This window comes from Streptomyces tamarix, from assembly GCF_032423885.1.
GTDB lineage: Bacteria > Actinomycetota > Actinomycetes > Streptomycetales > Streptomycetaceae > Streptomyces > Streptomyces tamarix.
This window is the reverse complement of sequence record NZ_JAWCTQ010000037.1, coordinates 1-55,953: the sequence shown is the minus strand read 5'-3', so window position 1 is coordinate 55,953 and position 55,953 is coordinate 1. Positions and strand designations below refer to the sequence as shown.

At 74.1% G+C, this 55,953-nt stretch carries 53 protein-coding genes and 1 pseudogene (1 of these 54 only partly in view); 27 read left to right on the top strand and 27 right to left on the bottom strand.

The window, feature by feature from the left end; genetic code table 11:
- The 7 genes from pstA to mshD form a co-directional block, all read right to left on the bottom strand.
- On the bottom strand, nt 1–43 hold the start of the coding sequence (pstA, locus tag RND61_RS24555) for a phosphate ABC transporter permease PstA (protein ID WP_315880254.1). 1,037 nt of this gene lie to the left of the window's left edge; 43 of the gene's 1,080 nt are visible here — the first part of the coding sequence; it begins with the start codon at nt 41–43; its stop codon lies off the left edge, out of view.
- Entirely contained in the window at nt 40–1,038 is a 999-nt protein-coding gene (pstC, locus tag RND61_RS24550) for a phosphate ABC transporter permease subunit PstC (protein ID WP_315880253.1), read from the bottom strand. Before pstC ends, pstA begins: the two co-directional genes overlap by 4 nt.
- A gap of 106 nt (nt 1,039–1,144) precedes the next feature.
- Complete coding sequence (gene pstS, locus RND61_RS24545; RefSeq protein ID WP_315880252.1) at nt 1,145–2,275, bottom strand: phosphate ABC transporter substrate-binding protein PstS; 1,131 nt, start codon at nt 2,273–2,275, stop codon at nt 1,145–1,147.
- 510 nt (nt 2,276–2,785) lie between these two features.
- Nucleotides 2,786–3,193, bottom strand: coding sequence for an NUDIX hydrolase (locus tag RND61_RS24540; RefSeq protein ID WP_315880251.1), 408 nt, complete (start codon nt 3,191–3,193; stop codon nt 2,786–2,788).
- Complete coding sequence (locus tag RND61_RS24535) at nt 3,190–4,143, bottom strand: CHAD domain-containing protein (RefSeq protein ID WP_315880250.1); 954 nt, start codon at nt 4,141–4,143, stop codon at nt 3,190–3,192. Before RND61_RS24535 ends, RND61_RS24540 begins: the two co-directional genes overlap by 4 nt.
- Complete coding sequence (locus RND61_RS24530) at nt 4,130–6,373, bottom strand: RNA degradosome polyphosphate kinase (RefSeq protein WP_315880249.1); 2,244 nt, start codon at nt 6,371–6,373, stop codon at nt 4,130–4,132. The genes RND61_RS24535 and RND61_RS24530 overlap by 14 nt, the downstream gene beginning before the upstream one ends.
- A gap of 638 nt (nt 6,374–7,011) precedes the next feature.
- On the bottom strand, nt 7,012–7,986 hold the full coding sequence (gene mshD / locus RND61_RS24525) for a mycothiol synthase (RefSeq protein WP_315880248.1): 975 nt from the start codon (nt 7,984–7,986) through the stop codon (nt 7,012–7,014).
- A 183-nt stretch (nt 7,987–8,169) separates the two neighbouring features.
- Here mshD and RND61_RS24520 point away from each other — a divergent pair, with 183 nt between their 5' ends.
- Nucleotides 8,170–9,993 carry a bifunctional metallophosphatase/5'-nucleotidase gene (locus tag RND61_RS24520; protein ID WP_315880247.1) on the top strand — a complete coding sequence of 608 codons (1,824 nt, stop codon included), beginning with the start codon at nt 8,170–8,172 and terminating at the stop codon, nt 9,991–9,993.
- A gap of 429 nt (nt 9,994–10,422) precedes the next feature.
- Here the strand turns inward: RND61_RS24520 and RND61_RS24515 are convergent, their stop codons facing one another.
- The 5 genes from RND61_RS24515 to RND61_RS24495 all read right to left on the bottom strand — a co-directional run bounded on the left by RND61_RS24515 (nt 10,423) and on the right by RND61_RS24495 (nt 15,709).
- Nucleotides 10,423–11,919 (bottom strand): sensor histidine kinase, encoded by a 1,497-nt coding sequence (locus RND61_RS24515; protein WP_315880246.1) that lies wholly within the window; start codon nt 11,917–11,919, stop codon nt 10,423–10,425.
- On the bottom strand, nt 11,916–12,644 hold the full coding sequence (locus tag RND61_RS24510) for a response regulator transcription factor (protein WP_315880245.1): 729 nt from the start codon (nt 12,642–12,644) through the stop codon (nt 11,916–11,918). The genes RND61_RS24515 and RND61_RS24510 overlap by 4 nt, the downstream gene beginning before the upstream one ends.
- Before the next feature lie 33 nt (nt 12,645–12,677).
- Entirely contained in the window at nt 12,678–13,745 is a 1,068-nt protein-coding gene (locus tag RND61_RS24505) for a S1C family serine protease (protein WP_315880244.1), read from the bottom strand.
- A gap of 104 nt (nt 13,746–13,849) precedes the next feature.
- The gene (locus tag RND61_RS24500; protein ID WP_315880243.1) at nt 13,850–14,878 is read right to left on the bottom strand and encodes a LacI family DNA-binding transcriptional regulator; all 1,029 of its coding nucleotides are present in this window, start codon (nt 14,876–14,878) and stop codon (nt 13,850–13,852) included.
- A gap of 24 nt (nt 14,879–14,902) precedes the next feature.
- Nucleotides 14,903–15,709 carry a winged helix-turn-helix transcriptional regulator gene (locus RND61_RS24495; protein WP_315880242.1) on the bottom strand — a complete coding sequence of 269 codons (807 nt, stop codon included), beginning with the start codon at nt 15,707–15,709 and terminating at the stop codon, nt 14,903–14,905.
- Between the two features lie 252 nt (nt 15,710–15,961).
- On the opposite strand from RND61_RS24495, the gene RND61_RS24490 reads away from it, so the two are divergent.
- The 8 genes from RND61_RS24490 (at nt 15,962) to RND61_RS24460 (ending at nt 21,625) form a co-directional block, all read left to right on the top strand.
- Nucleotides 15,962–16,855, top strand: a complete 894-nt coding sequence (locus tag RND61_RS24490; RefSeq protein ID WP_315880241.1) for an alpha/beta hydrolase — start codon at nt 15,962–15,964, stop codon at nt 16,853–16,855.
- A 34-nt stretch (nt 16,856–16,889) separates the two neighbouring features.
- Complete coding sequence (locus RND61_RS24485; RefSeq protein ID WP_315880240.1) at nt 16,890–17,144, top strand: MoaD/ThiS family protein; 255 nt, start codon at nt 16,890–16,892, stop codon at nt 17,142–17,144.
- A gap of 10 nt (nt 17,145–17,154) precedes the next feature.
- Complete coding sequence (locus RND61_RS24480) at nt 17,155–18,579, top strand: hypothetical protein (RefSeq protein WP_315880239.1); 1,425 nt, start codon at nt 17,155–17,157, stop codon at nt 18,577–18,579.
- Nucleotides 18,580–18,725: 146 nt separating this feature from the next.
- On the top strand, nt 18,726–19,415 hold the full coding sequence (locus RND61_RS24475) for an LmeA family phospholipid-binding protein (protein WP_315880238.1): 690 nt from the start codon (nt 18,726–18,728) through the stop codon (nt 19,413–19,415).
- Nucleotides 19,416–19,860: 445 nt separating this feature from the next.
- Nucleotides 19,861–19,944 carry a putative leader peptide gene (locus tag RND61_RS32755; RefSeq protein ID WP_361657456.1) on the top strand — a complete coding sequence of 28 codons (84 nt, stop codon included), beginning with the start codon at nt 19,861–19,863 and terminating at the stop codon, nt 19,942–19,944.
- Nucleotides 19,945–20,095: 151 nt separating this feature from the next.
- On the top strand, nt 20,096–20,941 hold the full coding sequence (locus RND61_RS24470) for a sulfurtransferase (RefSeq protein ID WP_315880237.1): 846 nt from the start codon (nt 20,096–20,098) through the stop codon (nt 20,939–20,941).
- 36 nt (nt 20,942–20,977) lie between these two features.
- Nucleotides 20,978–21,265: a DUF1416 domain-containing protein gene (locus RND61_RS24465; RefSeq protein WP_315880236.1), complete on the top strand. Its 288-nt coding sequence runs from the start codon at nt 20,978–20,980 to the stop codon at nt 21,263–21,265.
- Nucleotides 21,266–21,361: 96 nt separating this feature from the next.
- The gene (locus RND61_RS24460; protein ID WP_315880235.1) at nt 21,362–21,625 is read left to right on the top strand and encodes a DUF3099 domain-containing protein; all 264 of its coding nucleotides are present in this window, start codon (nt 21,362–21,364) and stop codon (nt 21,623–21,625) included.
- Nucleotides 21,626–22,576: 951 nt separating this feature from the next.
- Here RND61_RS24460 and RND61_RS24455 read toward each other — a convergent pair.
- The 3 genes from RND61_RS24455 to RND61_RS24445 all read right to left on the bottom strand — a co-directional run bounded on the left by RND61_RS24455 (nt 22,577) and on the right by RND61_RS24445 (nt 24,223).
- The gene (locus RND61_RS24455) at nt 22,577–22,873 is read right to left on the bottom strand and encodes a hypothetical protein (RefSeq protein WP_315880234.1); all 297 of its coding nucleotides are present in this window, start codon (nt 22,871–22,873) and stop codon (nt 22,577–22,579) included.
- Between the two features lie 223 nt (nt 22,874–23,096).
- Entirely contained in the window at nt 23,097–23,339 is a 243-nt protein-coding gene (locus RND61_RS24450; protein WP_315880233.1) for a hypothetical protein, read from the bottom strand.
- A gap of 521 nt (nt 23,340–23,860) precedes the next feature.
- Nucleotides 23,861–24,223 (bottom strand): DsrE family protein, encoded by a 363-nt coding sequence (locus RND61_RS24445; RefSeq protein ID WP_315880232.1) that lies wholly within the window; start codon nt 24,221–24,223, stop codon nt 23,861–23,863.
- 123 nt (nt 24,224–24,346) lie between these two features.
- On the opposite strand from RND61_RS24445, the gene RND61_RS24440 reads away from it, so the two are divergent.
- The 4 genes from RND61_RS24440 (at nt 24,347) to ygfZ (ending at nt 27,034) form a co-directional block, all read left to right on the top strand.
- A complete protein-coding gene (locus tag RND61_RS24440) occupies nt 24,347–24,526 on the top strand; it encodes a hypothetical protein (RefSeq protein WP_315880231.1) in 180 nt (59 codons plus the stop codon).
- 251 nt (nt 24,527–24,777) lie between these two features.
- Nucleotides 24,778–25,350 carry an FABP family protein gene (locus RND61_RS24435; protein WP_315880230.1) on the top strand — a complete coding sequence of 191 codons (573 nt, stop codon included), beginning with the start codon at nt 24,778–24,780 and terminating at the stop codon, nt 25,348–25,350.
- A gap of 56 nt (nt 25,351–25,406) precedes the next feature.
- A complete protein-coding gene (locus RND61_RS24430) occupies nt 25,407–25,856 on the top strand; it encodes a Fur family transcriptional regulator (RefSeq protein ID WP_315880229.1) in 450 nt (149 codons plus the stop codon).
- 194 nt (nt 25,857–26,050) lie between these two features.
- The gene (gene ygfZ / locus RND61_RS24425; RefSeq protein WP_315880228.1) at nt 26,051–27,034 is read left to right on the top strand and encodes a CAF17-like 4Fe-4S cluster assembly/insertion protein YgfZ; all 984 of its coding nucleotides are present in this window, start codon (nt 26,051–26,053) and stop codon (nt 27,032–27,034) included.
- Between the two features lie 145 nt (nt 27,035–27,179).
- On the opposite strand, the gene dtd is transcribed toward ygfZ, so the two are convergent.
- The gene (gene dtd, locus RND61_RS24420) at nt 27,180–27,605 is read right to left on the bottom strand and encodes a D-aminoacyl-tRNA deacylase (protein ID WP_315880227.1); all 426 of its coding nucleotides are present in this window, start codon (nt 27,603–27,605) and stop codon (nt 27,180–27,182) included.
- 114 nt (nt 27,606–27,719) lie between these two features.
- On the opposite strand from dtd, the gene RND61_RS24415 reads away from it, so the two are divergent.
- Together RND61_RS24415 and RND61_RS24410 are read left to right on the top strand one after the other, a co-directional pair.
- Complete coding sequence (locus tag RND61_RS24415) at nt 27,720–28,403, top strand: RsiG family protein (protein WP_315880226.1); 684 nt, start codon at nt 27,720–27,722, stop codon at nt 28,401–28,403.
- A 525-nt stretch (nt 28,404–28,928) separates the two neighbouring features.
- Nucleotides 28,929–30,197, top strand: a complete 1,269-nt coding sequence (locus tag RND61_RS24410) for a GNAT family N-acetyltransferase (RefSeq protein WP_315880225.1) — start codon at nt 28,929–28,931, stop codon at nt 30,195–30,197.
- A gap of 32 nt (nt 30,198–30,229) precedes the next feature.
- On the opposite strand, the gene RND61_RS24405 is transcribed toward RND61_RS24410, so the two are convergent.
- A complete protein-coding gene (locus tag RND61_RS24405; RefSeq protein ID WP_315880224.1) occupies nt 30,230–30,982 on the bottom strand; it encodes an ABC transporter permease in 753 nt (250 codons plus the stop codon).
- The gene (locus RND61_RS24400; protein WP_315880223.1) at nt 30,975–32,141 is read right to left on the bottom strand and encodes an ATP-binding cassette domain-containing protein; all 1,167 of its coding nucleotides are present in this window, start codon (nt 32,139–32,141) and stop codon (nt 30,975–30,977) included. Before RND61_RS24400 ends, RND61_RS24405 begins: the two co-directional genes overlap by 8 nt.
- A 103-nt stretch (nt 32,142–32,244) precedes the next feature.
- On the opposite strand from RND61_RS24400, the gene RND61_RS24395 reads away from it, so the two are divergent.
- The 4 genes from RND61_RS24395 (at nt 32,245) to RND61_RS24380 (ending at nt 37,237) form a co-directional block, all read left to right on the top strand.
- Complete coding sequence (locus RND61_RS24395; protein ID WP_315880222.1) at nt 32,245–33,006, top strand: TetR/AcrR family transcriptional regulator; 762 nt, start codon at nt 32,245–32,247, stop codon at nt 33,004–33,006.
- Nucleotides 33,007–33,103: 97 nt separating this feature from the next.
- Nucleotides 33,104–33,772 (top strand): TetR family transcriptional regulator, encoded by a 669-nt coding sequence (locus RND61_RS24390; protein WP_391654043.1) that lies wholly within the window; start codon nt 33,104–33,106, stop codon nt 33,770–33,772.
- A 48-nt stretch (nt 33,773–33,820) separates the two neighbouring features.
- Nucleotides 33,821–35,932, top strand: a complete 2,112-nt coding sequence (locus RND61_RS24385) for a HelD family protein (RefSeq protein WP_315880221.1) — start codon at nt 33,821–33,823, stop codon at nt 35,930–35,932.
- 117 nt (nt 35,933–36,049) lie between these two features.
- Nucleotides 36,050–37,237: an ATP-grasp domain-containing protein gene (locus RND61_RS24380; RefSeq protein ID WP_315880220.1), complete on the top strand. Its 1,188-nt coding sequence runs from the start codon at nt 36,050–36,052 to the stop codon at nt 37,235–37,237.
- 201 nt (nt 37,238–37,438) lie between these two features.
- On the opposite strand, the gene RND61_RS24375 is transcribed toward RND61_RS24380, so the two are convergent.
- Nucleotides 37,439–38,200, bottom strand: a complete 762-nt coding sequence (locus RND61_RS24375) for a DUF5710 domain-containing protein (protein ID WP_315880219.1) — start codon at nt 38,198–38,200, stop codon at nt 37,439–37,441.
- A gap of 155 nt (nt 38,201–38,355) precedes the next feature.
- Between RND61_RS24375 and RND61_RS24370 the strand changes: the two genes are divergently transcribed.
- The 3 genes from RND61_RS24370 (at nt 38,356) to RND61_RS24360 (ending at nt 39,947) form a co-directional block, all read left to right on the top strand.
- A complete protein-coding gene (locus tag RND61_RS24370) occupies nt 38,356–38,757 on the top strand; it encodes a helix-turn-helix domain-containing protein (RefSeq protein ID WP_315880218.1) in 402 nt (133 codons plus the stop codon).
- Between the two features lie 61 nt (nt 38,758–38,818).
- On the top strand, nt 38,819–39,481 hold the full coding sequence (locus RND61_RS24365; RefSeq protein WP_315880217.1) for a hypothetical protein: 663 nt from the start codon (nt 38,819–38,821) through the stop codon (nt 39,479–39,481).
- Between the two features lie 136 nt (nt 39,482–39,617).
- Entirely contained in the window at nt 39,618–39,947 is a 330-nt protein-coding gene (locus RND61_RS24360; protein WP_315880216.1) for a DUF2516 family protein, read from the top strand.
- A 189-nt stretch (nt 39,948–40,136) separates the two neighbouring features.
- On the opposite strand, the gene RND61_RS24355 is transcribed toward RND61_RS24360, so the two are convergent.
- From RND61_RS24355 to RND61_RS24345, 3 genes are all read right to left on the bottom strand, one after another.
- Nucleotides 40,137–41,372, bottom strand: a complete 1,236-nt coding sequence (locus RND61_RS24355; RefSeq protein WP_315880215.1) for a PP2C family protein-serine/threonine phosphatase — start codon at nt 41,370–41,372, stop codon at nt 40,137–40,139.
- Nucleotides 41,373–41,625: 253 nt separating this feature from the next.
- A complete protein-coding gene (locus tag RND61_RS24350; protein WP_315880214.1) occupies nt 41,626–42,684 on the bottom strand; it encodes a C40 family peptidase in 1,059 nt (352 codons plus the stop codon).
- A gap of 255 nt (nt 42,685–42,939) precedes the next feature.
- The gene (locus tag RND61_RS24345; RefSeq protein ID WP_315880213.1) at nt 42,940–43,758 is read right to left on the bottom strand and encodes a class I SAM-dependent methyltransferase; all 819 of its coding nucleotides are present in this window, start codon (nt 43,756–43,758) and stop codon (nt 42,940–42,942) included.
- 826 nt (nt 43,759–44,584) lie between these two features.
- Here RND61_RS24345 and mshA point away from each other — a divergent pair.
- The gene (gene mshA / locus RND61_RS24340; RefSeq protein ID WP_315880212.1) at nt 44,585–45,931 is read left to right on the top strand and encodes a D-inositol-3-phosphate glycosyltransferase; all 1,347 of its coding nucleotides are present in this window, start codon (nt 44,585–44,587) and stop codon (nt 45,929–45,931) included.
- Nucleotides 45,924–46,412 carry a type III secretion system chaperone family protein gene (locus RND61_RS24335; protein WP_315880211.1) on the top strand — a complete coding sequence of 163 codons (489 nt, stop codon included), beginning with the start codon at nt 45,924–45,926 and terminating at the stop codon, nt 46,410–46,412. Before mshA ends, RND61_RS24335 begins: the two co-directional genes overlap by 8 nt.
- Nucleotides 46,413–46,565: 153 nt before the next feature.
- Here the strand turns inward: RND61_RS24335 and RND61_RS24330 are convergent, their stop codons facing one another.
- Nucleotides 46,566–48,113 carry an MDR family MFS transporter gene (locus RND61_RS24330; protein ID WP_315880210.1) on the bottom strand — a complete coding sequence of 516 codons (1,548 nt, stop codon included), beginning with the start codon at nt 48,111–48,113 and terminating at the stop codon, nt 46,566–46,568.
- 126 nt (nt 48,114–48,239) lie between these two features.
- On the opposite strand from RND61_RS24330, the gene RND61_RS24325 reads away from it, so the two are divergent.
- Nucleotides 48,240–49,001, top strand: a complete 762-nt coding sequence (locus RND61_RS24325) for a phosphoglyceromutase (protein WP_315880209.1) — start codon at nt 48,240–48,242, stop codon at nt 48,999–49,001.
- A gap of 344 nt (nt 49,002–49,345) precedes the next feature.
- Here the strand turns inward: RND61_RS24325 and helR are convergent, their stop codons facing one another.
- The 4 genes and pseudogenes from helR to phoU form a co-directional block, all read right to left on the bottom strand.
- Nucleotides 49,346–51,493: an RNA polymerase recycling motor ATPase HelR gene (gene helR / locus RND61_RS24320; protein WP_315880208.1), complete on the bottom strand. Its 2,148-nt coding sequence runs from the start codon at nt 51,491–51,493 to the stop codon at nt 49,346–49,348.
- A gap of 282 nt (nt 51,494–51,775) precedes the next feature.
- A pseudogene (locus tag RND61_RS32835) lies at nt 51,776–51,928 on the bottom strand (glycosyltransferase); the annotation flags it as partial.
- Between the two features lie 910 nt (nt 51,929–52,838).
- Nucleotides 52,839–52,988 (bottom strand): hypothetical protein, encoded by a 150-nt coding sequence (locus RND61_RS24310; RefSeq protein ID WP_315880207.1) that lies wholly within the window; start codon nt 52,986–52,988, stop codon nt 52,839–52,841.
- A 158-nt stretch (nt 52,989–53,146) separates the two neighbouring features.
- The gene (gene phoU, locus RND61_RS24305; RefSeq protein WP_315880206.1) at nt 53,147–53,827 is read right to left on the bottom strand and encodes a phosphate signaling complex protein PhoU; all 681 of its coding nucleotides are present in this window, start codon (nt 53,825–53,827) and stop codon (nt 53,147–53,149) included.
- A gap of 206 nt (nt 53,828–54,033) precedes the next feature.
- Between phoU and RND61_RS24300 the strand changes: the two genes are divergently transcribed.
- The gene (locus tag RND61_RS24300; RefSeq protein ID WP_315880205.1) at nt 54,034–55,266 is read left to right on the top strand and encodes a sensor histidine kinase; all 1,233 of its coding nucleotides are present in this window, start codon (nt 54,034–54,036) and stop codon (nt 55,264–55,266) included.
- A complete protein-coding gene (locus RND61_RS24295; RefSeq protein WP_315880204.1) occupies nt 55,263–55,943 on the top strand; it encodes a response regulator transcription factor in 681 nt (226 codons plus the stop codon). The genes RND61_RS24300 and RND61_RS24295 overlap by 4 nt, the downstream gene beginning before the upstream one ends.
- The last annotated feature ends 10 nt before the right edge of the window (nt 55,944–55,953 follow it).

The window sequence follows — 55,953 nt, the reverse complement described above, 5'->3', positions numbered from 1 at the left end:
CGGGGACGGCGGCCGGGCGTTGGTCCTGGATGACGTGGCTCATGCGTTGGCCCCCGAGTACTCCTTGCGGCGCGCGATGATCCAGCGGGCGGCGCCGTTGACCAGCAGCGTGATGACGAAGAGGACGAGGCCGGAGGCGATCAGCGCGTCGCGGCCGTACTCGTTCGCCTCGTTGAACTTGGCGGCGATGTTCTGCGCGAACGTGCCGCCGCCCGGGTCGAGGAGGCGCCCGGAGATGATGAAGTTGGGGGAGAGGACGACGGCGACGGCCATCGTCTCGCCGAGCGCGCGGCCCAGGCCCAGCATGGAGGCGCTGATGATGCCGGAGCGGCCGAACGGCAGGACCGACATGCGGATGGTCTCCCAGCGGGTCGCGCCGAGGGCCAGGGCGGCCTCCTCGTGCATGCGCGGGACCTGGAGGAAGACCTCGCGGGTGACGTTGGTGATGATCGGCAGGATCATGATCGCCAGCAGGATGCCGACGGTGAACATGTTCCGCGCGACGCCCTCGCCGGACTTGTCGAAGACGTACGTCCAGCCCATGTACTGGTCGAGCCACTTGTTGAGGCCGTCCAGGTAGGGCACGAGGAATATCGCGCCCCACAGGCCGTAGATGATGCTCGGCACGGCGGCGAGCAGGTCGACGACGTACGCGAGCGGCGTGGCGAGCCGGCGCGGCGCGTAGTGCGAGATGAACAGCGCGATGCCGATGGCGACCGGCACGGCGATGACCATGGCGATGACCGAGCTGACGATCGTGCCGAAGGCCAGGACGGCGATGCCGAAGACGGGCGGGTTCCCGGCCGGGTTCCACTCGGACGTGGTGAGGAAGTTGCCCTCGTTGTCGGCGATGGCGAGGACCGCGCGGTACGTCAGGAAGACGGCGATCGCCGCCATGATCACCAGCAGGGTGATGCCGGAACCGCGGGACAGCCCGAGGAAGATCCGGTCACCGGCCTGGGACGGGGAGGTCGACTTCGGGGACGCTAGCGGGTCCCGCCCGGAGGGCGGCGGGGTGTGTGTGGTGGCTGTGGCCATCGTTGTGTTCTCCGGTCTGCGAAGCCGTGGCGGCTTCTGGCGGCGGTGCACCGGATGCCGGGGCCGGCCCGGCCCGAGGGTGGGTGGGCCGGCCCCGGCGGGGTCGTCAGGAGAGCGTGGGGACGATCTCGCGGACCTTGGCCGCGATCTCGGCCGGCAGCGGGGCGTAGCCCGCGTCGGCGAGGACCTTCTGGCCCTCCTCACTGGCCGTGTAGTTGAGGAACGCCTTCAGGGTCGGCAGCGTTTCCGCCTTGTTGCCCTTGTCGCAGGCGATCTCGTACGTGACGAGGATGATCGGGTAGGCGCCCTCGGCCTTGGTCTTGTAGTCGAGGGACAGGGCCAGGTCGCTGCCCGTGCCCTTGATCTTGGCGGCGGCGATGGCCTTGGAGGCGTTCTCCGTGGTGGCCTCGACCGGCTGGGCGGCGCCCGTGTTCAGCTTGACCGTGTTGATGCTGCTGGCGGTGGCGTACGAGAGCTCGAAGTAGCCGATCGCGCCGTTGGTGTCCTTGACGGCGGCGGCGACGCCGGACGAGCCGTTCGCGGCCTGGCCGCCGGGGGCGGGCCACGACTTCGTCTTCGGGTCGTGCTTCCAGTCGGCGGCGGCGGCCTCGCTGAGGTACTTGCCGAGGTTCTGCGTGGTGCCGGACTCGTCGGAGCGGTGGAAGGCCTGGATCGCCACGTCGGGCAGCTTGGCGCCCGGGTTCAGCTTGGCGATGGCGGGGTCGTTCCACTTCTTGATCTTCGAGTCGAAGATCTTGGCGAGGGTGGAGGCGTCGAGGACGAGGTCGTCCACGCCGTCCAGCTTGTAACCGATGGCGACGGGGCCGCCGACCATCGGGAGGTTGACGCCCTTGCCACCCTTGCAGATCTTCTGCGACTCGGTGACCTCCTCCTCCTTCAGGGCGGAGTCGGAGCCGGCGAACGCGACCTGTCCCTGGTTGAACTTGGTGATGCCGCCGCCGGAGCCGATGGCCTGGTAGTTCACCTCGACGCCCTCGCAGGCCGCCTGGAAGTTCTTGACCCACAGGTCCATGGCGTTCTTCTGGGCGGTCGAGCCCGCCGCGAGGAGCTGGCCCTTGGCGCCGGCGCAGTCGATGTCCGACGCGGCGGCGGTCTTCTTCGCCCCGTCCGGGCTCGTGTTGTCGTCCGAACCACACGCCGTGAGAACCAGGGCGCCGGAGACGGCGAGGGCGCCGAGCGCGGTGGCGCGAAGCCCGGTCTTGCGATGAAGCTTCACTTTCGGGTGTTCCTTCCAGTAACCGCCGGACTGCGTGGCCGTATGGAGGCTGGTGTCGTGATCCATGTCCATGGCCGGTTGTACGACGGCGTGTGTCGGGGTGGGTGGTGGTGGCGTCTGTCGGTCACCTCGTACGGCTGAAATTAGGCAGATCAGGTGAAGTGGTCGGCGGGGGCGAGTGAACGCGAGGTGAACCGTGCTGTAAGTGCCGGTGAGTATCCCCGGAGGCTGCTCCCACTCGTCCCACCTGCCCCGTACGCCACAGGCTGACCAGGGGGCGCGGGCCGGTCGGGGGGAGGCGGCCGGAGGGGAGGACGGCACGGACCGGCCAGGACCGGTCGGTGGTCACGGAGCGTTGAGGGGCGGGCAGGACCGGTGAGGGGTCGCGGAGGGGGCGGCGTGGACCGGTGAGGGGTCACGGAGCGTTGTGGGGCGGCGAGGACCGGTCGGGGGTCATCGAGTGTCAGGAGCGGCAGAGGCCGGCCGGGACCGGCCAGGACCGGCCGGGAGTCACCGAGCGGCCAGGAACCAGGTGACCAGGACGCGGTCCTGGGGGTGGCTCAGCAGCCGCCGCGCCTCCTCCGGGGGGAGCCACCGCACGGCGTCGACCTCCCGGTTGGGCGTGAAGGCCCCCGGCCCGGCCTCAGCCGACCAGTACGTGACCTCCTTCTCCCGCGCACCCGTCCAGTAGCGGACCGTGCCGAGCAGGGCGCCCGGCTCGCACGCGTGACCCGTCTCCTCGCGGACCTCCCGCACCGCCGCCGCCCGCAGCTCCTCCCCGGCCTTCACCTTGCCCTTCGGGAACGACCAGTCGTCGTGCTCGGGCCGGTGGATCAGGCACACCTCCACCGCGCCGTCCGCCGCCCGGCGCCACAGGACGCAGCCGGCCGCCCGGACGACCCCGGCGCGGCCGCTCACCGCGCCGTCACCGCCGTGCGCCGCCAGGCGCGGTGGAAGGCGAGGCGGGCGGCCTCCACCTCGTGGCGCTGGTCGGCGTGGAGGACGCCGAGGGCGTACGCCGTCGCCGGGGCGATGCGCGGCGTGCGCGCGGCCGTCGCGGCGGCGGCCGCGGCCTCGGCGGCGTCCCGGTGCCGGTCCAGCGCGGTCGCCGCCTCGTACAGCTCGGGGGCCGGGGAGCACCGCACCTCCAGGGCGTACCGGTGGAGGCGCAGCAGGAGCCGTGCCTGGTGCCAGGGCGCGTCCTGGTGCTCGCCCCCCACGGCGGGGCTCATGGGGAGGGCCGCCACGGCCTCCAGCAGGCGCCGCTCCACCGTCTCGGCGGGGACCGGCAGGACCTCCTCGGCGGGGGACGACGCGGCGGGCCCGAGCGGCACCTCCGACGCCAGCAGCGCCACCGCGTCGGCGACCGCGTGGAACCGGGACGAGCCCAGCGCCTCCAGGGCCGCCGAGTGGGCGCGCGTCCGGGCGAGGGTGAGCTGCCGTTCCAGCAGGGCGCCGGCGCGGGCGGCGCCCATCGTGATCGCCCCGCCCCCGGTCCGCGACGTCCCCGCGCGGGCGCCCCTCGGCGCCGGTACGGGCCCCCCGGTCAGCCGGGACAGCGCGTCGACGAGCCGGACGAGCCGGGACGTGCAGGCGTGCTCCTGGGCGAGCGTGCCGGACAGCCAGGCCAGCTCGGTGCGCAGGCCGTCCGCCCAGGCCCCGTCCAGGAGGGGGCGGTAGGTGTGCAGGGTCCCGCTGATGCGCCGGGCGGCGGCGCGCAGCGACCGGGTGGCCTCCTCCGCGCCGACCGTGTCGGAGCCGTTGCTCTCCGTGTGCAGGCGCAGGGCGCGCAGGAAGTCGTTGGCCCGGGCGTGGAGGTACGGCGCCAGGATCTCGCCGGCGGTCGCCTGGTGGTCAGGGTTGTGCACGTCGGCGCCTCCGGGCGTCTATGAGCATCTCCTGGACGTGCCGCAGCGGCCGGCCGTCCGCGTCCGTCGAGTGCCGGGTCCACTCGCCGTCCGGGCCGAGGTGCCACGACGAGGTCGTGTCGGCCATGCCGGTCTCCAGCAGTCGGGTCAGGGAGGCGCGGTGGGCCGGGTCGGCGACCCGTACGAGCGCCTCTATGCGGCGGTCGAGGTTGCGGTGCATCATGTCGGCGCTGCCGAGCCACACCTCGGGCTCCCCGCCGTTGCAGAAGGCGAAGACGCGGGAGTGCTCCAGGAAGCGGCCGAGGACGGAGCGGACCCGGATGTTCTCCGACAGGCCGACGACGCCGGGGCGCAGGGCGCAGATGCCGCGGACCCAGACGTCGACGGGCACGCCGGCCTGCGAGGCGCGGTAACAGGCGTCGATGACGGCCTCGTCGACCATCGAGTTGACCTTGATGCGGATGTACGCGGGGCGTCCCGCCCGGTGGTGGACGATCTCCTTGTGGATCCGCGACACGAGGCCGTCGCGCAGCGACTTGGGCGCGACGAGCAGGCGGCGGTAGGTCTCGCGGCGCGAGTAGCCGGACAGCCGGTTGAACAGGTCGGAGAGGTCGGCGCCGACCTGCGGGTCGGCGGTGAGCAGGCCGAGGTCCTCGTAGAGGCGGGCGGTCTTGGGGTGGTAGTTGCCGGTGCCGACGTGCGAGTACCGGCGCAGCATCTCGCCCTCCTGGCGGACGACCAGGGACAGCTTGCAGTGGGTCTTCAGCCCGACCAGGCCGTACACGACGTGGCAGCCGGCCTCCTCCAGCTTGCGGGCCCACTTGATGTTGGCCTGCTCGTCGAAGCGGGCCTTGATCTCGACGAGGACGAGGACCTGCTTGCCGGCTTCGGCGGCGTCGATCAGGGCGTCGACTATCGGCGAGTCGCCGGAGGTGCGGTACAGCGTCTGCTTGATCGCGAGGACGTCCGGGTCGGCGGCGGCCTGCTCCAGGAAGGCCTGCACGGAGGTGGAGAAGCTGTCGTACGGGTGGTGCAGCAGCACGTCCCGCTCGCGCAGGGCGGCGAAGATGTCGGGCGCGGACGCCGACTCGACCTCGGACAGGTCGCGGTGGGTGCCCGCCACGAACTTGGGGTACTTCAGCTCGGGCCGGTCCTGGCCCGCCATCCCGAACAGCCCGGTCAGGTCGAGCGGGCCGGGCAGCGGGTACACCTCGGCGTCGGAGACCTTCAGCTCCCGTACGAGGAGGTCGAGGACGTACGGGTCGATGGACTCCTCCACCTCCAGCCGCACCGGCGGGCCGAAGCGGCGCCGCATGAGCTCCTTCTCCAGGGCCTTGAGCAGGTTCTCGGCGTCGTCCTCCTCGACCTCCAGGTCCTCGTTGCGGGTCACCCGGAACATGTGGTGGGCCAGCACCTCCATGCCGGGGAACAGCTCCTCCAGGTGCGCGGCGATGACGTCCTCCAGCGGTACGTACCGCTGCGGCGACGCCTCCAGGAACCGCGTCAGCAGCGGCGGCACCTTCACGCGCGCGAAGTGGCGGTGGCCGCTGACCGGGTTGCGGACGACGACGGCGAGGTTCAGGGAGAGCCCGGAGATGTACGGGAAGGGGTGCGCGGGGTCCACGGCCAGTGGCGTGAGCACCGGGAAGATCTGCTGCCGGAACAGCGTGAAGAGGCGCGCCTGCTCCTTCTCGGTCAGGTCGGGCCAGCGGACGAGGTGGATGCCCTCGTCGGCCAGGGCCGGGGCGACGTCCTGCTGGAAGCAGGCGGCGTGCCGGGCCATGAGCTCGCGCGAGCGGGTCCATATCAGGTCGAGGACCTCGCGGGGCTGGAGCCCGGACGCGGAGCGGGTGGCGACGCCGGTGGCGATGCGGCGTTTGAGGCCGGCGACCCGGACCATGAAGAACTCGTCGAGGTTCGAAGCGAAGATCGCCAGGAAGTTGGCCCGCTCCAGGAGGGGCGTCGTGGGGTCCTCGGCCAGTTCCAGGACGCGCTCGTTGAAGGCGAGCCAACTGCGCTCGCGGTCCAGGAACCGCCCCTCGGGCAGCTCCGTGCGCAGGCCGTCCCCGTCGTACGCGTCGAGGTCGGCGTCGAGGTCCGGCGAGAGGCCGGCGGGCGCGCCGGCGACGGCCTGCGGCCGGTGCGCGGCTATGGACCCCACGGACGGCTGCGCGTGCGGGGCGGACGGCTGTACCTGCGGGACCGGGACCTCTGCGGGCTGCTGGCTCATGACACCATTCTTCCGCGCCACAGGCTGGTCAGGCGCGTCGGAGCGGGCCGTGAAGGCGGACACGGCGGGCTTCATTGGCCGAGCTTCGCAAGCGTGTCTGAATGATCGGTGACGAGGACGTGACGTCCCGGGTGCGGGCGGGTGCGGGCGGAGTGTGTACGGAGCGTGTACGGGGGAGGTCCCTCCGGGTTCGTCCCTCTCCCGGCCCCTCTCTTCTCCCGGCCCGGTTCCGCTCGACCGGGGCCCGATGCCGCTCGGCCGGGGCCTCGGCGGGGCGCGGGGAGCGGGCGGGGAGCGGGCGCGGGGAGGGGCGGACTCGCCCGCGCGCCCCGGGCTCGTGCGTCCTGCGCCCGCGCGTCCGGTGTTCGGCGTTCCGCACCCGGCGCTCGGCGCTCGGCGTCCCGCGCCCGCGCGTCCGGTGTTCGGCGTCCCGCACCCGGCGCTCGGCGTTCCGCCTCCGCGTGCTCCGCGTGCTCCGCGTGCTCCGCGTGCTCCGCGTGCCCTGCGCCCCCGCGCGACCGGCCTCCCCGTGACTGGGCCTCGTGCCCCGCGCGACCGCCCTCCCCGTGCCCGACCCTCGGCCCCGCGCCCCGCCGTGCGGGGTCCGCCGTGCCGGGGGCCGGGGCACGGGGTGCGGGTCACGTCTCCGTGCGGTACATGAGGTCCACCTCGTGGGTGGCGAAGCCCATCCCCTCGTACACGCGCAGCGCCGCGGTGTTGTCGGCGTCGACGTACAGCATCGCCGTCGGCAGGCCCTGCGCGGCGAGGTGGCGCAGGCCGATCGCGGTGAGCGCCTTGCCGAGCCCCCCGCCCTGCGCGTCGGGGGCGATGCCGAGGACGTACACCTCGCCGAGCCGCTCCTCGGCGTGCGTCTTCGTCCAGTGGAAGCCGATCAGGGCGCCGTCGGACTCGCGCTCGGCGAGGAAGAAGCCCTTCGGGTCGAACCACGGCTCGTTCTTGCGGTCGTCCAGGTCGCGCTGGGTCAGGGCGCCCTGCTCCGGGTGGTGTGCGAACGCGGCGGCGTTGACGGCGAGCCACGCGGCGTCGTCCTGGCCGGGGACGAACGTGCGGACCGTGACCCCGGCCGGCAGGTCCGGCTCGGGGATGTCGAGCGGGGCCAGCGGCCGACGGAGCTGCCGCAGCTCCCGGAAGAGGGTGAGGCCCAGCACCTGCGCCAGGTGGCGGGCGGCGGACTTGCCGCCGTGCGCCCACACGCGCAGCCGCTTCCCCGACTCCGCGAGCAGCGCCGAGCCGAGCGCCCGCCCGTGGCCGCGTCCGCGCTGCGCGGGGTCGACGACCAGCTCGGCGGCCGGGGCCTCGATCGGGTCGGTGTCCTCCAGCTGGGCGTAGCCGACGAGCCGGTCGGAGACGGAGAGCAGCAGGTGCCGCACGCCTTCGCGCCGCCCGCCGCCGCCCTCGGCGGAGTCGCCGTGCGCCGTGATGAAGGCTTTCAACTGGAGCCTGCCCTGCTCGGACACCGCCTGCATGCCGTCGGCGCGGGCGGCGTCGGCGAGCAGGTCGAGGACGTCCCGGGCCTGTTCGGGGGTGAGCTCGTCGAAGATCTCGATGCGGCGTCCCGCCTCGGGGGCTGTTGCGCGAACGTCAGTGGTCATGGGTACGAGCCTACGGCCGCGGGTAGCGGCCGTAGGGGGGATGGCAACCAGGTCGTAACCCGTTCCCCCCTGTTGCGCTACGCGCGTTGACCTTAGGCTGCGCTCGGCAGACCAGGAGCCATGACCTCGGCGTCCCCTGACGGCACGTAAGGTCATGTGGTGTCAAAGGGGAAAAACGGACAGATGTCAGCTACACGGCACAAGAAGCGCACGGGACGGCGGATACTCGCCACCGCGGCGGGCGTCGCCACCCTCGGCGCGCTCGTGGCGGCCCTCCCGGCCGGCGCGGCCGAGGAGGCCGGCGCGGGCGGCTGGGCGCACGGCAAGAAGGCGACCGGCCGCACCGTCGACGTGCAGCTGCTCTCCTTCAACGACCTGCACGGCAACCTGGAGCCCCCGGCCGGCTCCTCCGGCGAGGTCACGCACGTCCACGAGGACGGCACCACCGAGAAGATCAAGGCCGGTGGCGTCGAGTACCTGGCCACGCACCTGCGCGACGCCCGCAAGGGCAACCGGTACTCGATCACCGCGGCGGCCGGCGACATGATCGGCGCCTCCCCCCTGGTCTCCGGCCTGTTCCACGACGAGCCGACGATCGACGCGCTCAACAAGCTGAAGCTCGACGTCAGCTCGGTCGGCAACCACGAGTTCGACGAGGGCGCGGCCGAGCTGGCCCGCATCCAGAACGGCGGCTGCCACCCCACGGACGGCTGCGCCGAGGGCACGGCGTACGAGGGTGCCGCCTTCCCCTACCTGGCGGCGAACGTCACGGACGAGAAGACCGGCAAGCCGGTCCTCGACCCGTACTTCATCTGGCAGAAGGACGGCGTCCGCATCGGCTTCATCGGCGTCACCCTGGAGGGCACCCCGAACATCGTCAACGCCGAGGGCATCAAGGGCCTGAAGTTCGGCGACGAGGTCGAGACGATCAACAAGTACACGAAGGTCCTGGAGCGCAAGGGCGTCCGGTCCGTCGTCGCCCTGATCCACGAGGGCGGCGCGCCGGCCTCCTCGGCGTACAACTACGACTGCGACAGCCCCGGCCCGGGCGACGGCATCTCCGGCCCGGTCGTGGACATCGCCAAGAGGCTCAGCCCGCAGGTCGACGCCCTGGTCACCGGCCACACCCACCAGGCGTACGCGTGCACCGTCCCGGACCCGGCGGGCAAGCCGCGCACGGTCACCTCGGCGGCGTCGTTCGGCAAGCTGTACACCGACACGACCCTCACCTACGACCGCGCCACCAAGGACATCGTCCGCACGGCCGTCGCCTCCGCGAACCACGTGGTCACCCGCGACGTCCCCAAGGCCGCGGACATGACCGACCTGATCGCCAAGTGGAACGGCCTGGCCGCGCCGATCGCCAACCGCCCGGTGGGCCACATCGCCGCCGACATCAACGGCCGCGGTTCGAACGCGTACGAGAAGCCGCTCGGCGACCTGATCGCCGACGCGCAGCTGGAGGCCCTCGCCCCGGCCGACAAGGGCGGCGCGCAGATCGCCTTCATGAACCCGGGCGGCATCCGCGCCGACCTGGTGCACGCCAGGTCCGGCAGCGAGGCGGCGGACGGCATCGTGACGTACGGCGAGGCGTACACCGTGCAGCCGTTCACCAACATGATGACCACCGTCGACCTGACCGGCGCGCAGATCATCACCGCGCTCCAGCAGCAGGTCAGCGGCGTGAACGAGGCGTCGCCGAAGATCCTCCAGGTGTCGAGGGGCTTCACGTACACGCTGGACATGACGAAGTCCGGCGCCGCCCGCGTCGACGTCTCCTCGGTGAAGCTGGACGGCCGGCCGCTGGACCCGGCCGGGACGTACCGCGTCGCGATGAACGAGTTCCTCTCCGGCGGCGGTGACGGCTTCGCGGCCCTCGGCCAGGGCACCGACAAGCTGGTCGGCGCCTCCGACCTGGAGGTCTTCATCGCCTACCTGAGCGCGCACTCCTCGGCGGAGGCCCCGCTGACGCCGCCCGCGGCGGACCGGATCACGGTCGTGAAGTAGGGCGTACGAGCGGAGCGGGGGCGGCGGACGGAACGGTCCGCCGCCCCCTCCTCTCCTCCCGCCCCGCGCGGCGGTGCCGGCCGTCCCGGCCCGCGCGTCCGCACCTTCCCGTACGGCGCCGGGGCAGGGCGCCGGGGCAGGGGCCGCCCGGTGCCGTCCCGCGGCCTTCCCCGGGCCCGGCCCGGTCGGCCTGGCCCCAGCCCCGTACCCGGGCCGACCTTGCTCCCTGGCCCGGCCCCGGCCCGGTCGGCCTGGCCCCGGCCTCGTCCGGGCCCGGTCGGCCTGGCCCCGGCCTCGTCCGGGCCCGGACGGTCCTGGCTCGGTCGGCTCGGCTTCGTACCCGGCCCCGGCCCGGCCCGGTGCACCTCGTACCTGTCCCGGCCCCGCACCCGGGCCCGACCCCGGCCCGGTCGGCCGGGCCCGGACGGCTCACCCCTGCGGCGCGCCCGGCCCCGGCGCGTCCGAAGTACCCGGCGCGCCCGGCCCCGGCGCGTCCGAAGCGCCCGGTGGCGGCGTCGGGGCGCCCGGGAGGCGGATCTCCGCGCGCGTGCCGCCGCCCTCCGCCCGGACCAGGGCCACCTCGCCGCCGGCCTGCCGCACCGTGCGGGCCACGATCGACAGGCCCAGGCCCGAGCCGGGCAGGGAACGGGCCGACGGGGAGCGCCAGAACCGCTCGAAGACGTGCGGGAGCTCGTCCTCCGCGACACCGGGCCCGTGGTCCCGCACCGTCACCACCCCGTCCACCAGCCGCACCTCCACGGTGCCGCCCGGCGGGGAGAACTTCACCGCGTTGTCCAGGACGTTGACCAGCGCCCGTTCCAGCGCCGCCGGCTCCGCCCGTACGAACCAGGGCCGCACGTCCCGCGTGAACTCCAGCTCCGGGCCGCGCAGCCGCGCCCGCCCGAGTGCCTGGTCGAGCACGTCGTGCAGCGCGACCACCTCCAGGCGGCCCGCCGCCACCGCGTCCGGCCTGGCCAGCTCCTGGAGGTCGCCGATCAGCGCCGCCAACTCCGTCATCTGCGCCTTCACGGACGCCATCAGCGCCCGCCGGTCCTCCGCCGGGATCGCCCGCCCGGTCTCCTCGATCCGGGCCAGCAGCTCGACGTTGGTCCGCAGCGACGTCAGCGGCGTCCGCAGCTCGTGCCCCGCGTCCGCGATGAGCTGCGCCTGCCGGTCGCGGGAGGACGCGAGCGCCGCGGTCATCGCGTTGAACGACCGCGACAGCCGGGCGATCTCGTCCTCGCCCTCCACCGGGATGCGCACCGTCAGGTCCTCGGTGCGCGCCACGTGCTCCACCGCGCCCGTCAGCCGGTCCACCGGCTTCAGCCCGGCCCGCGCCACCCACAGCCCCGCCGCGCCCGCGCCGACGACGCCTATCCCGGCGAGCGCGGTCAACAGCAGCGCCAGCCGGCTCAGCGCGGCGTCGACCTCGGTCAGCGGACGCGCCAGCGACACCGCGACGGTCACCCGCGGCGCGACCCCCGGCACGCTCACCGTCTCCCGCACGGTGTGCACCCGCACGGTCTCCCCGCTGTCCGTGGTGGACGTGTGCAGTGCCTCCCGGGCCCGGCCCGCCGCGACGGCCACGTCCTCCGGCGTCACCTTCACCGCCCGCGAGTACCGCGCCACGCACCGCTCGCCGTCCGCCCCGACGAGCTGCGTGTACGCGAAGCCGGGCCGGTCCGGGGCGGGCGGCTCCGGCGACACCCCGGCCCGGCAGGTCACCAGCGCGTCCACCACCTGCTCCTGCAGCGCCGCCGTGTTCTCCAGCGACCGGTCCAGCTCGTCGAGCAACTGCGCCCGGGTGAGCAGCCAGGCCGCCACCGACACGGCCGCGACCGCCACGGCGACCGCCAGCGACGTCAGCAGCGCCAGCCGGGAGCGCAGCGGCAGCGCGCGGAAGCGCCGTACGGGACCAGGGGTCACTCGCCGCCCCCGTCGCGCAGCACGTACCCCACCCCGCGCACGGTGTGCACCAGCCGCGGCTCGCCGCCCGCCTCGGTCTTGCGGCGCAGGTACATCACGTACACGTCGAGGGAGTTGGACGTCGGCTCGAAGTCGAAGCCCCACACGGCCTTGAGGATCTGCTCGCGGGTGAGCACCTGGCGCGGGTGGGCGAGGAACATCTCCAGCAGCGTGAACTCCGTCCGCGTCAGCTCGACCCGCCGTTCGCCGCGCGTCACCTCGCGGGTGGCGAGGTTCATCCGCAGGTCCCCGAAGGACAGCACGTCACCGGCGCCGCCCGGCCCGGCGGCCCCGCCCGCCGCGTACGAGCTGCGCCGCAGCAGCGCGCGGATGCGGGCGAACAGCTCGTCCAGTTCGAACGGCTTCACCAGGTAGTCGTCGGCGCCCGCGTCGAGGCCGGTGACCCGGTCGCCGACCGTGTCGCGGGCGGTGAGCATCAGGATCGGCACGGTCGAGCCGGACGCCCGGATGCGGCGGGCGGCGGTCAGCCCGTCCATGCGGGGCATCTGGATGTCGAGGACGACGAGGTCGGGCGCGTACGCCCCGATCTTCTCCAGCGCGTCGAGGCCGTCGACGGCGGTCAGCGTCCCGTACCCCTCGAAGGCCAGGCTGCGCCGGAGCGCTTCGCGGACGGCGGGCTCGTCGTCGACGACGAGGATGCGGTCGGGCTCGGCGGTGGTGTTCATGCGGATCAGCGTCGCACGCGGGTCGCGCGCGGGTCAGTCGCCGCGGAGGGCGTCCAGCTCGGCCTTGAGGGTGTCGATCGGGATGGCGAAGCCGAGGCCGACGCTGCCGGTGCCGCCGCTGGAGGAGCCGGTGGCGGTGCTCGGCGCGTACATCGCGGAGTTGATGCCGATGACCTCGCCCTTCATGTCGATCAGGGCGCCGCCGGAGTTGCCGGGGTTGAGGGAGGCGTCGGTCTGGATCGCCTTGTACGTGGTCTTCGAGGAGCCGGTGTCGCCGTTGAACCGCTGGCCGCCGTACTCGAACGGCCAGTCCCCCCGCTGGGTCCCGCCGCTGCCGTCCTCTTCCTTGGCGACGGTCACGTCCCGGTCGAGGGCGGAGACGATGCCGCTGGTCACGGTGGAGGTGAGGCCCTCGGGCGAGCCGATCGCGACGACCTGGTCGCCGACCCGGACCGCACTGGAGTCCCCGAGCACGGCCGCCTTGAGGCCCCGGGCGCCGCGGAGCTTGACCAGCGCGAGGTCCTTGGCGGGGGCGGTGCCGATCACGTCGGCGGTGTGGGTGGTGCCGTCGGTGAGCCGGACCTCGACCTCGGAGGCGCCCGCGACGACGTGGTTGTTGGTGACGACCTCGCCGTCCGCCGTGATGATCACTCCGGAGCCGGTGGACTGCCCGGAGCCGGAGGCGGCCCTGATCTCCACGACGCTGGGGGAGACGGCCCGCGCCACCCCGGCGACCGTGCCGGTGCCCGACTGCGAGACGGCCGTCCCGGCGGTCCCGGCCGTCCCGGCGGCCCCGGTGGAGGTGGCCGCCGTCGCGTCGGTCGTGAGGTCCTGGACGAGGGCGCCGGCCCCGCCCCCGAGGGCGGCGGCCGCGACGGCGACGGCGGCGATCAGCCCGACCGGCCGCCCGGCCCGGCGCCGGTGCCGGGTGCCGGACCCGCGCCGGGCCACCGGGGTCACCGAGGCCGCCGGGGCATCCGGGGCGTACGCGGGCGCGTACGGGGGTGGCGGCGGTGGGCCGGCCGGGTCGTGGAACCCGGCGTACTGCTGCGGTTCGTCGTTCCCGTGGTGGCCGGCGCTCCGGCGGGCGTGGTCCGTCATGCGTACGACTGTCGCTCCCGTGAATGAGAGGTTCCTGAGGACGCCCTGAGAGGGGCGACAGAACCTCGTATGCCCGGGATGAGGACCGGCAGTCGGGCGGGGGACTACGCGCCGTTGCAGCCGCAGCTGTGGCGGATCACCAGTGCCGACGGGAACTGCTTCACGCGCTCCCTGCGCCCCCCGGAGACCTTCAGCCCGTCGTCCAGGACCAGGTCCACCGCCGCGCGGGCCATCGCGGGCCGGTCCGACGAGACCGTCGTCAGCGGCGGGTCCGTCAGCGCCGCTTCCTTCACGTCGTCGAACCCGGCCACCGCCAGGTCCCCCGGCACGTCCAGCCGCAGCTCCCGCGCCGCGCGCAGCACGCCGATCGCCTGGTCGTCCGTGGCGCAGAAGATCGCGGGCGGCCGGTCGGGGCCCGACAGGATCTTCAACGCGGTCTCGTAGGCGTCGTACCGGTCGTACGCGGCCTGGTAGAGCCGTCCCTCGATGGAGCGGCCCGCCTCCCGCATGGCGCGGCGCCAGCCCTCGACGTGGTCGGCCACCGGGTCGCCGACGGACGGCGTCGACTCGATGCCGCCCAGGCACGCCACGTACGCGTGGCCGTGCTCCAGCAGGTGGCGGGTGGCCAACTGCGCGCCGCCGATGTCGTCCGTCACGACCGCCACGTCGTCCAGGGCCTCCGGGCGCTCGTGCAGCAGCACCACGCGCGCGTCCCACGCCTCGATCTCCTGCGCGGCGCGCTCGCTCATGCCCTGGCTGACCAGGATCAGACCGGCGACCCGCATTCCGAGGAACGCGCGCAGGTAATGGATCTCGCGCTCGTCGCGATAGTCCGAATTGCCGACGAGGACCATTTTCCCGCGGTCGGCGGCGGCCCTTTCCACGGCGTGCGCCATCTCGGCGAAGAACGGCTGCCGTGCGTCCGGGACGATCATGCCTATGAGGTCCGTGCGCCGTGACGCCATCGCCTGGGCGACCCGGTCGGGCCGGTAGCCCAGCTCCTTGATGGCGGCGAGGACACGCTCGCGCGTGGCCGGGGCGACCGGCCGGGGTCCGTTGTTGATGACGTAGCTCACGACCGCGGTGGAAGTCCCCGCCAGTCGTGCCACGTCGTCCCGCGTCACCTTGGCCACGCGCGGCAGTCTACGCGGGGTGACCTACCTCTGGGCAGGTCGTACGGCCGCTTCCCGTCGATCTTTCCCGTCCGCCATCCGGAGGACCTCCGGCGGCGCCTCCTTGGCACGCGGCTCCGCGCGTGCCCCCGTCCGCGCGTCCTCCGCGGCGCGCTCCGCCTTCTCGGGCGCCACGAACCGGTAGCCGACGTTGCGCACGGTGCCGATCAGCGACTCGTGCTCCGGCCCCAGCTTGGCGCGCAGCCGCCGCACGTGGACGTCCACCGTGCGCGTGCCGCCGAAGTAGTCGTACCCCCACACCTCTTGGAGGAGCTGCGCGCGCGTGAAGACCCGGCCCGGGTGCTGCGCGAGGTACTTGAGCAGTTCGAACTCCTTGAAGGTCAGGTCCAGGACCCGGCCCTTCAGCTTCGCGCTGTACGTCGCCTCGTCGACCGACAGGTCGCCGTTGCGGATCTCCATCGGGGAGTCGTCGGCGGTGATCTGCTGGCGGCCCATCGCGAGCCGCAGCCGCGCCTCGACCTCCGCCGGGCCCGCCGTGTCGAGCAGCACGTCGTCGATGCCCCAGTCGGCCGTGACGGCCGCGAGACCGCCCTCGGTGACCACCAGGAGCAGCGGGCAGCCGGGGCCCGTCGAGCGGAGGAGCTGGCAGAGCGACCGCACCTGCGGCAGGTCGCGGCGGCCGTCGACGAGGATCACGTCGGCGCCGGGGGTGTCGACGAGGGCGGGGCCCTCGGCGGGGGCCACCCGCACGTTGTGCAGCAGCAGGCCGAGTGCCGGGAGCACCTCGGTCGACGGCTGCAGGGCGTTCGTCAGCAGCAGCAGAGAACTCATCGTGTCCCACCCGCCTGGGTCGTCTGGGTCGTCGTCCTGCTGGTCGTCGTCCGGTCGTGCACGGTCAGCTCGCCCATAACGTCGGTTCCTCCTCGGTCTGTGCGAGGACGTTGCGGCACTGCTTCCTTCGGTCCTGCGGCGGCTCCCGCGCCCCTGAGAGCCTTTGTTCACCCGCCCGTAACAGGAGCGGGAAAACACAAAAGGACCCGGGGGCTGCTTCGCCCGGATCCTCTGCCGGCCACAATAGCCCACATGAGATCCGGGACAGAGGGCCTATTCCACAGTGTGGATGTTTCCTCGCCCACGTGCGTCCCCCTGGATGAAACCTTGCGTATGTCTTTGCGCACTCCTGACGGAGTGCTCCTGGAAGCCCGTTACGACCCCTGCACCGCCGGCCCGGCCGACACGGCGGTGGTCGTCGCGCACGGTTTCACCGGGTCGGTGGACCGCCCGGCGCTCCGGCGCGCCGCGGCCGTCCTGACCCGGCACGCGGCGGTGGTGACCTTCTCGTTCCGTGGTCACGGCCGCTCCGGCGGGCGCTCCACGGTCGGTGACCGGGAGGTGCTCGACCTGGCGGCGGCGGTGGCCTGGGCGCGGGAGCGGGGCCACGCGCGCGTGGCGACGGTCGGCTTCTCCATGGGCGGGTCGGTGGTGCTCCGGCACGCCGCGCTGTACGGGAAGGAGCACGGGGGGCGCTCGGAGGCACGCACGGACGCGGTGGCCGCGGTGAGCGCGCCCGCCCGCTGGTACTACCGGGGCACGGCCCCGATGCGGCGCGTGCACTGGCTGGTCACCCGCCCCGCCGGGCGGCTGGTGGGCCGGTACGGCTTCGGCACCCGCGTCCACGACCGCGACTGGGACCCCGTGCCCCTGTCGCCGGTGGAGGCGGTGCCGCTGATCGCGCCGACGCCGCTGTTGGTCGTGCACGGGGACCGGGACCCGTACTTCCCGGTGGACCACCCGCGGTCGCTGGCCGCCGCGTCGGGCGGACACGCCGAGCTGTGGCTGGAGCCCGGCATGGGGCACGCCGAGAACGCCGCCGGGGAGGAGCTGCTCACGCGGATCGCCCGGTGGCTGACGGGAGCGGCCGGGGCGGGTCCGTCCCCGGCGGCAGGGGCGGGCCCGTCCCCGGCGGCGGGGGCGTAGCCCATCATGGAAGCCTGACGAAAGGAGCCCTCCCATGGCAGCGGGAACGATCCGCTACTGGGCCGCGGCCAAGGCCGCCGCCGGCACCGCCGAGGAGCCGTACGCCGCGGAGACCCTCGCGGAGGCGCTGGCCGCCGCCCGCGAGCGGCACCCGGGGGAGCTGGTCCGGGTGCTGCAGAGGTGCTCGTTCCTGGTGGACGGCGACCCCGTGGGGACGCGCGGGCATGAGACGGTACGGCTGGCGGAGGGCGGCACGGTAGAAGTGCTCCCGCCGTTCGCAGGAGGGTGAGCCGCACAGCATGAGCAGCGATCAGCAGTACCCGTACGACCCGCGCGCCCCGCGCGACCCGTCGCCGTACGCGGGAGGGCCGTACGGGGAGGCGTCCTTCGCGGAGCCGTTCCCCGCCGACGCGGGCGCCGCGGACGCGGACGTCGCGCAGACCTGGCAGGGCCAGACGTGGGACACCCACTACCAGCCGGCCGTCCGGCCCGGGCAGCCGCCCGCACCGGGTGGTCCGGGCGCGTACCCGCTGCCGCCGGAGGCCCCGGCGGGGCACGGGACCGGGTACGACGCCCCGACGGCGTACCTGCCGCCGGTGGCCGGCCACGGACCGGCACCGCACGACCAGGCCCCCGCGTACGGCCAGACCCCCTCGTACGGTCAGGCGTCCGCGTACGGTCAGGCGTCCGCGTACGGCCAGGCTCCCGCGTACGGCCAGGCGGCCCCTGCGCCCGAGTACGGCCCGGCCCCTTCGTACGGCCAGGCTTCTGCCGACCGCTCGTCAGGCGATTCCGGTTCGCAGGCCCCCGCGTACGGCCGGGCCGCGCCCGCGTACGGGTACGGGTCCCCGTTCGGGCAGCCCGAGGCCCCGGTCGCCACCGCCCCCGCCCCGGCGCCCGGCACCCCGGCCGCCGCGCCCGCCGGCGAGCCCGCGTACGGCGCGCCCACCACCCTCGGCAGCACCCGCCTCACCGACGCGCAGCGCGCCCGCGCCGAGGGCCGGTCACCGATCATCGACCCGGGCATCCAGCCCGCCGGGCTCACCGCGCTGCTGGGCGTCCTCCTCGCCGGGGGCGCCGCCCTCGGCGCGTACGGGCTGCTGGTCCCGCTGGTGCTGCTCCAGGCCGTCACCGCCGCCGGCTGGTTCCGGCTCAACGGCATGTGGCCCGCCCGCCAGGGCATCGCGCTCGCCTTCCTCGGCGGCGCCGTCGCGGACGCCGCGCTGCTCGCCGTCGGCCGGGAGCACGCGCCCGCCGCGATCCTCGGCACGCTCGGCGTCTGGGTCCTCCTCGTCCTGGTCCTCCAGTTGCGCAGCCGCGCGGCGGCGGAGGAGCGGCTGTACGGGCTGATGGCGACGGTCGTGTCCTCGGCGCTCGCCGTCGTGGCCGCCGGGTTCCTGGCCGCCGAGCCGGACGCGGTCGTCGTCGGCGCCCTCGCGGTCGCCGCCGCGGCGGTCGCCCGCGCGCTGCCCCTGCCGGGCGCCGTCTCCCTGGTGGCGGCCCTGCTGGCGGGAGCGGGCGCGGGCGTCGCGGCAGGTGCGGCGACCGGTCTGGGCGGCCAGGGCGCCGTCCTGGGCCTGGCCGCCGGGGTGTGCGCGGTGATCGGGCTGCGCGTGGCCGCGTACGACTACCCGTCGCGGTTCGTCCACATGACGGCCGGTGTCGCCCTGCCGCTCGCCGCCGCCGCGCCCGCCGTGTACCTGCTGGGGCGGGCACTGGTCTGACCCTCCGGCCGACTCCTCCGGTGCCCGTGACACGCCTGTGGCGTGTGTGACGTCGGAGGTTACGGGGAACCAATGCCCGGTCCCGTACGTCGATCATTCACGTCGGCGGGGGCCGGGCACCAACAGGGCGGGGGAAACACCGAGCCATGCGAGCACTGCGCACACTGCTGATCGTCGCCGTCGTCCTCGGCGGACTCTTCACCCTCGTGGACCGGCTGGCGGTCGCCGCCGCCGAGTCGGAGGCCGCCGACCGGATCCGGGCCGCACAGGGCCTGACCGGCACGCCGGACGTGTCGATCCGGGGCTTCCCCTTCCTGACGCAGGCCCTCGGCGGGACGCTGGACCGGGTCGACGTGGCCATGACCGGCGTCGAGGCGACGGCGGGCGGACGCACGGTCCGGGTCGGCGAGCTGAGCGCCGAGCTGCACGGCGTACGGCTGGAGAACGGCTACTCGCGCGCGGTCGCCGGGTCCGCGAGGGGCACGGCCCGCATCTCGTACGAGGAGCTGCGCAAGGCGTCCGACAACGACATCGCCCTCGGCTACGGCGGCGACGGCAAGCTGAAGGTCACCGGCAGCGTCGAGGTGCTGGGCCGGACGGTGACGCGGAGCGTGCTGTCCACGGTGAGCGTCGTCGACGGCGACACGCTGCGGGTGCGGGCCGACGAGGTGCCGGGCGAGGGGATACCGGGGATCGAGGAGCTGGTCCGCCGGCGGACGGACTTCGACCGCGAGGTGAAGGGCTTCCCGGCCGGTCTGAGGATCCAGAAGGTGGAGGCCACCCCCGACGGCCTCAAGATCACGGTGGCGGGCGGGAACGTGGTCCTGGCGGGCTGACGGGCCCGCGGACCCCCGTCCACGGCTCGCGGACCTCCGGGAGCCCCGGGAGCCCCGGGAGCCCCGGAAGCCCCGGAAGCCCCGGAAGCCCCGGAAGTGGGGGCAGCGGGGCAGCGGGGCAGCGGGGCAGCGGGAGAGGGTCGAGGCCACGCCTCCGGCACCGCCCGCCCTCCCGCTCCCGCTCCCGTGCCCGGCGCCTGCGCCCGTCGCCCGTGCCCGGCTCCCGGCGCCCCGCCGGGCGCCCTCCGGGCGGGTGGAGCCGGGATGAGGGGACCACATCGCGAGACACCCCCGTCCGCCCCCTAGACGAACTGCGGGAACGCCCTCGGCGGGACCGGTCCCGAACCGGCCCCGAAGACGTTCTCGTCCCGCCATACGGATGTTCTCGTCTCAACATGCGACACGCCGGTGACACGGCCGCCTGTCCGTCCCTACGATCGGTCCCATGATGAAGCGACAGGCGGACCTCACGAAGCGGCGGGCAGTAGACCTGTGCCGCGTCGCCGCCATGCTCTGTCGCACTGTCTGAGCGGGGCTCTCGCACCCCGCGTTCCCGGCCCTTCCGCCCTGGGGGGCCTCCCGTGCGCCGCAGCCGCCCCGCATCCCCGTACGCGTAGAGCGCTCGGCGCGACCTGCCGTATCCGCATCCCGCCGCAGACTGCCCCGGAGGAGAAGACAGTATGAGCCGTAGCGACGTCCTGGTGGACGCTGACTGGGTCGAGGCCCACATCGACGACCCGAAGGTCGTCATCGTCGAGGTCGACGAGGACACGTCGGCGTACGACAAGAACCACATCAAGAACGCCGTCCGGATCGACTGGAAGAAGGACCTCCAGGACCCGGTCCGCCGCGACTTCGTCGACCAGGAGGGCTTCGAGAAGCTCCTCTCCGCGAAGGGCATCGCCAACGACGACACCGTCGTCCTCTACGGCGGCAACAACAACTGGTTCGCCGCCTACGCCTACTGGTACTTCAAGCTGTACGGCCACGAGAGCGTCAAGCTCCTCGACGGCGGTCGCAAGAAGTGGGAGCTCGACTCCCGCGACCTGGTCGACGGCTCCGAGGTCCCCGACCGCCCGGCCACCGAGTACAAGGCCAAGGCCCAGGACACCTCGATCCGCGCCTTCCGCGACGACGTCGTGGCCGCCATCGGCAACTGGAACCTGGTCGACGTCCGCTCGCCCGACGAGTTCAGCGGCAAGCTCCTCGCCCCGGCGCACCTGCCGCAGGAGCAGTCGCAGCGCCCCGGCCACGTGCCGAGCGCCCGCAACATCCCGTGGTCGAAGAACGCCAACGACGACGGCACGTTCAAGTCGGACGAGGAGCTGAAGGCCCTCTACGCCGACGAGCAGGTGGACCTGGAGAAGGACACCATCGCGTACTGCCGCATCGGCGAGCGCTCCGCGCTGACGTGGTTCGTCCTGCACGAGCTGCTCGGCCAGCAGAACGTCAAGAACTACGACGGCTCGTGGACCGAGTACGGCTCCCTCGTCGGCGTGCCGATCGAGCTCGGCCCCGCCAAGTAATCCGCCCCACCCGCGACGCGTAAGGACAGGTACGACATGTGTGGAGCCCAGGCCGGCGGCCCCGACGCCTCCGCGATCAAGCCCGGTGAGACGACGATCCAGGGGCAGGTGACCCGCGACGGCGAGCCCGTGACCGGCTACGTCCGGCTGCTCGACTCGACCGGCGAGTTCACCGCCGAGGTCCCGACCTCCGCGACCGGCCAGTTCCGGTTCTACGCGGCGGAGGGCACCTGGACCGTCCGCGCCCTGGTGCCGGGCGGCACGGCGGACCGCCAGGTCGTCGTGGAGACCGGCGGCCTCGCCGAGGTCGCGATCGCCGTCTGACGCGGCGGTACACCGAACGGCCGAAGGGCCGCACCTCCTGGGGGTTGGACGCTTTCCGGGACTTGAGGTGCGGCCCTTCGGTCATACCCTGGAGGTGTGTACGCACGGCGCCGGCGCACGTACTTCGCGCTGATGGGCACCTGCCTCGCCCTCTTCGTCAGCGCGTGGACCTTCGTGCGGCTGTGGTCCGTGGAGGCCGCCGCGGGGATGGCCTTCGCGGCGGCGCTCCTGCCGCCGCTCGCCGCGTGGGCGGCGAACCGGCGGGGCCCGGACGACCGCTGGTGGGACGACCCCACCGGGGACCGGCAGTCCGACGAGTGGTGGGAAGAACTGGACGGCAAGAGGAAGCCGGGGCCGTAGCGCGTGTGCGGGGCCGGCCGTTCCGCCCGGGTGCCTTGGGATGCCGTCCGGGGCCTTGGGGCGGCTTGGGGCGCTGTCCGGGGCCTTCGGGTGCCGGGTGCCGGGTGTCGCGTGCTGTCCGGGTGTCTTGGGATGTCTTGGGGCGCCTTGGGATGCTGTCCGGGGCCTTCGGGTGTCGTGCGCTGTCCGGGGGCCGCGCGTGCCGCGCGGACGCGGGGGGTGCCGGGAGGAGGGTTCTTCGGCCGGGGCGTCCCGGGCGGGCGCCGGCTGCGGGGGCCGCGCCCCGAGGGCTCGGGGGCCGCGCTGCGGGGGATGGCCGAGGTGGGACGGGTGGCGGCTGGGGAGCCGGAGGGGCCGGCAGGGCGGGCGGCGAGCCGGGTGGCCGGAGGGTCAGGGAGCCGGGCGGGCGAGGAGTACGACGTACCGCCGAAGGCGTTCCGGTTCGGCCACCGTGAACCGCCACAGCCCCCTGCACCGGTTCACCGCCGGCCAGCCCCTGGGAGAGGGGTGTCGGCGACCGGACATCAAGTCCGGTGGAGACGTGGCTGCCCGGCGCGCCCGTGCTTCGGGCCGATCCACCGTGCCCGCCGGTCCGCGGATCTCCCGCGTACCGGAGGTGCGGCCGGACCTCACCTGAGTGCTGTCGACCGTCGATGGAGTGGGCCCCTGGCGCGGGGCGGGCGGGGCCTGCCGTCGTCTTCACCGGACAAGCGGCTGTGTCCGGTCGGCTGGGCCGGTGGTGGGTGCAGGGGGCGGCGGGGCCGGGTTCGGCGACCAGAGCGCGCGTGCGCCGGTGGCGGGTGAAGGAAGCGGACACCGCCACAGGCGCGGGACGCGCGCCCCGGCCGCCGAGACGCACCCAGCCCATCCAGCCGCCCCGGACAGAGTCCGGAGCGGCTGGACTCCACGGTTGCTCGCGTCTTCGCGGGTGCGGGGACGCGAGCCGCGTGATCAGCGGTTGTTGTGGTGCCCCTTGGGCAGGACCACCGCGGTGGCCTGGGCGTTGTCCTCGTCGACGATGTGCACCGACTCGTTCTCCTCCTCCTTGATGGTGTCGGAGCAGTCGACGGTGTTGTTGGCGGCCGAGAGGATCGGGATGTCGATGACCTCGACGATGTCGCAGCTCAGGACCTGCGTGCTGTTGTCGATCTTCGACGTGTCGTCGTCGGCGGCCTGAGCGGTGCCGGCGGCACCACCCGCGACGGCCAGGGCGGCGAACGTGCAGGCGAGGGCGCTCTTGATCTTCATCCTTCTCTTTTCCTTCTGAGTCTGAGAGATTTTCATGTCGTTGCGCCGACAGGGCGGAACGCCTGTGTGACTGATATTCAGTACCGGGTTCAACCGCAATGCCGGATTGTGGTCACTTCTGCCGTCAGGGTGCTAATGCCGGTGGGCATCAGGTCCGTGTTGCGGCGTCACCAACCAGTAAAACGAAGCGCGACCCCGGGGGTATTGCTCCGACTGGGTGGTGTCAGTGTCGCGTCTCGTACGTGACGCTCTGGTTCTTCTCGGAGCTGTAGTTCTTCGAGCAGTCAACGGTGTTGTTCGCGGCGGAGGCGATCGGGATGTCCAGGATTTCCAGACTGAAGCAGGAAAGGATCTGGGTCTCGTTGTTGAACTTCGGCGCTTCATCCGCGTGCGCCAGGCCGCCGCTCCCACCCGTCAGGAGGGCTGCGGCGGACAGGGAGAGTGCCGCGAATCCTTTTTTGCTCATAGGAGCCTCCACCAGGTCTGGTCTCGTCGTTGTCACGTCTGTGCTGTCATCGAGCAGGGAAAGTACCCACCCACTCGTTGAACGAGGACAAGCGAAACGAGACATGCCGCCATAAGAGTGGTGCATTCAGCACTGCGGCGGACGGAGGCGTGAAGAACAAGGTCGCGGAGAGGGAAAAGCGGTGCCGGCCTGTCCGTGAGAAGGATCAGTAAGACAGCAGGCCGACACCGCCGCTTCAGAGGCAAGGAGTACCCCTCCGAAGGTGCCGAAACAGGGCCGCGCCCGTGGTCCAGGGAGACCCGCGTATTCGTTGCTGAGCTTCGGCTCACTGTGCAACTCGTCGCGGCGGTACAAGGTTCTCCGGCATCACTCGGATGCACGATTGTCATGACAAGCGGCGTTTCCGGCCGGGCCGCCGCGCGGAAAGCGGGGTTTTGACGGCGGTCCGGGGTCCGGCGGGCCGCGGACCGGGCGGGGACCGCCGGGCCGCACCGTACGGGGGGAGCGCGGGGCGTCCGGCCTCAGTAGACGAGGGCCTGGACCCCGTCCTCCATGACCTCGCTCAGGAACACCTGGGCGCCGGCGATCCGCACGCCCTCGATCAGGTCCTCCTCCGTGATCTCCCGGCGGGCCGCGCACTGCGTGCACAGCGTGATCCGGCCGGCCGCCCGGATCGACTCGATCAGGTCGGGCAGCGGCGCGGCGTGCGGCAGCGCGAACTCGGCGGCCTTCCCCGGCAGCGCGAACCACGAGGACTCCCCGGTCAGCCACAGCGACACCTCGACGCCGCTGGCCGCGGCGACCGCCGCCACCGTGAACGCCTGCGAGCACCGCTCGGGGGCGTCGGCCCCGGCAGTCACCTTGATCACGAGCTTCTTCGCCATGTTCCGAACTGTAATGCGAACGCGTGCGGCCCAGTCGGAGGTCGGCCCCGGCTCGCCGCGGACGCGGCGCTCACGAACGCCCCGGAGACCCGGCTCGACGAGTCGTGGGAGTGGGACGACCCGGTGGCCCCCGCCACCCCCGACGTGTACGACGAGACCCGGCCGTACGGGGTCGGGCGCACCCGGCAGACGTACGTCCTGGCCGGGGACGTCCTGGCGCCGGTCGTCCAGTCTTGGAAGGGCACGGCCCCGCGGGCCCCCTTCCGCCGGACCCTCGTCCTGCCGGGCCAGCTGCTCGGCTGAGGCGCGGGCGTCCGCGCCCTGCGCCCTCGCAGGAACGGGCCGGGCCCCACCCATTAGGCTGGGACCCGGCCCCTTTACCGTCGTCCATCGCCCACCCGAGGAGCACCCCGTGCTTGAGGCTTTCTTCTCCGCCCTGCTGGTCCTGGTCTGCGTCGGCGTCCTCGCCTTCGCCGGGCTGACCGTGAAGAAGCTGTACCAGGGCCAGCGCTGACCCCCCGCACCCGCACAGATCGCCAGAGCAGCCTGACATCATGATCCAGATCCCGTCCGACCTGCACCCGGACCTCGTCCCCCTCGCGTTCCTCCTCGGCACGTGGGAGGGCGCGGGCGTCTCCGACTTCCCCGGCGCCGAGAAGTGCAACTTCGGCCAGTCCGTGACCTTCGGCCACGACGGCCGGGACTTCATCGAGTACACCTCCCACACCTGGGTCCTGGACGCCGAGGGCAACAAGGTCCGCCCGCTGGAGAGCGAGAGCGGTTACTGGCGCATCGACAAGGACCGCAAGGTCGAGGTCGTCATGGTCCGCGACCAGGGCATCGTCGAGGTCTGGTACGGCGAGCTCGCCGACAAGAAGCCGCAGATCGACCTGGCGACCGACGCCGTCGCCCGCACCGCCGCCTCCGGCCCGTACAGCGGGGGCAAGCGGCTGTACGGGTACGTCAAGAGCGACCTGATGTGGGTCGGCGAGAAGGCCACCCCCGAGGTGCCGCTCCGCCCGTACATGTCGGCGCACCTGAAGAAGGTCGTCACGCCGGAGGAGGTCGAGGCCATGGCGAAGAGCCTGGGCGACCTGCCGGACGACGGCATCGCCTTCTTCAAGTAATCGCGGTTCTTCAAGTAATCCCGGCGGATCCGGTCGGTGCTCCTACACTGGAGCGCGTGGTGAGCACCGACTGGCAGAGCGACCTGCGGCAGCGCGGTTACCGGCTGACGCCCCAACGCCAGCTCGTCCTGGAGGCGGTGGACGTGCTGGAGCACGCGACGCCCGACGACATCCTGACCGAGGTGCGCAAGACCGCCTCCGGCGTCAACATCTCCACCGTCTACCGGACCCTGGAGCTCCTGGAGGAGCTGGGTCTGGTCAGCCACGCCCACCTGGGGCACGGCGCGCCCACGTACCACCTCGCCGACCGCCACCACCACCTGCACCTGGTCTGCCGGGACTGCGAGGGCGTCATCGAGGCGGACGTGACGGTCGCCGCCGGCTTCACCCGCGAGCTCCTCGACACGTTCGGCTTCGACACGGACCTGAAGCACTTCGCGATCTACGGCCGGTGCCGGGACTGCACCGCGAAGAGGCGGGCGGAGGCGCCGGACGCCGGGTCGTAGACCGGGCGGTGGGGGCCCGGGCGGGACGGCGGGTCGTGGTCCGGGCTGGGGGCCGCCGGGCGCTGGGCGGGTCGTGGGCCGGGCTCGGAGGCCGTGGGCGGGACAGTGGGTCGTGGACCGGCGGTGGATCGGGCTGTCGGCTGCGGGCCGGACGGCGGAACGCAGGCCCGACGGCGGGTCGTAGGCTGGACGCCATGCAGCGACCTTCACCGACCAGTCCCCTGCTGTCCCAGCCAGGCGCCGTACCCGCCGAGGGGCGGGACGAAGGTGTCGCCGCGCACTACGGCGACCCGTTCCGCGAGCAGCGCGCCCTCGCCGCGGGAAGCGGTCTCGTCGACCTCTCCCACCGGGGCGTCGTCACCGTCAGCGGCGAGGACCGGCTGAGCTGGCTCCACCTGCTGCTCACCCAGCACGTCAGCGAGCTGCCCCCGGGCCGCGCCACCGACGCGCTGGTCCTCTCCGCGAACGGCCACATCGAGCACGCCCTGTACCTCGTCGACGACGGCACGACCGTGTGGGCGCACGTCGAGCCGGGCACGCGGGAGGCGCTCCTCGCCTACCTGGAGTCGATGAAGTTCTTCTACCGCGTCGAGGTCGCCGACCGCACGGACGAGATCGCCGTGGTCCACCTTCCGGCCGGCTCGATCGCCGAGGTCCCGGGCGGGGCCGTCGTCCGGGAGACCCCGCACGGCCGGGAGGTCTTCCTGCCGCGCGGCGAACTGGAGGCGTACGCTGCCGCGCGCGGCCCGCTCGCCGGGATCCTCGCGTACGAGGCGCTGCGCGTGGAGGCGCACCGGCCGCGGCTCGGCTTCGAGACCGACCACCGCACGATCCCGCACGAGATCGGCCTCATCGGCCAGGCCGTCCACCTCCAGAAGGGCTGCTACCGGGGGCAGGAGACCGTCGCGCGCGTCCACAACCTGGGGAAGCCGCCGCGCCGCCTGGTCTTCCTGCACCTGGACGGCAGCGAGGTGCACCTCCCGGCGCACGGCGCGCCCGTACGGCTCGCCTCGGACGGCCCGGACGGGCGGCAGCTCGGCTTCGTCACCACGGCGGTCCGCCACTACGAGCTGGGCCCGATCGCCCTCGCGCTGGTGAAGCGGAACGTGCCGGTCGACGCGACGCTCGTCGTCGCCGAGGGGACGGCGGCGGCGCAGGAGCCGGTGGTGGAGCCGTAGGGGCTCCGCACGGGCCGGGCGGTCGGGCTTCGACGGGCGCCGTGGACGGGGTCGGGTTCCGGCGAGCGTCGTGGACGCGGTGGGGCTTCGACGGGCGTCGTGTGCCGTGAGTGCGGTGGGGCTTCGACGGGCGCCGTGGGCGCGGTCAGACCTCGACGAGCACCGTGAACGGGCCGTGGTTGGTGAGCGAGACCCGCATCTCCGCGCCGAACCGGCCCGTCGCCACGGTCGCCCCCGCCTCCCGCAGCCGCGCCACGACCTCGTCGACCAGCGGCTCGGCCACGTCGCCGGGTGCCGCCGCGTTCCACGTGGGGCGGCGGCCCTTCCGGGCGTCCCCGTAGAGGGTGAACTGGGAGACCACCAGCAGGGGCGCGTTCACGTCCGAGCAGGACTTCTCCCCGTCCAGCACGCGCAGGCTCCACAGCTTCCGCGCCAACTGCGCCGCCTTCTGCGGGGTGTCCCCGTGGGTGACGCCGACCAGGACGCACAGGCCCTCGCCGACGATCTCCCCGACCGTCTCGCCCGCGACCTCGACCCGCGACCCGTCGACCCTCTGCACCACTGCTCGCATATGCCCCAACTTACCGGGGGCCGAACGGGTGCACACGCCTGCGCGGCGCATGCGGGAGTGGCACCATGCCTGTCAGGCGGTGCCCCTGAAGCACCGGTCGAGGGGACGGAACACATGAGCACACCTGGCGCCGGGCAGCAGCCCGGCCCCGCATCGATCACCTGTGTCGGTCCAGCGTCCGAGCGGTCCCGTCCGCCGGTGCAGCGGTCCGCGACCGAGCCACCCGCCGCCACCGGGACGGTGACGAGGACGGTCGGGACGACACGGGCCGTCGGATTCGCCGCGCTGGAGGCCGTACGACCGCCGGAGTCCGCCGTGACCCCCGACCTGAAGGCGCTCCGCCTCGACGAACTGCGGGCGCTGCGGCGCGACTCGCACACCGACGAGGCCGACCTGAGCTACGTGCGGCGGCTGCTGCAGGGCCGCATCGACATCCTCCGCGCGGAACTGGCGCGGCGGGCGGCGCCGGAGGTGCCGGTGATGCACCGGCTGTCGGAGATCCTCGCGGACGCGCCGTCGGCCCGTCGCCCCGGTTCGGTGCGGCACATGACGCTGTCCACGCCGAGGAGCGAGGAGTACCGGGTGCTGGCGGCCGAGATGCTCGCCGAGGTCGAACTGTCCGACCTCGACGCCCGTACGGACGCCGAACTCCACGAGGCGATGGGGCGGCTGGCCCGGTATGAGCAGGTCGTCTCCCGCCGCCGCCAGGAGCTCCAGCGCACGGCGGACGGCTGCAGCGCGGAGATCGCCCGCCGGTACCGGGAGGGGGAGGCACAGGTCGACGACCTGCTGGCGTGAGGGATCGGCCCGGGCGCGGACCGGCGGCGACCGGCCCGCGCCGTCCGCCGCGGTCGAGCCTCCCGCCGATCTGTCCCTTCCGCTGATCTGTCCCTTCTGCTCCTTCTGTCGATCTGTCCCTTCTGCCGGTCCGCGCCTTCTGCCAGTCCGCGCCTTGCGCCGGTCGGGTCTTCCGCCGGTCGCTTCAGGTGCCGGCCGAGGGCCGGTGGTGGCCGCCGGGGTTGGTGGGGGTCGGCCAGGGGCGGCGGTTCCGGCGTTGACCGCAGGGGGCGCCGGGGGCGCAGAGGGGTGTCAGGGGCGGTGGGGCCCGGCGGGCCCGGCTGTGACTCCCGGGGTCCGGCGTTGACCGCCGAGGGCCGCCGGGGTCGCCGGGGCGCCGGAGCCGACCGGGGTACGGCGGAGGCCGACCGGAGGTGACCGGGGTACGGCGGGGGCCGACCGGAGTCGGCGAGGACCGGTGGGAAGCGGGCCTGACAGGGGAAAACCCTGGTGCGGCCGGGGCTGACGGCTGTCTAGCGTGGCCGCATGACGTCCGACCCCACCGCCTCCGGCTCCCTCGTCCCGCGCGTCCTCACCGAGAGCGACTACCCCGACTGGCTCCGCGCCCTGCACACCGGGTTCCTGCGGCCACCGACGCCCTCCCCGGAGGAGATCGCGATACGCCTGCCCCACCAGAACTTCCCGCGGATGCGCGGGGTGTTCGACGAGGGGCGGTGCGTGGCGACGTTCCGCTCGTTCGCGCAGGAGGTGACGGCGGTCGGCGGCGCCCCCGTGGCGGCGAGCGCCGTCACGAACGTCTCCGTCTCGCCGACGCACCGGCGCCGGGGCCTGCTCGGCCGGATGATGGGCGCCGAGCTGGCCGAGGCGAAGGAGCGCGGTGACGTCCTGGCGACGCTGATCGCCGCCGAGTACCCGATCTACGGCCGGTTCGGCTTCGGCCCGGCCACCTGGCTCACCCGGTGGAAGGTGGACCTGCGCCGCGCCGCCCTGGACCCGCGCTGGTCCGGGCCGGAGGACGGCGGCCGCATCGACCTCGTCGACGGGGAGGCCGTCCGCAAGCTGGGCCCGGAGCTGTACGACCGGGCGCGGGCCGTGCGCCACGGCATGGTGAGCCGCGCCGTGCGCGACTGGGAGCGCCGCACCGGCTGGGACCTCCCGCCCGGCGAGTCCTGGACGGAGCCGTTCTACGCGACGTACCGCTCCGCGTCCGGGGAGCTGGAGGGGTACGTCGCGTACGCCGCCGACGAGACGTGGGACGAGGGCAAGCAGCCGCTGAACACGCTGACGGTACGGGACCTGATCGCGGTCACCCCGGCCGCCGAGCGGGCGCTGTGGCGGTACGTGTGCGCGATCGACTGGGTGACGTTCGTGGAGAGCGGCAACCGCGCCCCCGACGACCTGCTGCCGCTGCTCCTCCCGGACCCGCGGGCCGCCCGGGTGGTGACGTACGCGGACATGATGTGGGTGCGGGTCCTGGACGTCGTACGGGCGCTGGAGGCGCGTGCGTACGGGACGGCGGGGTCGCTGGTGCTGGACGTGCGGGACGCGGCGGGGTTGGCCGGGGGTCGGTTCCGGCTGGACGCGTCCCCGGAGGGCGCCGCGTGCGCGCCGACGGCCGCACCGGCCGACCTGGTGCTGGACGTGGCCGACCTGGGCGCGCTGTACCTGGGCGACGAGTCCGTGGCGCGGCTGGTGGCGCTGGGCCGGGTCGAGGAGTCGGCGCCGGGGGCGGCGGCGCGGGCGGACCTGCTGCTGCGGGCCCCGCGTCGGGCCTGGTGCCCGGACATCTTCTGACGGCGGGCCCCGGGGGGCCTTCCGGGCCGTCCTCACCGGGTGCGCGCCCGGAACAGGGCCCCCGACAGGGCCAGGGCCAGGGCCAGCAGCCCGGCGCACCACGCGAGGGCGGTCCACGGGGCGCCGCCCACCGGCCGGTCCAGCAGCAGGCCCCGCAGCGACTCGATGACCGGGGTGACCGGCTGGTGCCCGGCGAAGCCGTGCAGCCAGCCGGGCATCGTGTCGACGGGGACGAACGCGCTGCTCGGGTAGGGCAGGAACATCATGAAGAAGGTGAACCCGCTCGCCGCCTCCGGCGTGCGCGCCAGCAGCCCGGCCGCCGCCGACAGCCACGACACGGCCAGCACGAACGCGAACAGCAGTCCCAGCGCCGCCGCCCACCCGGCGGGCCCGGCCTCGGGCCGGAAGCCGATCAGGAACGCGACGCCGACGACGAGCGCCGTCGACAGGAGGTTCCGCACGAGGCTCGCCCCGACGTGCCCGGCGAGGATCGGCACCGCGCCCACGTCGAGGGAGCGGAACCGGTCGACGATGCCCGCCTTCATGTCCTCGCTGACCCGCACGGCGGTGGTGGACGCGCCGAAGCCGGCGCACAGCAGGAGGACGCCGGGGACGACGTACGTCACGTACGAGGTGTGCGTGCCGGTGTCGATGGCGCCGCCGAAGAAGTAGACGAAGACCAGCATCAGCATCACCGGCAGCACCATGGAGGTGATGAGCGCGTCGGGGTTGCGGCGGCTGAGCCGGACGCCCCGGCCGACGAGGGTGAGGGCGGCGTCAGTCACGGGTGGTCTCCTTCGCGGTGGCGGCGCCGGTCAGCGCCAGGAAGACGTCGTCGAGGGTGGCGGTGCGCACCGCGAAGCGGGCGATGTCCGTCCGGCCGGGGTCGAGCGCGTCGAGCAGCGCCCGCACGTGCGGGGCGGTGCCGTCGGTGGGGATGCCGAGCGTGAGGCTGCCGGGGGAGCGCAGCGGGGCGGGGTGCGGCGCGACGCGCGCGGGGTCCGAGGGAGGCGTCACGCGCGCGGGGTCCGGGTGCGGTGCGTGGCGCGCGGGGTCCGGTGGGGGTGCCACGCGTGCGTAGGCCGGATGCGGTGCCACGCGCACGGGGCCCGGGGGAGGCGTCACGTGCGCGGAGCCCGGGCCTGGCGCCACGTGCGTGGGGTCTGGATGCGGTGCCACGCGCGCGTAGGCCCCCGCTTCCGCCTCCAGGCGGGCGTACGCCGCCGCGTCCGTGGCGACGACGTCCAGCCGGTGGCCCGCCACGCGGGACTTGAGGGACTCGGCCGTGCCCTCCGCGACGACGCGCCCCGCGTCCATGACGGCGACGCGGTCGGCCAGTTGGTCGGCCTCCTCCAGGTACTGGGTGGTGAGGAACACCGCCGCGCCGCCCGCCGCCAGGTCGCGCACGACCTGCCAGAGCTCCTGGCGGCTGCGCGGGTCCAGGCCGGTCGTCGGCTCGTCGAGGAAGACCACCTCGGGCTCGCCGACGAGGCCGGCCGCGAGGTCGAGCCTGCGCCGCATGCCGCCCGAGTACGTACCGGCGGGGCGGTCGGCGGCGTCCGCGAGGCCGAAGCGCTCCAGCAGGTCGGCGGCGCGGCGGCGCGCGTCGCGGCGGGACAGCCCGGACAGCCTGCCCATCATGCGCAGGTTCTCGGAGCCGGTCTGGAGGTCGTCGACGGCGGCGTACTGCCCGGTGAGGCTGATCGCCCGGCGCACCCGGGAGCGCTCGGCGACCACGTCGTACCCGGCGACCCGCGCCCGCCCGCCGTCCGGCGGGGTGAGCGTGGCCAGAACGCGGACGGTGGTGGTCTTCCCGGCGCCGTTCGGGCCGAGGAGGGCGAAGACGGCCCCGCGCGGAACGCGCAGGTCGATGCCGTCGAGGACGGGGGCGTCCCCGTACGACTTGCGGAGGCCGACGGCCTCGATGGCGGTGCTGCCCGGCATGGCGATCCCCTTACTGCGTATGTCATACGCACTACTGTGTAAGGGTTACGCATTACTAGGATGGGCGTCAAGCGGTCCGGCGTCCGGGCCGGAGGCAGGGAGGGTGAGGCCGGTGGCGGACAGTGGCGGTACGGGGCTCCCGCCCGGCCTGGAGGCCGCCTGGGGCCTGCGCGAACGCCCCGCGAAGGGGCCCAGGCCCGGCCTGAGCGTGCACCGGATCGTGGACGCGGCGGTCGCCCTGGCCGCGTCGGAGGGGCTCGCCGCGGTCTCCATGGGGCGCGTCGCGAAGGAACTGGGCGTTTCGACGATGTCGCTGTACCGGTACGTCGGCGCCAAGGACGAGCTGTACGTGCTGATGCAGGACGCGGCGATCGGCGCGCCCCCGGACCCGCCGCCGCCCGGCACCGGCTGGCGCGAGGGGCTGGCCCGCTGGGCGTGGGCGCAGCGGGCGGTGTTCCAGCGGAACCTGTGGCTGCTGCGCATCCCGGTCTCGGGGCCCCCGGCGACGCCGAACTCGGTGGCGTGGTGGGAGGCCGGGATGGAGGCGCTCGCGCCGACCCCGCTCGACGAGGGGGCGAAGATCTCGGTGGTGCTGCTGGTCGGCGGGTTCGTCCGGAACGAGGCCGGGCTGATGGCGGACCTCGCCGCGGCGGTGACGGCGACGGGCGGGACGCCCGAGCAGGTGATGGCCCGCTACACCCGCACGCTGCGGCTGCTGGCGGATCCGGAGCGGTTCCCGGCGGTGGCGCGGGCGCTGGAGTCCGGGGTCATGGACGGCCCGGACGACCCGGACCACGAGTTCCGCTTCGGCCTGGAGCGGCTGCTGGACGGGGTCCAGGTGATGGTGGAGCGGACGGATGGGTGAAGCGGGCAGGGGCGCGGACGGGCCGGCGGGTGCGGACGGGCCGGCGGATAGGGCGGGGTCGGTGAGTACGACCGGGTCGGCGGATAGGGCGGGGTCGGTGAGTACGACCGGGACGGCGGGTGCGGGCGGTGCCGAGGGGGTCGGCGCGGGTGTCGGTGCCGGTCTGCGGGAGCGGAAGAAGGTGCGGACGTACCGGGCCATCTCCGACGCGGCCGTCGCGCTCTTCCTGGAGCGCGGCTTCGACCGGGTCTCCGTCGCCGAGGTCGCGGCGGCCGCCGAGGTGTCGAAGCCGACGCTGTTCCGGTACTTCCCGGCCAAGGAGGACCTGGTCGTCCACCGGTTCGCGGACCACCGCGACGAGGCCGCGCGCGTGGTCGCCGCCCGCGCCGAAGGCGTCGGGCCGCTGACGGCCCTGCACCGGCACCTCCTCGACGGGCTCGACCGCCGCGACCCCGTCACCGGGCTGAGCGACGAACCGTCCGTCCTCGCCTTCCACCGGCTGCTGTACGGCACGCCGAGCCTGGTCGCGCGGCTGTACGCGTACCAGGGCGAGTCCGAGCGGGCGCTCGCGGAGGCGCTCGGCGGGGACGTCGGCGCGCGGCTCGCGGCGGGACAGGTCATCGCCGTGCTGCGGGTCCTGGCGGAGGAGAACTGGCGGCGGATCGAGGCCGGGGAGAGCGCGGACGCGGTGCACCCGGACGCGGTCGCGGCGGCGGACGTGGCGTTCCGGCAACTGGCGGAGGGGCTCGCGGACCGGCTCCAGTAAAACGTTACTCGGTAAAAAAAGATACTCGGTTGCGTTATTCTCGGGGGAATGACGCCACTCGACCACGACCTGCACCAGGAACGGGCCTTCCACGACCTCTGCCGCGCCGCGCTGACCCGCATGGCGGACGGCGCCGCCGAACGCGTCGTCACCGGTGAGGATGTCTCGGCCTCCGGCGCCGACGCCGAGGACCTCGGTTACCACCTGCGCAGCCACGCCAAGGAACTGCGCGAGGAGCCGCCCGGGCCGCTGTTCTTCGGCCGCCTCGACCACACCGACGGCCGCCGCCACCACATCGGCCGCCGCCGCGTCAGTGCCCACCCGGCCGAGCCGCCCCTCGTCGTCGACTGGCGGGCGCCCGTGGCCCGCGCGTTCTACCAGGCGCGGCCGGATGACCCCCAGGGCGTACGGGTCCGGCGGCGCTTCGGCTGGGCGCCGTACAGCAAGGGCGACTCCGCCGACCTGACGGGCCTGGAGGACGAGCACCTGCAAGGTCCGGCGGGGGCGGCCGGCACGGGCGGCGGGGGCGGCACGGGCGGTGCGGCCGGGGAGGCCGGGGAGGCCGGTGCGGCTGGAGGGGCCGCCGCGCGCTCCGGCGGGCTGCTCGCCGCCGAGATCGAGCGACCGCGCGTCGGGCCCATGCGGGACATCGCCGCGACCATCCAGCCCGAGCAGGACGACCTCGTCCGCGCCCCGCTCGGCACGTCCCTCTGCGTCCAGGGCGCCCCCGGCACCGGCAAGACCGCCGTCGGCCTGCACCGCGCCGCGTACCTGCTGTACACCCACCCCGGGCGCGTCCAGCGCGCGGGACTGCTGATCCTCGGGCCCAACAGGGCCTTCCTCGCGTACGTCTCCGAGGTGCTGCCCGCGCTCGGCGAGCGGGACGTGCGCCAGACCACCGTCGACGAGGAGATCGCCCGCGCCGTCGGCCACGAGCCCCGCGCCGAGGACACCGAAGCGGCGGCGGCCGTCAAGCACGGCGCCCGCATGGCCGCCGTCCTGCGCAGGGCCCTCTACGCGCGCGTGGTGCCCCCGTCCGCGGAACTGGCCGTCCCGGACGGCGCCTACCGCTGGCGCCTCCCGGCCGACGAACTCGCCGTGCTCGTCGAGGGCGTACGGGCGGAGGCCCCGCCGTACCTGGTCGGCCGGGAACGCCTGCGCAGCCGCGTCGTACGGGCCCTGCGCACGCGTGCCGAGCGGCGTGCCGGTCCGGTGGGCGCCGCCTGGGAGCGGCGGGTCGGCCGGTCGCGCCCCGTCACGGCCCTGCTGGACGCGTGCTGGCCCAGGGTCGCCCCCGAGCAGGTGCTCGCCGAGGTGCTGGCCGACCCGCGCGATCCCGCGCTGACCGGTGCCGAGCGCGCCGCGATCCGCTGGGCCAGGCCCCCGCGCTCGTACCGCTCCGCCCGCTGGACCGCCGCCGACCTGGTCCTCCTCGACGAACTGGCCGGGCAGCTCGAACGCACCGCCGGGTACGGCCACATCGTCCTCGACGAGGCGCAGGACCTGTCGCCCATGCAGTGCCGGGCCGTCGCCCGCCGCACCTCCGCGTCCGGTTCGCTGACCGTGCTGGGCGACCTCGCGCAGGGCACCACCCCGTGGGCCGCCCGCGACTGGCGGGAGCAACTGGCGCACCTGGGCCGTCCGGACGCCCGGATCACCGCGCTGACCGCCGGGTACCGGGTGCCGGGCGCCGTCGTGGACCTGGCCAACCGGCTGCTCGGCGCCCTGGGCGTGGACGTGCCGCCCGCGCGGTCGGTCCGGCGGGACGGCGAGGTGACCGTGCGGGCGGTGACCGGCCTGGAGGAGGCGGTGGTGGACGCGGTGCGGGCGGCGCTCGACCGGGAGGGCTCCATCGGCGTGGTCGTGGCGGACGCGGCGTACGAGCGGCTGCGCGGTGCGCTGGAGGCGGCGGGCGTCGCGACGGGGCACCCCGGCGACGTGGCCGCCGGCGCGCCGCGCGTCACGGTGGTGCCGGCCGGGCTGGCGAAGGGCCTGGAGTACGACCACGTCGTCCTCGCCGAGCCCGCCGCCGTCGCGGACGCCGGGCCGCGCGGCCCGCACCGGCTGTACGTGGCGCTCACCCGCGCGGTGTCCCGGCTGGACGTCCTCCACACCCGGCCGCTGCCGGGGGAGTTGGGCGCGGCCGTCGGGATGTCGTGACCGCACGGCCCGGGGGCGCGCACGGGCCCGGAGGGGGCGCCCGGCCACTACGATCACCCGTGTGGAGTGGGGGGACGGACACCGCACCGGCCGGGCGCGCGCCCCGGGGCGCGCGCCGTGACGCTCGTGGTCCTCGGCGCCGACGCGGCGGTCGCCCGCGCGGCGGCCACGCTGCCCGTCGACGTCGTCCACGTACGGCTGCCCGGCGCGGCTCCCCTCGACGCGCCCGCCGTCGCCCACCACGCGGTCGACTACCAGCACGGGCCCACGTTCCTCGCCTTCGTCGACGAGGTGCTGCGCCCCCTGTCCCCGGCCGCCGTCGTCTCGCTCACCGAACTCGGCCTCGAACCGGCGGCCGTCGCGGCCCGCCGCCTCGGCGCGGCCGGGGCGCCCCCGCAGGCCGTACGGGCCACGCGCGACAAGCTGGAGATGCGGCGCGTACTGGAGCGGTCGGCCCCGCACCTGAACCCGCCGTTCGCGGCCGGCGACGACGCGGAGGCGGTGGCCCGGCTGTTCGGCGCGGACCGCGGCCCGAAGGCGCCGGTCGTCGCCAAGCCGGTCGCGGGCACCGGCAGCAACGCGGTCACGCTCCTGAGGTCGGCGGCGGACCTGCCGGAGGACCGCAGGACCCGGGCCACGCTGCTCGAACGGTACGTCGGGGGACGGGAGTACAGCGTCGAGACGCTGTCCTCGGGCGGGCGCCACACGTGCCTCGGCATCGCGGAGAAGCGCACCGAGGGCGAGGCGTTCGTGGAGGTCGCCCACCTGATGCCGGCGCCGTCGCTGGACGCGGCCGGGCGGCGGCGCGTGGAGCGGGCGGTCGCGGAACTGCTCGACGCGGTGGGCCTCACGGACGGCCCGGCCCACACGGAGGTCAAGGTCGACGGCGCGCGCGTGACCGTCATCGAGACGCACAACCGCCCCGGCGGCGACGGCATCCCCGACCTCGTACGCCTCACCCGGGGGGTCGACTGGCGGCGCGCCGCGCTGGGCTGGCCGGTCGGCGTGGGCCCGCGCGAGGAGCCGGAGGAGGCGGTGGCGGCCGCGGCGGCGACCGTGTTCGTCACCGCCCCGCCGGGCCGGGTGGCGGCGGTCGCCCCGCGGCCCGCCCCGACCGGGTGGCGGCTGGTGGGCTGGGACGTCCCGGTGGAACCGGGTGACCCGGTCTCCCCGCTCAGGTCGTCGGCGGACCGGCTGGGCATGGCGGTGCTGACGGCGGACGGCACGCGCGCGTGCGCGGACGCGGTCGACGAACTGAGGTCCCGGACGATCGTGACGACCCACCCCCCGGAGGACGGCGCGTGACGGCTCCGGACGCCGCCTTGGCTCCGGACGCCTCTTGGCGCCGGATGCCACCCAACGCCGTCGGACCCCCGGGCCGTCCAACGTCGTCTGGGACCCCGGCCGCCCAACGCCGTCGGGGGCCTCGGTCGTCTGACGCCGTCAGGACCACCGGTCGGCCCGGTCGGGGCCCCAGCCGCCCAACGCCGTCAGGGCTCCGGCCGTCTAGCGCCGCCCGGACCGCCGGTCGGCCCGGTCGGGGCCGGGCCGGTGGGGCACTGCCGGCCGGCCCTCGGCGCGCAGCGTCTCCGCGGCGACCCTGACGCGTTCTCCCGCCCCGGGGGGCGGGGCGAGCCTGATCCCGGCGTCGGTGAGGATGCCCAGGTCCAGCTCCCAGGCGACCTGCGAGCGCCTCTCCCACACCGCGAAGGCGGTCCGGACGTGCTCCCGGGCCTGCGGCTCGGTCATCCCGGTGACCTTCACCAGGTGGGCGAACGCCCGCGCCTCGACACCGCGGACCTGGGCGTAGCCGTAGTGGGTGACCGTGTGGCAGTCGGTGCACAGGCAGATGAGGCGCTTGAGGGTCTGCACGCGCGCGGCCTCGTCGAAGGTCCACCGCTCGTGGGCCTCCAGCCACCGCTTCTGCTCGCGGTCCTCGGCGGCCCCGCAGACCTCGCACCGCTGCCCGGCCCGACGGGTGATCATCCGGCGGAGCCGCTCCCAGTCCCTCCCGTCCACACAGGAGCGGACGTTGGTGAACCAGCAGGTCTGCGGCACCAGGTCGACGAACAGGCCGCTGCCGAGGCTCCGGTCCTCCCCCGGCAGCAGATCGGGAACGTCCGGCGCGGCCGCCCACCGCTCCAGCTCCGCCATCCCCGGGCGCGGCGCGTACCAGCGCTTGGCGGCGGGGTCCCACCGGGCCCCGCCCTTCTTCGCCGCGTCCTTCTCGGCGAACGGCACGTCCAACCAGACCCGCTCAACAGCCATGGTGGCCCTCCCCGTTGACGTCTTCTCCCATGCTGGCACGGGACGCGGAGGAGGGACCCGCGGGGCGCACCTGTCCTGTCCGCCGGATGTCCGGGTTGAGTAACTGCGGCAAGCATGTGCTTGCAATTGTTAGCGAGGGCGGGCAGCATCGGAGCATGGCATCACTCAACGTCGGCAACCTCGGCGAGTACCTGCGCGAGCAGCGGCGCACCGCGCAGCTCTCGTTGCGGCAGCTCGCGGAGGCGGCCGGGGTGTCGAATCCGTATCTGAGCCAGATCGAGCGCGGGCTGCGCAAGCCGAGCGCGGAGGTGCTCCAGCAGGTCGCCAAGGCGCTGCGGATCTCCGCGGAGACGCTGTACGTGCGGGCCGGGATCCTCGACGAGCGGGACCGCGAGGAACTGGAGACGCGGGCCGCCATTCTCGCCGACCCCTCGATCAACGAGCGGCAGAAGCAAGTGCTGCTGCAGATCTACGACTCCTTCCGCAAGGAGAACGCGCTCGACACGGACGGCGGCACCGGTGATGCCGGAGCAGGCACAGGATCTACCGAACTCTGACTCCGCGACGATCGCGCGCACCGCCGCGCGACGAACCCGCGACACGGGAGGACCACAGACCATGGCCATCATCGACGAGCTGCGTACGCCCCTCTACTTCGCCGCCGGTACCGCCGACCTCGCCGTGCAGCAGGCCCGCAAGATCGCTGCCGAAGCCCCGTCCCGGCTCGACGCGGTGCGCAACACCGACCCGAAGGCGGTCCAGGAGAAGGTCGCCGCGCAGGCCAAGGAGGCCCAGGCGACGCTCCAGGCCAAGTTCACCGAGCTGGTCGGCGGCTTCGACACGGACCTGAAGAAGCTCGGCGAGACCGCCCAGGGCCTGGCCCTGCGCGGGGTCGGCGCCGCGGCCGAGTACGCCGTGAAGGCCCGTGAGGCGTACGAGAAGGTCGCCGAACACGGCGAGCAGGCCGTCAAGGCGTGGCGCGGCGAGGCGGCCGAGGAGATCACCGAGATCGCCATCGCCGTCGAGCCCGACTCCGCCCCGGCGCCCAAGACCGGCAAGAACGAGGACACCGAGAAGGCCGGGAAGGCGGCCGGGGCCGCCGATGAGGCCGACCGGGCCACCGGTGCCGAGGAGCCCGCTCCGGTCGCTCCGGTCAGGGCGGACGCCGAGGCCGCCGAGTCCGGCACCGCGTCCGCCGAGTCCGGCACGGCGCGGAAGACCTCCGCCCGGAGGAGCACCGCCCGGAAGACCGCCTCCTCGGGCACCGCCGACGAGAAGTGAGCCGCCGCGCCCGGCCGGACCGTACGCCGACACCGCGTCGGCGTACGGTCCGGCCAGGCACCTTCACGGTTGCCGGGGCGTTGTACGGGTACCTTGGCCGCGAGGCGCTCCATCCACCTACCAGGCGGTGCTCACCATGCTGATGTCCGGTTTCAACTCGTTGGTCGGGCTGCTCTTCCTCGCGATGCTCGTGTTCGCCGTCGTCGCGCTGGTCTTCGCCGCCCTGGCGCGCGAGGACGCCTACCGGGCCGCGGACAAGCAGACCAAGTCGTTCTGGCTGATCATCCTGGGGGTCACGGTCGCCGTGGACCTCTTCGTGAACTTCCTGGTCCTCCAGCTCGCCGGACTCGTCGCGACCATCGTCTTCATGGTGGACGTACGCCCCGCCCTCCGCCAGGTGTCGGGCGGCGGCCGTCGCGGCTCCAGCAGCGACGGCCCGTACGGCCCTTACAACGGCGGCCGGTAGCGGCCCGGGCCACCCCGGGGACAGGGCCAGGCGACCCGGGAGAGGACCGGGCGCCCCCGGACAGGGCCGGGCGCCCCCGGGCAGGGCGGGCGACCTCGGACGGCCGGGCCGTCCGGCGCGGGGCGCGTGGGGCCCGCGGGCCGCGCACGCGGGCCGCGGCCGGAGCGGCCCGTCAGGCGGGCGGCCCCGTCAGCGGGCGGCGCGGTCCAGGAGGAGGACCGCCACGTCGTCCGTGAGCTCCCCTTCGTTCAGGTCGCGGACCTCCGCCACCGCGGCCTCCAGGAGCTCCTCGCCGGCCAGGCCCCTGGCCAGCTGGCGGTTGATCATGTCGACCATGCCCTCCTGCCCGAGCCGTGGCGAACCGGGGCCTGCCGAGCGGCCCTCGATCAGGCCGTCGGTGTACATCATCAGGCTCCACACCCCGCCCAGCTCCACCTGCCGCCGCGGCCACCGCGCCTTCGGCAGCACGCCCAGCGCCGGGCCGCCGTCCTCGTACGGGAGCAGCCGGGCGCCCTGCGCGGGGCGGGCGAGGAGCGGCGCCGGGTGGCCGGCCAGGCACAACCCGGCCCGCCGCCCGTCGGGCGCGATGTCCACGGTGCACAGGGTCGCGAAGATCTCCTCGCTCTCCCGCTCGTGCTCCAGCACCTGCTGGAGCGTCGACAGCAGCTCGTCCCCGCACAGCCCCGCGAACGTCAGCGCCCGCCACGCGATGCGCAGCTCCACGCCGAGTGCCGCCTCGTCGGGGCCGTGCCCGCACACGTCGCCGATCATGGCGTGCACCGTGCCGTCCGGGGTGCGCACCGTGTCGTAGAAGTCACCGCCCAACAGGGCGCGCGAGCGGCCCGGCCGGTAGCGGGCGGCGAACCGCAGGTCGGAGCCCTGGAGCAGCGGTGTCGGCAGGAGCCCGCGCTCCAGCCGGGCGTTCTCCTGGGCCCGCAGTCGCGACTCGGCCAGCTTCACCTGCACCGAGTCGGCGCGCTTGCGCTCCACCGCGTACCGGATGGCCCGGCTCAGCAGCGGCCCGTCCAGCTCCTCCCGGAACAGCCGGTCCTGCGCGCCCGCCCGTACCGCCTCCGCCGCCAGCTCCGCGCGCTCCGACCTCGCCAGGGCGAGCACGGCGTGGCGCGGGGCGACGCGCAGGACGTGCCGCAGCGCGGACAGAGGATCGTCGCCGCGCCGCGCGTCGGTGGGCAGGTCGAGGTCGACCAGGACGCAGTGCACGTCGTCGGTGAGAAGCCGCTCGGCCTCCGTGAGGTTCCGGGCGGTGCGTATGCGGACGCGGCCGCCGGCGGCGTCGACCAGTTCGGGGACGGTGAAGGTGCCCGCCGGGTCCTCCTCGATCACCAGCAGAGTGAGGTCACCGTTCGACACGTCGAGCGTGTTCACCCTCTGCCGCTGTGCGGGCACGGGCGCGGGTACGGGCATCGGTTCGGTTTCCTTCCCTCCCCCCGAGGGTGCGGGTGGAGCGCCGGACGACGCTCCGCCGACGGGGACCATAGCGGCACCCGGCGCCCGAACGGAATGGCGATCAGTGAAGACTCCGCGGCATATGCCGTGCATGGGGAGGTAGTTGGCCCCCTCCTCATGAGAAACATCACGTGAGGAGCGTGCTCCACCCGCGCCCGGACCCACCGGACGCCCCGGCCGACCTGCCCGTAACGCAGCTCCCGTAATGCGGCTACTTGTCCGGACGGACGACACCCAGGATCGGTATCGAACCGGCACCCGACACCGTGATGTGCCGCCCCGGCCGCGGGGCGTGGACCATCGAGCCGTTCCCGATGTACATCCCCACGTGGCTGGCGTCATCGAAGTAGATGATCAGGTCGCCGGGCCGCATGTCCTGGACCGCCACCTTCGGCAGCAGCCGCCACTGCTCCTGCGACGTGCGCGGGATGCCGCGGCCGGCCGCGCCCCAGGCCCGCTGCGTGAGCCCCGAGCAGTCGTACGCGTCCGGGCCCTCCGCGCCCCACACGTACGGCTTGCCGACCTGGGCCATGGCGAACGCGACGGCCTCCTCGCCCTGCGCGCTCGCGCCGTGTCCGGCCTCCTTCAGGGCGCCCGACGCCAGCCACGCCGCCTGCGCGTTCGACTGTGCCTGCCGCTCCAGGAGCCGCAGCCGCTCCCGCTCGGCGGCCTCCAGCCGCGACTCCAGCTTCTCCGCCGCGGCGATCTTCTCCGTTATCAGCTTCTTCGCCCTGGCCTGGCGGGCGCGGTTCGCCTCCAGGCGGGTCCACTCGGCGCTGGCGTCCCCGGTGTACGTCTCCAGGTCCTCCTGGCGCTGCTGGAGCTCCGCCAGCAGGTCCTTGGTCGCCTTCTGGCCCTGCGCGAGACGGTTGGCGCCCTCCAGGAAGAGCTGCGGATCGTCGGTGAGGACGAGCTTCGCCTCCTCCGGGATGCCGCCGTTGCGGTACTGGGCGCGGGCGGCCGCGCCGGCGCGGCGCTTCAGCTCCTCGATCTTCTCCTGGCCGTCCACGATCGCCCGGGACAGCTTCACGATCTCGGCGGACTGCTTCTTCGCCTGCTCCTCCGCGAGGTTGTACGCGTCGGTGGCGGAGGCGGCCTGCCGGTACAGCGCCTCGATCTCGGCGCGCACCTCCTCCAGGCTCTTCTCCGGCAGCCGGGCGGTCGCACCGGGCGTCGGCGCGGGTGCGGGCGCGGCGTGGGCCGGCGCCGCGAGAACGGTCAGGGCGCACACCGCGGTGATCGCGACGGTGACGCGACGGCGTCGATTCACAGGCTTCCCCCTCCGGACGTCGACCGACCAGGCGGCACCGCTCCCCATCTGATTTACCGTCAGTAACTCTCGGTGCCGCTGGCGATCGTGCCATGTCACCGGTGAAAGTAACAGGGCCGGGAGGGGGTCCCGACCGGCTGTCCACAGACTGGGGGCGAGTGGCGCCACCAGGGCGGTTGTCCACAGGGCGGGGTTGCGGTGCCGCGGGCCGCCGTGCTCCTGCCGGGCCGTCGTGCTCTACCGGACCGCTGTGCTCTACCGGGGCGCCGTGGGCCAGCCCCGCGGCGCCAGCGCGTCCCAGCGCACCGTCAACTCGCCCTGGCGCCAGCGGCGACGCCCGTCGGCCAGCGGCCAGTCCGCCGCCAGGGCCGAAGCCGTCGCGATCCACCGCTGGCGGGCCCCCAGGGAGGCGTACGGGGCAGCCGCCGCCCAGGCCCGGTCGAAGTCCCGCAGGAACGCGTGCACCGGCTCACCCGGGACGTTCCGGTGGATCAGCGCCTTGGGGAGCCGCTCCGCCAGGTCCGAGGGGCGCTCCAGGGAGCCGAGGCGCGTGGCGAACGTCACCGTGCGCGGCCCCTCGGGGCCCAGCGCCACCCAGACGTGGCGGCGGCCGATCTCGTCGCAGGTGCCCTCCACGAGGAGGCCGCCCCGCGCCGCGAGGCGCCCGCACAGGCGGGCCCACACGTCCGCGACCTGGTCCTCGTCGTACTGGCGCAGGACGTTCGCCGCGCGGATCAGGGCGACCGGGCCGTCGACGGGCACCTCGAAGCCGCCGTGTGCGAACGACAGGCCCTCGCGCGCGTAGGGCCGGGCGGCGGCCACGCGCGCGGGGTCGATCTCCACGCCCACGACCCGGGCGCGAGGGTCGGCGTCCCGGCGGAGGCGGTCCAGCAGCTCCACGGCGGTCCAGGGGGCCGCGCCGTAGCCGAGGTCGACGGCGACCGGCGGGGCGTCGGCACGCCGCAGGTCGGCGCCGTGGGCATCGGCGATCCAGCGGTCCATGCGGCGCAGCCGGTTGGGGTTGGTGGTCCCGCGCGTGGGACTCCCGACAGGGCGTGTCATCCGCGGAGCCATGCCCACGAGCGTAGACGCTCCCCTGGACCCCCCTTCCCGGACGCCCGCCCCCCGGCTCGGGCTCGGGCTCCGGCTCCGGCTCCAGCCCCGGAGCCCCGGCCCGGGCGCCCCGGTCCCGGCCCTGCTCGGAGAGCCCTGGGTGGTCCCCGCCCCGCGGGGTACCACCCGGACGCCCGCTCACCCGGGAGACTCCGGCTCCGAACCCCCGGCCGTACGCCCGGGCCCCGGAGTCCCCGACCGGAGAACCCCGGGCACGGTGCTCACCCGGCGAGGTACCCGGACGCGCGCCCACCCGGGAGGCCCCGGCTCCGGGCCCCCATCCGGCCCTCAGCCCCGGCCCGAGCCCCGGCCCCAGCCCTGACCCGACACCCTGGCTCCCGGCTCCACCCCTGCGCCGCAGCCCCGCCCGCGAGGTACCCGGACACGTGCGCCCGCCCGGAGAGCCGCCGGGCGTGAGACCCCGCCCGCGAGGTACCCGGACACGCGCGTCCACCCGGGAGAACCCGGCCCAGACCCCGGACCATCACCTCAGTCCCGGCCCGTCACCCCAGCTCCAGGCCCCAATCTCACGCCCCGGCCCACCCCGGCCCCCCAGCCCCGGCCCGAGCCCCGCCCCTCACCCCGACCCCCCGGCCCCGCCCGGGACGCCCCCGCCCGGGTCACCCCGGCCCCGGGCCCCGGACCGTCCCCGACCCGGCGTAATGAATTGGCAAAGCGGAAATGAAAGGGCACCCCCGCGCTGTTGTGGCGGGGCGGAGAGGGGTCTGCCGGCCTCTTCCCTGCCATGCCGTGCCCGCCCCTGACCCTGAGCGGAAGGACCGACGAGGTGAGCCAGTACGTGTCCCGGTTCTCCGGCACCCTGGTACCGCCGCCCCGGCTCAGGCTGCCCGGACGGCACCGCCGCGGACCGCGGCGGGTCGCCATGCTGAGCGTCCACACCTCCCCGCTCCACCAGCCAGGCACCGGCGACGCGGGCGGCATGAACGTCTACATCGTCGAGCTGGCGAAACGTCTCGCCGCCATCGACATCGAGGTCGAGGTCTTCACGCGCGCGACCGCCGGCGGCCTGCCCCGGTCCGTCGAGCTCGCGCCCGGCGTCCTCGTGCGGCACGTCGAGGCAGGCCCGTACGAGGGCCTCAACAAGGAGGACCTGCCGGCCCAGCTCTGCGCCTTCACCCACGGCGTCATGCGCGCGTGGGCCCGCAACCGTCCCGGCCACTACGACCTGGTCCACTCCCACTACTGGCTCAGCGGCCACGTCGGCTGGCTCGCCGCCGAACGCTGGGGCACCCCGCTCGTCCACGCCATGCACACCATGGCCAAGGTCAAGAACGCCGCGCTCGCCGAGGGCGACACCCCGGAGCCCGCCGCGCGCGTGATCGGGGAGACGCAGATCGTACGAGCCTCCGACCGGCTGATCGCCAACACGGCCGGCGAGGCCGACGAGCTGGTCCACCACTACGACGCCGACCCCGCGAAGGTGGCCGTCGTCCACCCCGGCGTCAACCTGGACCGCTTCCGCCCCGCCGACGGCCGCGCCGCCGCACGGGCCCGCCTCGGCCTGCCGCAGGACGCCTTCGTCCCGCTCTTCGCCGGCCGCATCCAGCCCCTCAAGGCCCCGGACGTCCTGCTCCACGCCGCCGCCCGGCTCCTCGACGCCGACCCGTCCCTGCGCTCCCGCACGGTCGTCCCCGTCGTCGGCGGGCCCAGCGGAAGCGGCCTCGCCAAGCCGGAGGGCCTGCAGAAGCTGGCGGCCCGGCTCGGCATCGCCGACGTGGTCCGCTTCCACCCGCCCGTGGCGCAGCAGGAGCTGGCCGACTGGTTCCGCGCGGCGAGCGTCCTCGTCATGCCGTCGCACAGCGAGTCCTTCGGGCTCGTCGCCATCGAGGCGCAGGCCACCGGCACGCCCGTCGTGGCGGCAGCGGTCGGCGGCCTGCCGGTGGCCGTGCGGGACGGCGAGACCGGCTTCCTGGTCGAGGGCCACGATCCCGCCGACTACGCGCGCGTACTGGCCCGGTTCGCCGCCGACCCGCACCTCACGGACCGCCTCGGCGACGCCGCCGCGCACCACGCGCGGTCCTTCGGCTGGGACCGGGCCGCGGCGGCCACCGCGGAGGTGTACGCGGCTGCCGTGCACGAGCACCGCCGTCGCGTACGCTCGCCCCATGGCTGACGCACAGCAGATCATCGAGTCCGCACTGCGCGACGCCGACCTGGCCTGGGAGTCACCGGAGCCCGGCTCGTACGTCGTCACGCTCCCCGGCACCAAGAAGCTGTCCACCACGCTCTCCCTGCGCCTCGGCAACCACTCGCTGTCCCTCAACGCCTTCGTCATCCGCCACCCGGAGGAGAACGAGGCGGCCGTCCACCGCTGGTTGCTGGAGCGGAACCTGAAGCTCTACGGCGTCGGGTACGCCGTCGACCCGCTCGGCGACGTCTACCTCACCGGCAAGCTCCCGCTGTCCGCCGTCACGCCCGACGAACTGGACCGCCTGATGGGCTCCGTCCTGGAGGCGGCGGACGGCGCGTTCAACACGCTCCTGGAGATGGGCTTCGCGTCGGCGATCCGCAAGGAGTACGAGTGGCGGGTCTCCCGCGGCGAGTCCACCCGCAACCTGGAGGCGTTCAGCCACCTCACGCAGCCGTCGAAGTGACGCCACGGCCTGCCGGCCACCCGTACGGTCCGGCTGGTCAAGCTTGACCAGTGCGCTCGAAGGGCCCCCGCCCCGCCCCACCGCACGTACCGGGGGCGTACGACACCCCCGTGTCCGTACGCCCCCGGAGTCTTCGCGCCGCCCGGCGCGCCCTCACACCGCGCTGAGCCCGGCCTCCCGGCTACCGGCCGTCTCGGCTTCACCGGGGCTCTCAGCCACTTCGGCCTTCACACCCGCACCGGTGGCCACACCCGCGCCGGCCACCACCACCGCACCCGCACTGGCCTTCATACCCGCACCGGTCGTCACGTCCACCTCAGACACTGCTACCGCACCGGACACCGCACTCGCCCCGGTCGCCACACTCGCACCCGTACCGGTCGCCGCACCCGCCCCAGACACCGCACTCGTACCCGTACCAGTCACCGCACCCGTCCCGGGCACCGCACCCGTACCAGCCACCGCGTCCGCCCCGGCGCCCGCCTCGCCCCCGCTCAGCGCGCGCCGCAGCAGCAGCGCGTACCCGGCGGCCGCCACCAGCGCGACGGCGGCGCACCCCAGCCACAGGAAGCCCGGCCCCGGACCGGTCACGACCCAGCCCGCCGTGATCGGCGCGACGAACCCGCCGACCGACCACGCCATCCCCATCACGCCCTGGTACCGGCCGCGGGCGTGCACCGGCGCCAGCCGGGCGGTGGCGGCGGCGTTCGTCGGGACGTAGACCATCTCGCCGACCGTCCACACCACCACGGTCACCGCGAACATCAGCGGCGTCCCCACCAGCGCCGTCGCCCCCGTACCCACCGCGAACAGCAGCGCCGAGACGATGAGCAGCGCGACCGGCGACCGCCGCTCGGTGATCTTGTTGACGAGCAGCTGGAAACCGACGATGACGACGCCGTTCACCGCGATGACCATGCCGTACGCGTCCGGCTCCAGCCCCTCGGCGGTCATGGTCAGCGGCAGGCCGACCCACGGGGTGCTGAAGACGGTGCACACGAGCAGGCTCAGCAGCACCAGCGTCCGGAACGGCCCGTCCCGCAGCACGTCCAGCGTCGTCAGCCGGGGCCCGGCGGAACGCTTCCCGTCCGCGCCCACCGGCGTCTCGGGCCGCGTCTCCGGCAGCCGTACGAACACGATCAGCGCGCACAGCGCCGTCGCGACGGCCTCCGCCAGGAACAGCGTCCGGTAGCCGAGGAACAGCGCGGCGCCGCCACCGGTCGCGGCGATGGCGAAGCCCAGGTTGAGGGCCCAGTAGTTCAGCGCGTACGCCCGCCGCCGGTCGTGCTCCGGCACCTGGTCCGCGATGGTCGCGCCGATGGCGGGCCGCACGGACTGCATCGCGACACCCATGAGGAGCACCACCGCGGCGACCGCCCAGGGGCTGGTCACCACCGCCAGCGCCACCGCGCACCCGGCCCCCGTCAGGTGCCCGGCCACCATCGTCGGCCGGCGCCCCCACCGGTCGCTGAGCATGCCGCCCAGCGGCGACCCGGCGATGCCGCCGAGCCCGTGCAGCGCGACGACGAGCCCCGCGTACCAGCCGGAGAAGCCCAGCTCCTGGGTGAGGAAGAGCGACAGGAACGTCAGGACGAACGCGCCCGTACGGTTCACCAGCGTCGACAGCCACAGCCACCAGAACCCCTCCGGGAGCCCCGACACCGTGCGCCGGGCTGAACGTATGAGCGGGACGATGGACACGCGAGCTCCCTGGTAAGCGGCTTTTTGCTTACCTAGGTCTTACGCGCTTCCACGGCCCGTTGGCCACTGGATTGACGGGGACCGTCAAGCGTCCGAGTGCCGGGAGCGTCCACTAATCTCGTACGCATGGCCGACGCACCGTACAAGCTGATCCTCCTCCGCCACGGCGAGAGCGAGTGGAACGCGAAGAACCTGTTCACCGGTTGGGTGGACGTCAACCTCACCGAGAAGGGCGAGAAGGAGGCGGTCCGCGGCGGTGAGCTGCTCAAGGACGCGGGTCTGCTCCCCGACGTACTCCACACGTCCCTCCAGAAGCGCGCGATCCGCACCGCGCAGCTCGCCCTGGAGGCCGCCGACCGCCACTGGATCCCGGTCCACCGCTCCTGGCGGCTGAACGAGCGGCACTACGGCGCGCTCCAGGGCAAGGACAAGGCGCAGACGCTCGCCGAGTTCGGCGAGGAGCAGTTCATGCTCTGGCGCCGCTCGTACGACACCCCGCCGCCGGTCCTCGCCGACGACGACGAGTTCTCGCAGGCCGGCGACGCGCGCTACGCGACGATCCCGCCGGAGCTGCGTCCGCGCACCGAGTGCCTGAAGGACGTCGTCATCCGCATGCTGCCGTACTGGTACGACGGCATCGTCCCCGACCTGCTGGCGGGCCGCACGGTCCTGGTCGCCGCCCACGGCAACAGCCTCCGCGCCCTGGTCAAGCACCTGGACGGCATCTCCGACGCCGACATCGCGGGCCTGAACATCCCGACGGGCATCCCGCTGTACTACGAGCTCGACGCCGACTTCAAGCCGGTCACCCCGGGCGGCAAGTACCTCGACCCCCAGGCCGCCGCAGCCGCCATCGAAGCCGTGAAGAACCAGGGCAAGAAGAAGTAACCGCCCAAGAACAAGCCCCCTGCCTGCGGTTTCCCCGCCGGGAGGGGGCTTTTCGCTGCCTCTGGGCCCTCTCCGGGCCGTCAGGGCGATGGGGCCGTGTGCTCTCCGGATTCCGGCTCCTGGCCGGGCCCCCACGCTTCTGTCCCCGCCCGGCCGCCCCGGTGTTCGCGTTCGCGGTTGGCGTCGTTGGGACGGTTCGGCGCCCGCTCGCGCGGTGCCTCGTGCACGACACCCCGGCCCGGTTCACCGCCCACCTGCGTGGTGCCTCGTGTGCGGGCCCCCTCCCGGGTGCTTCGGTGGCGCGTGGTGCCGAAGCGTTCGGGAGGGGGAGGGTGGCCGGGGTGTCAGGGGCTGGTGAGGACGACGAGTTGGCGGGTCGCGCGGGTCATCGCGACGTAGCGGTCCACCGCCCCCTCCACGCCCCCGCCGAACGCCTCCGGGTCGACGAGGACCACGAGGTCGAATTCGAGCCCCTTCGACAGCTCCGGCGTCAGCGACCGTACGCGCGGCCTCTCCCGGAACGCGGGGGCGCCGATGACGCAGGCGGTCCCGTCGGCGTGCGCGGCGAGCCAGTCGTCGAGGACCGCGTCCAGGTCCGCGGCGGACCCGTGGACGACGGGGACGCCGCCGCTGCGGATGGAGGTCGGCACGTTGGCGTCCGGGAGTACGGCCCGGATGACCGGTTCGGCCTCCGCCATGATCTCCGCCGGCGTCCGGTAGTTGACGCTCAGGGAGGCCAGGTCGATCCGGTCGAACCCGACCCGCTCCAGCCGCTCCCGCCACGACTCCGTGAACCCGTGCCGGGCCTGGGCGCGGTCCCCGACGACGGTGAAGCTCCGGGACGGGCACCGCAGCAGCAGCATCTGCCACTCCGCGTCGGTCAGTTCCTGGGCCTCGTCCACGACGACGTGCGCGAACGGACCGGCGAGCAGGTCCGGTTCGGTGCCGGGCAGCGCGGTCTCGTCGATCAGGGCGTCCCGCAGGTCCTGCCCGTGCAGCATCGTCACCGCGCCCTCGCCGTCGTCGTCGGCGGCGAGCACGTTGTCGATGACGCCCGCCATGCGCTCGCGTTCGGCGGCGACGGCGGCCCTGTGCCGGCGCCTGCGCAGCGCCGCCCCCGGGTCGCCGAGCCGCTGCCGTGCCGCGTCCAGGAGCGGCAGGTCCGACACCGTCCACGCCTGCGCGTCCGCGCGCTGCAGCTTTTGGACGTCCTCGCGGCTCAGCCAGGGCGCGCACATCCGCAGGTACGCCGGTACGGACCACAGGTCCCCCACCAGGTCCGCCGCCTCGATCAACGGCCACGCGCGGTTCAGGGCCCCGGTCAGCTCCGCGTCGTGCCGCAGCGCCCTTCGGAACAGCTCGGCCGGTACGTCGCCGCCGTGCCCGTCCAGCAGGATCGTGGCCAGCTCCTCCCAGATCAGGTCCCGCGCCTCGTTGTGCGGAGTGCCCGGTTCCGGTGCTTCGAACGCCTCGGCCCAGTCGTCGGCGCTCAGGTGGACCTCGCCCCAGGGCGTCGTGACCGTCATCCCCTCGGTGGGCGGCGCCTCGTAGAACCCGACGGCCTTCTCGATCGCCTTCACCATGTCCGCGGACGACTTCAGGCGGGCCACCTCCGGGTCGGTCTCGGTCGTCGCCCCGGCCCCCTCGGCGACGAGGTCCCGCAGGGTGCAGGTCTGCACGCCCTCCTCCCCGAGGCTGGGCAGGACGTCGGCGACGTACCCCAGGTAGGGCTGGTGCGGGCCGACGAAGAGCACGCCGCCCCGGCGGTGACCGAGGCGGGGGTCGGAGTAGAGGAGGTAGGCGGAGCGGTGCAGGGCGACGACGGTCTTCCCCGTGCCCGGGCCGCCGTCGACGACGAGGGCGCCGCGGGACCCCGCGCGGATGATGGCGTCCTGGTCGGCCTGGATGGTGCCGAGCACGTCCCGCATCCGTGGCGACCGGGTGCCGCCCAGGCTGGCGATGAACGCGGACTGGTCGTCGAGCGCGGCGTGCCCGGCGAACCCGTCCGGGGTGAACACCTCGTCCCAGTAGTCGCTGATCCGGCCGCGCGTCCAGCGGTACCTGCGGCGGCTCGCCAGGCCCATCGGGTTGGCGTGGGTGGCCCCGAAGAACGGCTCGGCCGCGGGGGAGCGCCAGTCGAGCAGCAGCCGGCGGCCCGTGCTGTCCGAAAGGCCGAGCCGCCCGACGTACACGGGCTCGGGGTCGTCCGTGCCGACCATGTGCCCGAGGCACAGGTCCAGGCCGAAGCGACGCAGTGTGCGCAGACGGGCGGAGAGCCGGTGGACCTCCGTGTCCCGGTCCATCGCCTCCCGGCCCACGCCGCCGGGCGCCCTGCGTACGGCGTCGAGGCGGTCGGACAGTTCGGCGATCGACTGCTCCAGGCACTCCGCGACGGCTGCGAAGTGCTCCTCGTCGCGGGCGATCAGCGCCGGGTCGGCCTTCGGGGCGAGGCGGTCGGGGAGGTCGAACGCACTGGTGGTCAGGGGGGTCACGTCATCAGCTCCGATCGGGGGCCGCGCGGCCGTGGTGCGCGGCGGGGCGTCCGTACCGGCGCGGCGGCGGACCGGGCGGCCATGGCGGGCGGTGTTCCGCCCGGTGTGGTGGGTCCTGTGGCCGCTGCCGGTCGGGGGCGCCGGGGTTCGCGGGTTGTCGTGTTCTGGTCCGGCTCGACGGGCCTGTGCGGTGCGGGTGCGGCGGGTTGGTGCGGTTCAGGCTCGACGGGCTTGTGCGGTTCGCGCGTACGCGGGCGGCCTTTCCCGGCCGGCCACGTCGAGCACCAGCGGTACGCCGACACCGGCCGACCGCCGCGCGAAGTCGTCGTCCGGCGGCGCGCACCTCCGCGCCTCCGCGCCGAGGGCCCGCAACCGCGCCGCGAGTGCCCCCAGAGGTTCGACGCCCCCGCGCGATCCGTACGTCGACAACAACACCCGCACTTTGGTGACTCCCTTTTTCGCCGGCTCTGGCTCAGGCCGGAAATTCTGCGGCATGACCGGGGCCTTGCCGCAAGCCCCCCTGTGCGATATAAGTTAAAAGTGGCGGGGAGCAGGTACTCCCTTCATCCCTCCCCGCGAGCCGCCGCTGATCGGCGGCCGGCGACAGGCGGTCCCTGCGAAGGCCGCCCCTCGAAGAACCCCGTGAGAGCCGGTTCGTCCGCGGTACGTGGACGGCGAGCGGGACGTCCGGTGCCCGGGCCCGGAAATATCAGCAACCCGGAAGAGTCGAAAGCGCCCCAAAAGCCCTTTCCCGTACGGGCGTTATGGCGGGCGCCGGAGAAATGACCGTCCCGGAGTTCACGGAAAAGCCTCGACCGCTTTTACGGCCTGCTCCGTGGAATCGACCGGCCGATACGACCCCGGGCCGAAGGGGAAAGGCGGGAGGGGGGAGAGGGCGTTCCGGCGGGCCTGTCCGGGCCGGTCACAGCGGCACGACGGCACGGCGGCATGACGGCCCTGCGGACGCGAATCGGTATCCGGCCTACGGGCTCCCGCACCGGCCCCGAGCGGCTCCGCCGCCGTCTGGGCGGCGGGGCTCCACGCCCTCGGTGCGGCGGGACGCGGGCCTGGGGGCGGGCGTACCCGGTCACCGCCGGGTCTCCGCCATCGCCCCGCCGCCAGGCACCGCCCGCGCCACCAACCACCACCCGCACCACCAACCACCGCCCCCGCCACCAAACAGCGCCCCCACCCCTGTACGCGTAGGGCCCCGGCCGAGTCATCCCGGCGCGGGGCCCGTCGTACGGGGAAGGGGGTACGGGCGCGGTGCCCGGACCCCGTGCCCGCGGGCGCCGCGGGTCGCCTTCACCCGCCGCCCGGGGCCGCCGTCACACGGCCGTCACGGTCACCCGCAGCTGCCGCTGCACGAGCAGGGACCGCCCGACTGGCAGCCGCAGCTACAGCCGGAGCCGCACCCGCAGGCGCCGAGCAGGGGCAGGTGGGTCGGTTCGACGGGTGGCTCCTGCTCGGTCCGGATCGTGGGGGAATCTGCCATGGCTTCCTCCTCAGCGGGGGGCCTGTGTCGCCTCGCCCCTCATTGCACGCCCGCCGGTGAGGGCGCATCAACGGCGCATGGAGGCGCCGCGCCGTCCCCGCGCCTCTGCCGTACCACCAGGCGCCCGGGCGGGCCCGTCGGGCCCGAACGCGTCGCCCTCACGCCCCTTCGACCGGCGCCTCCGGCTGCTGGAGCTCGTCGGCGTGCTCACCCGTCACCAGGTACACCACCCGCTTCGCCACCGACACCGCGTGGTCCGCGAAGCGCTCGTAGTAGCGGCCCAGCAGGGTGACGTCGACGGCCGTCTCGATGCCGTGCTTCCAGCGGTCGTCCATCAGGTGCTGGAACAGCGTCCGGTGCAGCAGGTCCATCTCGTCGTCGTCCTGCTCCAACTGGAGCGCCAGGTCGATGTCCTTCGTGATGATGACCTCCGCCGCCTTGGCCATCAGGCGCTGCGCGAGCTGGCCCATCTCCAGGATCGTGGCGTGCAGGTCGCCCGGGACCGCGCGGTTGGGGAAGCGCAGCCGGGCCAGCTTCGCCACGTGCTGCGCCAGGTCGCCGGAGCGCTCCAGGTCGGCGCTCATGCGCAGCGAGGTCACGACGATCCGCAGGTCCGTCGCCACCGGCTGCTGGCGCGCCAGCAGGGCTATCGCGCGGGCCTCCAGGTCGTGCTGGAGGTCGTCGATCTTCTGGTCCGCGGCGATCACCGCCTCCGCCAGCTTGAGGTCAGCGTCGAGCATCGCCGTCGTGGCGCGCCCGATGGCCGACCCGACCAGCCGGGCCATCTCGACCAGCCCTTCGCCGATCGAGTCCAGTTCCTCGTGGTACGCGTCCCGCATGGATGTCCCTCTCTCACTACGCTCGGGGTCCCGGTGGGGCTGGGTGGTGCTCGGGCCCCACGGTGCCACGGTCACGGGACGACACGTCGGGGGCCTCCCTCCCAAGTGAACCGTCACCATCCCCTCGGTGAACTCTGGGCGACGACTGTTCGAGCAGCCACTCGGACGGCTGGGAGTGCGCCGTTGACCATGCCTAACCTGGATGCATGGACGTGAACGCGGCGGTCGCCGCAGTGGCAGCGGTCGCCGGGTTGCTCACCGGTGTCATCGCCATGCTCGCGTTCCGCTGGAGCGAGCGCGACCAGGCGAGGCCCACCCGGACCTCGCTGCACACGGACGCGGTCCTGCCCCCCGGTGTCGACACGGTCCTGTCGGTGCTGCGCTCCTCCGCCGTCGTACTCGACGAGAGCGACTCGGTGGTGAAGGCCAGCTCCGCGGCGTACGCGCTCGGCCTGGTCCGGGGCGGGAAGCTGGCCGTGGAGCCGATGCTCCAGATGGCCCGCGACACCCGGCGGGACGGCGAGATACGGCAGGTCGAGCTGGACCTGCCGCGGCGCGGTACGGGCCGGGGCGAGGCCCTCGCCGTCTCCGCGCGCGTGGCGCCGCTCGGCTCCCGGCTGGTGCTCCTCCTCGTCGAGGACCTGACCGAGGCCCGCCGCATCGAGGCCGTGCGCCGCGACTTCGTCGCGAACGTCAGCCACGAGCTGAAGACGCCCGTCGGTGCCCTGTCCCTGCTGTCCGAGGCGGTCATGGACGCCGCCGACGACCCGGAGGCCGTGACCCGGTTCGCCGGGCGCATGCAGATCGAGGCGACCCGGCTGACCAACCTGGTCCAGGAGCTGATCGACCTCTCCAGGGTCCAGAACGACGACCCGCTGGAGGACGCCGAGCCCGTGCGCGTGGACGAGCTGGTCGCCGAGGCCATCGACCGCTCCCGCCACACGGCCGGCACCAAGAACATCACCATGGCCGCCGGAGGCACCACCGACCTGCGGGTCTGGGGCCACCGCGGTCAGCTCGCCGCGGCCCTCGGCAACCTCGTCGAGAACGCCGTCAACTACTCCCCGGCCCACACCCGGGTCGGGATCGCGGCCCGCCGCGTCACCGCCCCCGGCGGCGACCTCATCGAGATCGCCGTCACCGACCAGGGCATAGGGATCCCCGACAAGGACAAGGAGCGCATCTTCGAGCGCTTCTACCGCGTCGACCCGGCCCGCTCCCGCGCCACCGGCGGTACGGGCCTCGGCCTGGCCATCGTCAAGCACGTGGCCGCCTCGCACGGCGGCGAGGTGACCGTCTGGTCCACCGAGGGCCAGGGCTCCACCTTCACCCTCCGCCTCCCGGAGGCGGGCGCGCGCCGCGACCGCTCCCGGGACCGCCGTACCCCCAGCTCCGAGATCACCAACGAACCGTTCACCGCCCCGGAGGTCCTTCCGTGACCCGTGTGCTTGTCGTCGAGGACGAGGAGTCCTTCAGCGACGCCCTGTCGTACATGCTCCGCAAGGAGGGATTCGAAGTCGCCGTCGCGACCACCGGGCCGGAGGGGCTCGACGAGTTCGAGCGCAACGGCGCGGACCTCGTCCTGCTCGACCTGATGCTCCCCGGGCTGCCCGGCACGGAGGTCTGCCGCCAGCTCCGCGGCCGGTCGAACGTGCCGGTCATCATGGTCACCGCGAAGGACAGCGAGATCGACAAGGTCGTCGGCCTGGAGATAGGCGCCGACGACTACGTGACCAAGCCCTTCTCCTCGCGGGAGCTGGTCGCCCGCATCCGCGCGGTGCTGCGCCGCCGCGGCGAGCCGGAGGAGTCCGCCCCGGCGGCCCTGGAGGCGGGCCCGGTGCGGATGGACGTGGACCGGCACGTGGTGACGGTCGACGGCAACAAGGTGGACCTGCCGCTGAAGGAGTTCGACCTGCTGGAGATGCTGCTGCGCAACGCGGGCCGCGTGCTGACGCGGATGCAGCTCATCGACCGGGTGTGGGGCGCCGACTACGTGGGCGACACCAAGACCCTCGACGTGCACGTCAAGCGGCTGCGCGCCAAGATCGAGCCGGACCCGGGGGCCCCGCGCTACCTGGTCACGGTCCGCGGCCTGGGCTACAAGTTCGAGCCGTAGGCCGCGGCGG

Coding starts and splice junctions, on each gene's coding strand:
- pstC (WP_315880253.1), bottom strand. CDS start 1,038: ATGGCCACAGCCACCACACACACCCCGCCGCCCTCCGGGCGGGACCCG.
- RND61_RS24530 (WP_315880249.1), bottom strand. CDS start 6,373: ATGAGCCAGCAGCCCGCAGAGGTCCCGGTCCCGCAGGTACAGCCGTCC.
- mshD (WP_315880248.1), bottom strand. CDS start 7,986: ATGACCACTGACGTTCGCGCAACAGCCCCCGAGGCGGGACGCCGCATC.
- RND61_RS24520 (WP_315880247.1), top strand. CDS start 8,170: ATGTCAGCTACACGGCACAAGAAGCGCACGGGACGGCGGATACTCGCC.
- RND61_RS24510 (WP_315880245.1), bottom strand. CDS start 12,644: ATGAACACCACCGCCGAGCCCGACCGCATCCTCGTCGTCGACGACGAG.
- RND61_RS24505 (WP_315880244.1), bottom strand. CDS start 13,745: ATGACGGACCACGCCCGCCGGAGCGCCGGCCACCACGGGAACGACGAA.
- RND61_RS24495 (WP_315880242.1), bottom strand. CDS start 15,709: ATGAGTTCTCTGCTGCTGCTGACGAACGCCCTGCAGCCGTCGACCGAG.
- RND61_RS24490 (WP_315880241.1), top strand. CDS start 15,962: ATGAGATCCGGGACAGAGGGCCTATTCCACAGTGTGGATGTTTCCTCG.
- RND61_RS24485 (WP_315880240.1), top strand. CDS start 16,890: ATGGCAGCGGGAACGATCCGCTACTGGGCCGCGGCCAAGGCCGCCGCC.
- RND61_RS24480 (WP_315880239.1), top strand. CDS start 17,155: ATGAGCAGCGATCAGCAGTACCCGTACGACCCGCGCGCCCCGCGCGAC.
- RND61_RS24475 (WP_315880238.1), top strand. CDS start 18,726: ATGCGAGCACTGCGCACACTGCTGATCGTCGCCGTCGTCCTCGGCGGA.
- RND61_RS32755 (WP_361657456.1), top strand. CDS start 19,861: ATGATGAAGCGACAGGCGGACCTCACGAAGCGGCGGGCAGTAGACCTG.
- RND61_RS24470 (WP_315880237.1), top strand. CDS start 20,096: ATGAGCCGTAGCGACGTCCTGGTGGACGCTGACTGGGTCGAGGCCCAC.
- RND61_RS24465 (WP_315880236.1), top strand. CDS start 20,978: ATGTGTGGAGCCCAGGCCGGCGGCCCCGACGCCTCCGCGATCAAGCCC.
- RND61_RS24455 (WP_315880234.1), bottom strand. CDS start 22,873: ATGAAGATCAAGAGCGCCCTCGCCTGCACGTTCGCCGCCCTGGCCGTC.
- RND61_RS24450 (WP_315880233.1), bottom strand. CDS start 23,339: ATGAGCAAAAAAGGATTCGCGGCACTCTCCCTGTCCGCCGCAGCCCTC.
- RND61_RS24445 (WP_315880232.1), bottom strand. CDS start 24,223: ATGGCGAAGAAGCTCGTGATCAAGGTGACTGCCGGGGCCGACGCCCCC.
- RND61_RS24435 (WP_315880230.1), top strand. CDS start 24,778: ATGATCCAGATCCCGTCCGACCTGCACCCGGACCTCGTCCCCCTCGCG.
- ygfZ (WP_315880228.1), top strand. CDS start 26,051: ATGCAGCGACCTTCACCGACCAGTCCCCTGCTGTCCCAGCCAGGCGCC.
- dtd (WP_315880227.1), bottom strand. CDS start 27,605: ATGCGAGCAGTGGTGCAGAGGGTCGACGGGTCGCGGGTCGAGGTCGCG.
- RND61_RS24415 (WP_315880226.1), top strand. CDS start 27,720: ATGAGCACACCTGGCGCCGGGCAGCAGCCCGGCCCCGCATCGATCACC.
- RND61_RS24410 (WP_315880225.1), top strand. CDS start 28,929: ATGACGTCCGACCCCACCGCCTCCGGCTCCCTCGTCCCGCGCGTCCTC.
- RND61_RS24400 (WP_315880223.1), bottom strand. CDS start 32,141: ATGCCGGGCAGCACCGCCATCGAGGCCGTCGGCCTCCGCAAGTCGTAC.
- RND61_RS24385 (WP_315880221.1), top strand. CDS start 33,821: ATGACGCCACTCGACCACGACCTGCACCAGGAACGGGCCTTCCACGAC.
- RND61_RS24375 (WP_315880219.1), bottom strand. CDS start 38,200: ATGGCTGTTGAGCGGGTCTGGTTGGACGTGCCGTTCGCCGAGAAGGAC.
- RND61_RS24370 (WP_315880218.1), top strand. CDS start 38,356: ATGGCATCACTCAACGTCGGCAACCTCGGCGAGTACCTGCGCGAGCAG.
- RND61_RS24365 (WP_315880217.1), top strand. CDS start 38,819: ATGGCCATCATCGACGAGCTGCGTACGCCCCTCTACTTCGCCGCCGGT.
- RND61_RS24360 (WP_315880216.1), top strand. CDS start 39,618: ATGCTGATGTCCGGTTTCAACTCGTTGGTCGGGCTGCTCTTCCTCGCG.
- RND61_RS24355 (WP_315880215.1), bottom strand. CDS start 41,372: ATGCCCGTACCCGCGCCCGTGCCCGCACAGCGGCAGAGGGTGAACACG.
- RND61_RS24345 (WP_315880213.1), bottom strand. CDS start 43,758: ATGGCTCCGCGGATGACACGCCCTGTCGGGAGTCCCACGCGCGGGACC.
- RND61_RS24335 (WP_315880211.1), top strand. CDS start 45,924: ATGGCTGACGCACAGCAGATCATCGAGTCCGCACTGCGCGACGCCGAC.
- RND61_RS24325 (WP_315880209.1), top strand. CDS start 48,240: ATGGCCGACGCACCGTACAAGCTGATCCTCCTCCGCCACGGCGAGAGC.
- RND61_RS24310 (WP_315880207.1), bottom strand. CDS start 52,988: ATGGCAGATTCCCCCACGATCCGGACCGAGCAGGAGCCACCCGTCGAA.
- phoU (WP_315880206.1), bottom strand. CDS start 53,827: ATGCGGGACGCGTACCACGAGGAACTGGACTCGATCGGCGAAGGGCTG.
- RND61_RS24300 (WP_315880205.1), top strand. CDS start 54,034: ATGGACGTGAACGCGGCGGTCGCCGCAGTGGCAGCGGTCGCCGGGTTG.